The 55,219-nt window shown below is 72.6% G+C and carries 58 protein-coding genes (2 of these 58 only partly in view); 21 read left to right on the top strand and 37 right to left on the bottom strand.

Going from position 1 to position 55,219, the window contains the following annotated elements; all coding sequences use genetic code 11:
* Together ABD330_RS00540 and hemL are read right to left on the bottom strand one after the other, a co-directional pair.
* Window positions 1–73 carry the start of a histidine phosphatase family protein gene (locus tag ABD330_RS00540; protein ID WP_344460013.1) on the bottom strand. The gene continues 575 nt to the left of window position 1, outside the view, so 73 of the gene's 648 nt are visible here — the first part of the coding sequence; it begins with the start codon at window positions 71–73; the stop codon falls past the left edge of the window.
* A gap of 121 nt (window positions 74–194) precedes the next feature.
* On the bottom strand, window positions 195–1,520 hold the full coding sequence (gene hemL / locus ABD330_RS00535; RefSeq protein WP_344460011.1) for a glutamate-1-semialdehyde 2,1-aminomutase: 1,326 nt from the start codon (window positions 1,518–1,520) through the stop codon (window positions 195–197).
* Window positions 1,521–1,987: 467 nt separating this feature from the next.
* Between hemL and ABD330_RS00530 the strand changes: the two genes are divergently transcribed.
* Window positions 1,988–2,476 (top strand): hypothetical protein, encoded by a 489-nt coding sequence (locus ABD330_RS00530; RefSeq protein WP_425555390.1) that lies wholly within the window; start codon window positions 1,988–1,990, stop codon window positions 2,474–2,476.
* Between the two features lie 39 nt (window positions 2,477–2,515).
* On the opposite strand, the gene ABD330_RS00525 is transcribed toward ABD330_RS00530, so the two are convergent.
* Genes ABD330_RS00525 through ABD330_RS00515 form a run of 3 tightly spaced genes read right to left on the bottom strand, consistent with a single transcriptional unit; the run spans window position 2,516 to window position 4,678 of the window.
* Window positions 2,516–3,058 carry an NUDIX hydrolase gene (locus ABD330_RS00525; RefSeq protein ID WP_344459494.1) on the bottom strand — a complete coding sequence of 181 codons (543 nt, stop codon included), beginning with the start codon at window positions 3,056–3,058 and terminating at the stop codon, window positions 2,516–2,518.
* A gap of 5 nt (window positions 3,059–3,063) precedes the next feature.
* A complete protein-coding gene (locus ABD330_RS00520; RefSeq protein ID WP_344459492.1) occupies window positions 3,064–4,185 on the bottom strand; it encodes an adenosylhomocysteinase in 1,122 nt (373 codons plus the stop codon).
* Window positions 4,186–4,213: 28 nt separating this feature from the next.
* On the bottom strand, window positions 4,214–4,678 hold the full coding sequence (locus ABD330_RS00515) for an ATP-binding protein (RefSeq protein ID WP_344459490.1): 465 nt from the start codon (window positions 4,676–4,678) through the stop codon (window positions 4,214–4,216).
* A 221-nt stretch (window positions 4,679–4,899) separates the two neighbouring features.
* On the opposite strand from ABD330_RS00515, the gene ABD330_RS00510 reads away from it, so the two are divergent.
* Together ABD330_RS00510 and ABD330_RS00505 are read left to right on the top strand one after the other, a co-directional pair.
* Window positions 4,900–6,252 (top strand): NsdA family TPR-like regulatory protein, encoded by a 1,353-nt coding sequence (locus ABD330_RS00510; RefSeq protein ID WP_344459488.1) that lies wholly within the window; start codon window positions 4,900–4,902, stop codon window positions 6,250–6,252.
* An 85-nt stretch (window positions 6,253–6,337) separates the two neighbouring features.
* Window positions 6,338–6,781, top strand: coding sequence for an NUDIX domain-containing protein (locus ABD330_RS00505; protein ID WP_425555400.1), 444 nt, complete (start codon window positions 6,338–6,340; stop codon window positions 6,779–6,781).
* 120 nt (window positions 6,782–6,901) lie between these two features.
* Here the strand turns inward: ABD330_RS00505 and ABD330_RS00500 are convergent, their stop codons facing one another.
* The 3 genes from ABD330_RS00500 to ABD330_RS00490 form a co-directional block, all read right to left on the bottom strand.
* A complete protein-coding gene (locus ABD330_RS00500) occupies window positions 6,902–7,528 on the bottom strand; it encodes a DUF3885 domain-containing protein (RefSeq protein ID WP_344459484.1) in 627 nt (208 codons plus the stop codon).
* A gap of 99 nt (window positions 7,529–7,627) precedes the next feature.
* Window positions 7,628–7,879, bottom strand: a complete 252-nt coding sequence (locus tag ABD330_RS00495) for a helix-turn-helix domain-containing protein (protein WP_344459482.1) — start codon at window positions 7,877–7,879, stop codon at window positions 7,628–7,630.
* A complete protein-coding gene (locus ABD330_RS00490) occupies window positions 7,879–8,463 on the bottom strand; it encodes a DUF2975 domain-containing protein (RefSeq protein WP_344459480.1) in 585 nt (194 codons plus the stop codon). Before ABD330_RS00490 ends, ABD330_RS00495 begins: the two co-directional genes overlap by 1 nt.
* 235 nt (window positions 8,464–8,698) lie before the next feature.
* On the opposite strand from ABD330_RS00490, the gene ABD330_RS00485 reads away from it, so the two are divergent.
* A complete protein-coding gene (locus ABD330_RS00485; protein ID WP_344459478.1) occupies window positions 8,699–9,307 on the top strand; it encodes a DUF4291 domain-containing protein in 609 nt (202 codons plus the stop codon).
* Window positions 9,308–9,419: 112 nt separating this feature from the next.
* Here ABD330_RS00485 and ABD330_RS00480 read toward each other — a convergent pair whose 3' ends face one another.
* Together ABD330_RS00480 and ABD330_RS00475 are read right to left on the bottom strand one after the other, a co-directional pair.
* The gene (locus ABD330_RS00480) at window positions 9,420–11,129 is read right to left on the bottom strand and encodes an RICIN domain-containing protein (protein WP_344459476.1); all 1,710 of its coding nucleotides are present in this window, start codon (window positions 11,127–11,129) and stop codon (window positions 9,420–9,422) included.
* A 309-nt stretch (window positions 11,130–11,438) separates the two neighbouring features.
* Window positions 11,439–11,678 carry a chaplin gene (locus ABD330_RS00475; protein ID WP_344459474.1) on the bottom strand — a complete coding sequence of 80 codons (240 nt, stop codon included), beginning with the start codon at window positions 11,676–11,678 and terminating at the stop codon, window positions 11,439–11,441.
* A 276-nt stretch (window positions 11,679–11,954) separates the two neighbouring features.
* Between ABD330_RS00475 and ABD330_RS00470 the strand changes: the two genes are divergently transcribed.
* The 4 genes from ABD330_RS00470 to ABD330_RS00455 all read left to right on the top strand — a co-directional run bounded on the left by ABD330_RS00470 (window position 11,955) and on the right by ABD330_RS00455 (window position 13,682).
* Complete coding sequence (locus ABD330_RS00470) at window positions 11,955–12,206, top strand: chaplin (RefSeq protein WP_344459472.1); 252 nt, start codon at window positions 11,955–11,957, stop codon at window positions 12,204–12,206.
* 326 nt (window positions 12,207–12,532) lie between these two features.
* Entirely contained in the window at window positions 12,533–12,775 is a 243-nt protein-coding gene (locus ABD330_RS00465) for a chaplin (RefSeq protein ID WP_344459470.1), read from the top strand.
* Between the two features lie 97 nt (window positions 12,776–12,872).
* Window positions 12,873–13,139: a chaplin gene (locus tag ABD330_RS00460; RefSeq protein WP_344459468.1), complete on the top strand. Its 267-nt coding sequence runs from the start codon at window positions 12,873–12,875 to the stop codon at window positions 13,137–13,139.
* Between the two features lie 138 nt (window positions 13,140–13,277).
* Entirely contained in the window at window positions 13,278–13,682 is a 405-nt protein-coding gene (locus ABD330_RS00455; RefSeq protein WP_344459466.1) for a hypothetical protein, read from the top strand.
* A gap of 143 nt (window positions 13,683–13,825) precedes the next feature.
* Here ABD330_RS00455 and ABD330_RS00450 read toward each other — a convergent pair whose 3' ends face one another.
* Window positions 13,826–14,473, bottom strand: a complete 648-nt coding sequence (locus tag ABD330_RS00450; RefSeq protein ID WP_344459464.1) for a hypothetical protein — start codon at window positions 14,471–14,473, stop codon at window positions 13,826–13,828.
* 538 nt (window positions 14,474–15,011) lie between these two features.
* Here ABD330_RS00450 and ABD330_RS00445 point away from each other — a divergent pair.
* The 3 genes from ABD330_RS00445 to ABD330_RS00435 all read left to right on the top strand — a co-directional run bounded on the left by ABD330_RS00445 (window position 15,012) and on the right by ABD330_RS00435 (window position 16,372).
* Window positions 15,012–15,356 (top strand): rodlet layer protein, encoded by a 345-nt coding sequence (locus ABD330_RS00445; RefSeq protein ID WP_344459462.1) that lies wholly within the window; start codon window positions 15,012–15,014, stop codon window positions 15,354–15,356.
* A gap of 142 nt (window positions 15,357–15,498) precedes the next feature.
* Entirely contained in the window at window positions 15,499–15,846 is a 348-nt protein-coding gene (locus ABD330_RS00440) for a rodlet layer protein (RefSeq protein WP_344459460.1), read from the top strand.
* A gap of 268 nt (window positions 15,847–16,114) precedes the next feature.
* Window positions 16,115–16,372: a hypothetical protein gene (locus ABD330_RS00435; protein WP_344459458.1), complete on the top strand. Its 258-nt coding sequence runs from the start codon at window positions 16,115–16,117 to the stop codon at window positions 16,370–16,372.
* A gap of 89 nt (window positions 16,373–16,461) precedes the next feature.
* On the opposite strand, the gene hemB is transcribed toward ABD330_RS00435, so the two are convergent.
* The 7 genes from hemB to ABD330_RS00400 form a co-directional block, all read right to left on the bottom strand.
* Window positions 16,462–17,439, bottom strand: coding sequence for a porphobilinogen synthase (hemB, locus tag ABD330_RS00430; protein ID WP_344459456.1), 978 nt, complete (start codon window positions 17,437–17,439; stop codon window positions 16,462–16,464).
* A gap of 188 nt (window positions 17,440–17,627) precedes the next feature.
* Window positions 17,628–19,271, bottom strand: coding sequence for a bifunctional uroporphyrinogen-III C-methyltransferase/uroporphyrinogen-III synthase (locus tag ABD330_RS00425; protein WP_344459454.1), 1,644 nt, complete (start codon window positions 19,269–19,271; stop codon window positions 17,628–17,630).
* A 73-nt stretch (window positions 19,272–19,344) separates the two neighbouring features.
* Entirely contained in the window at window positions 19,345–20,337 is a 993-nt protein-coding gene (hemC, locus tag ABD330_RS00420) for a hydroxymethylbilane synthase (RefSeq protein ID WP_344459452.1), read from the bottom strand.
* A gap of 41 nt (window positions 20,338–20,378) precedes the next feature.
* The gene (locus ABD330_RS00415) at window positions 20,379–21,722 is read right to left on the bottom strand and encodes a glutamyl-tRNA reductase (protein ID WP_344459450.1); all 1,344 of its coding nucleotides are present in this window, start codon (window positions 21,720–21,722) and stop codon (window positions 20,379–20,381) included.
* A gap of 34 nt (window positions 21,723–21,756) precedes the next feature.
* A complete protein-coding gene (locus tag ABD330_RS00410) occupies window positions 21,757–22,632 on the bottom strand; it encodes a redox-sensing transcriptional repressor Rex (protein ID WP_344459448.1) in 876 nt (291 codons plus the stop codon).
* 101 nt (window positions 22,633–22,733) lie between these two features.
* Window positions 22,734–23,507, bottom strand: coding sequence for a 3'-5' exonuclease (locus tag ABD330_RS00405; RefSeq protein WP_344459446.1), 774 nt, complete (start codon window positions 23,505–23,507; stop codon window positions 22,734–22,736).
* A gap of 183 nt (window positions 23,508–23,690) precedes the next feature.
* On the bottom strand, window positions 23,691–23,966 hold the full coding sequence (locus tag ABD330_RS00400; RefSeq protein WP_344459444.1) for a glutaredoxin family protein: 276 nt from the start codon (window positions 23,964–23,966) through the stop codon (window positions 23,691–23,693).
* 191 nt (window positions 23,967–24,157) lie between these two features.
* Between ABD330_RS00400 and ABD330_RS00395 the strand changes: the two genes are divergently transcribed.
* The 3 genes from ABD330_RS00395 (at window position 24,158) to ABD330_RS00385 (ending at window position 27,964) form a co-directional block, all read left to right on the top strand.
* On the top strand, window positions 24,158–25,135 hold the full coding sequence (locus ABD330_RS00395) for an HAD family hydrolase (RefSeq protein ID WP_344459442.1): 978 nt from the start codon (window positions 24,158–24,160) through the stop codon (window positions 25,133–25,135).
* A gap of 488 nt (window positions 25,136–25,623) precedes the next feature.
* The gene (locus ABD330_RS00390; protein ID WP_425555389.1) at window positions 25,624–26,493 is read left to right on the top strand and encodes an ECF subfamily RNA polymerase sigma factor, BldN family; all 870 of its coding nucleotides are present in this window, start codon (window positions 25,624–25,626) and stop codon (window positions 26,491–26,493) included.
* A 253-nt stretch (window positions 26,494–26,746) separates the two neighbouring features.
* Complete coding sequence (locus tag ABD330_RS00385) at window positions 26,747–27,964, top strand: DUF5667 domain-containing protein (protein ID WP_344459440.1); 1,218 nt, start codon at window positions 26,747–26,749, stop codon at window positions 27,962–27,964.
* A gap of 109 nt (window positions 27,965–28,073) precedes the next feature.
* Here ABD330_RS00385 and ABD330_RS00380 read toward each other — a convergent pair whose 3' ends face one another.
* From ABD330_RS00380 to proC, 10 genes are all read right to left on the bottom strand, one after another.
* Window positions 28,074–28,736 (bottom strand): zinc ribbon domain-containing protein, encoded by a 663-nt coding sequence (locus ABD330_RS00380; RefSeq protein WP_344459438.1) that lies wholly within the window; start codon window positions 28,734–28,736, stop codon window positions 28,074–28,076.
* Between the two features lie 97 nt (window positions 28,737–28,833).
* On the bottom strand, window positions 28,834–29,850 hold the full coding sequence (locus tag ABD330_RS00375; protein ID WP_344459436.1) for a lysophospholipid acyltransferase family protein: 1,017 nt from the start codon (window positions 29,848–29,850) through the stop codon (window positions 28,834–28,836).
* Window positions 29,851–29,857: 7 nt separating this feature from the next.
* Window positions 29,858–30,946 carry an NAD-dependent epimerase/dehydratase family protein gene (locus ABD330_RS00370; RefSeq protein WP_344459434.1) on the bottom strand — a complete coding sequence of 363 codons (1,089 nt, stop codon included), beginning with the start codon at window positions 30,944–30,946 and terminating at the stop codon, window positions 29,858–29,860.
* Window positions 30,947–31,302: 356 nt separating this feature from the next.
* Complete coding sequence (locus tag ABD330_RS00365) at window positions 31,303–31,401, bottom strand: 30S ribosomal protein bS22 (RefSeq protein WP_003948845.1); 99 nt, start codon at window positions 31,399–31,401, stop codon at window positions 31,303–31,305.
* A gap of 167 nt (window positions 31,402–31,568) precedes the next feature.
* Entirely contained in the window at window positions 31,569–31,778 is a 210-nt protein-coding gene (locus tag ABD330_RS00360) for a helix-turn-helix domain-containing protein (RefSeq protein ID WP_280696416.1), read from the bottom strand.
* A 116-nt stretch (window positions 31,779–31,894) separates the two neighbouring features.
* Entirely contained in the window at window positions 31,895–32,749 is an 855-nt protein-coding gene (locus tag ABD330_RS00355) for a phosphatase (RefSeq protein ID WP_344459429.1), read from the bottom strand.
* Complete coding sequence (locus tag ABD330_RS00350) at window positions 32,746–33,945, bottom strand: acetoin utilization protein AcuC (RefSeq protein WP_344459427.1); 1,200 nt, start codon at window positions 33,943–33,945, stop codon at window positions 32,746–32,748. The genes ABD330_RS00355 and ABD330_RS00350 overlap by 4 nt, the downstream gene beginning before the upstream one ends.
* A 41-nt stretch (window positions 33,946–33,986) precedes the next feature.
* Complete coding sequence (locus ABD330_RS00345) at window positions 33,987–35,225, bottom strand: MFS transporter (RefSeq protein ID WP_344459425.1); 1,239 nt, start codon at window positions 35,223–35,225, stop codon at window positions 33,987–33,989.
* 89 nt (window positions 35,226–35,314) lie between these two features.
* Window positions 35,315–35,968 carry an HAD family hydrolase gene (locus tag ABD330_RS00340; RefSeq protein ID WP_344459423.1) on the bottom strand — a complete coding sequence of 218 codons (654 nt, stop codon included), beginning with the start codon at window positions 35,966–35,968 and terminating at the stop codon, window positions 35,315–35,317.
* A gap of 21 nt (window positions 35,969–35,989) precedes the next feature.
* Window positions 35,990–36,805 (bottom strand): pyrroline-5-carboxylate reductase, encoded by an 816-nt coding sequence (gene proC, locus ABD330_RS00335; RefSeq protein ID WP_344459421.1) that lies wholly within the window; start codon window positions 36,803–36,805, stop codon window positions 35,990–35,992.
* A 330-nt stretch (window positions 36,806–37,135) separates the two neighbouring features.
* Between proC and ABD330_RS00330 the strand changes: the two genes are divergently transcribed.
* The 3 genes from ABD330_RS00330 to ABD330_RS00320 all read left to right on the top strand — a co-directional run bounded on the left by ABD330_RS00330 (window position 37,136) and on the right by ABD330_RS00320 (window position 39,457).
* Window positions 37,136–37,570: a hypothetical protein gene (locus ABD330_RS00330; RefSeq protein ID WP_344459419.1), complete on the top strand. Its 435-nt coding sequence runs from the start codon at window positions 37,136–37,138 to the stop codon at window positions 37,568–37,570.
* 110 nt (window positions 37,571–37,680) lie between these two features.
* Complete coding sequence (locus ABD330_RS00325) at window positions 37,681–38,082, top strand: SCO2583/SCO2584 N-terminal domain-containing protein (protein WP_344459417.1); 402 nt, start codon at window positions 37,681–37,683, stop codon at window positions 38,080–38,082.
* 157 nt (window positions 38,083–38,239) lie between these two features.
* Window positions 38,240–39,457: an SCO2583/SCO2584 N-terminal domain-containing protein gene (locus ABD330_RS00320; protein WP_344459415.1), complete on the top strand. Its 1,218-nt coding sequence runs from the start codon at window positions 38,240–38,242 to the stop codon at window positions 39,455–39,457.
* 4 nt (window positions 39,458–39,461) lie between these two features.
* On the opposite strand, the gene ABD330_RS00315 is transcribed toward ABD330_RS00320, so the two are convergent.
* The 5 genes from ABD330_RS00315 to ABD330_RS00295 form a co-directional block, all read right to left on the bottom strand.
* A complete protein-coding gene (locus ABD330_RS00315) occupies window positions 39,462–39,986 on the bottom strand; it encodes a hypothetical protein (protein WP_344459413.1) in 525 nt (174 codons plus the stop codon).
* 95 nt (window positions 39,987–40,081) lie between these two features.
* On the bottom strand, window positions 40,082–41,926 hold the full coding sequence (gene ilvD / locus ABD330_RS00310) for a dihydroxy-acid dehydratase (RefSeq protein WP_344459411.1): 1,845 nt from the start codon (window positions 41,924–41,926) through the stop codon (window positions 40,082–40,084).
* A gap of 120 nt (window positions 41,927–42,046) precedes the next feature.
* A complete protein-coding gene (locus ABD330_RS00305) occupies window positions 42,047–42,823 on the bottom strand; it encodes a class I SAM-dependent methyltransferase (protein ID WP_344459409.1) in 777 nt (258 codons plus the stop codon).
* A gap of 26 nt (window positions 42,824–42,849) precedes the next feature.
* Window positions 42,850–43,653: a sugar phosphate isomerase/epimerase family protein gene (locus ABD330_RS00300; RefSeq protein ID WP_344460008.1), complete on the bottom strand. Its 804-nt coding sequence runs from the start codon at window positions 43,651–43,653 to the stop codon at window positions 42,850–42,852.
* Between the two features lie 519 nt (window positions 43,654–44,172).
* On the bottom strand, window positions 44,173–45,129 hold the full coding sequence (locus ABD330_RS00295) for a Ppx/GppA family phosphatase (protein WP_344459407.1): 957 nt from the start codon (window positions 45,127–45,129) through the stop codon (window positions 44,173–44,175).
* Between the two features lie 201 nt (window positions 45,130–45,330).
* Between ABD330_RS00295 and ABD330_RS00290 the strand changes: the two genes are divergently transcribed.
* The 3 genes from ABD330_RS00290 (at window position 45,331) to ABD330_RS00280 (ending at window position 48,597) form a co-directional block, all read left to right on the top strand.
* Window positions 45,331–46,083, top strand: a complete 753-nt coding sequence (locus tag ABD330_RS00290; RefSeq protein WP_344459405.1) for an alpha/beta fold hydrolase — start codon at window positions 45,331–45,333, stop codon at window positions 46,081–46,083.
* Window positions 46,084–46,460: 377 nt separating this feature from the next.
* Window positions 46,461–47,000, top strand: coding sequence for a DUF6542 domain-containing protein (locus tag ABD330_RS00285; RefSeq protein ID WP_344459403.1), 540 nt, complete (start codon window positions 46,461–46,463; stop codon window positions 46,998–47,000).
* Window positions 46,993–48,597 (top strand): LCP family protein, encoded by a 1,605-nt coding sequence (locus ABD330_RS00280; RefSeq protein ID WP_344459401.1) that lies wholly within the window; start codon window positions 46,993–46,995, stop codon window positions 48,595–48,597. Before ABD330_RS00285 ends, ABD330_RS00280 begins: the two co-directional genes overlap by 8 nt.
* A 20-nt stretch (window positions 48,598–48,617) precedes the next feature.
* Here ABD330_RS00280 and ABD330_RS00275 read toward each other — a convergent pair whose 3' ends face one another.
* The 4 genes from ABD330_RS00275 to ABD330_RS00260 form a co-directional block, all read right to left on the bottom strand.
* Window positions 48,618–49,616, bottom strand: a complete 999-nt coding sequence (locus tag ABD330_RS00275; protein WP_344459399.1) for a cytochrome c oxidase assembly protein — start codon at window positions 49,614–49,616, stop codon at window positions 48,618–48,620.
* 301 nt (window positions 49,617–49,917) lie between these two features.
* On the bottom strand, window positions 49,918–51,210 hold the full coding sequence (locus ABD330_RS00270) for an SUKH-4 family immunity protein (protein WP_344459397.1): 1,293 nt from the start codon (window positions 51,208–51,210) through the stop codon (window positions 49,918–49,920).
* Entirely contained in the window at window positions 51,207–54,194 is a 2,988-nt protein-coding gene (locus tag ABD330_RS00265; protein ID WP_344459395.1) for a toxin glutamine deamidase domain-containing protein, read from the bottom strand. Before ABD330_RS00265 ends, ABD330_RS00270 begins: the two co-directional genes overlap by 4 nt.
* A gap of 86 nt (window positions 54,195–54,280) precedes the next feature.
* Window positions 54,281–54,631, bottom strand: a complete 351-nt coding sequence (locus ABD330_RS00260; protein WP_344459393.1) for a WXG100 family type VII secretion target — start codon at window positions 54,629–54,631, stop codon at window positions 54,281–54,283.
* Between the two features lie 177 nt (window positions 54,632–54,808).
* Here ABD330_RS00260 and ABD330_RS00255 point away from each other — a divergent pair, with 177 nt between their 5' ends.
* Window positions 54,809–55,219, top strand: partial view of a DUF3109 family protein gene (locus tag ABD330_RS00255; RefSeq protein WP_344459391.1) — the 5' end (the start) only. 498 nt of this gene lie beyond the right edge of the window; only the first 411 of its 909 coding nucleotides appear in the window; its start codon is at window positions 54,809–54,811; its stop codon lies beyond the right edge, outside the window.

The following is a 55,219-nucleotide window of genomic DNA, read 5'->3' as shown; positions in this document are numbered from 1 at the left end:
GCTCGGAGAGGCGGTAGCCCGGGAGGCGGCCGTACAGGACGCCCTCCGGGTTGTGCACCTCGCCGTGCCGCATCAGGTGGACGACGGTGGTGTCCTTGGCGCTCACTTCGCTCGTTCCTTTTCCTCGGCTGATCCGACGCGGGTTCCCGTACGGGTGCTCGTACGGGCGCTCATGCGGGGTCTGATACGGGCTCTCAAGCGGCGGGCTGGGCCTGGGCCGCCGCGCGGGCGGCGGCCGGCAGGGCGGCGGCGATCCGCTCGATCGCCCGCTCGTCGTGGGACGCCGAGACGAACCAGGACTCGTAGGCGGACGGCGGCAGGTAGACGCCCTGGGACAGCATGCTGTGGAAGAAGCCGTTGAAGCGGTATGCCTGCTGGGTCTTGGCCTCGTCGTAGTTGGTGACCTGCTGGTCGGTGAAGAAGACCGAGAACATGTTGCCCGCCGTCTGCAGGCGGTGGACGACACCCTCCTTGGTCAGCGCGTCGCCGACCAGGCCGGAGATCTCGGCCGAGACGCGGTCGACCGTCGCGTACACCTCGTCGGTGCAGTTCCGCAGCTGGGCGAGGCCGGCGGCGGTGGCGATCGGGTTACCCGACAGGGTCCCTGCCTGATAGACCGGGCCGGCCGGGGCGAGGTACCCCATCACATCGGCGCGGCCGCCGAACGCGGCGGCGGGGAAGCCGCCGCCCATCACCTTGCCGAAGGTGAGCAGGTCCGGCGCCCAGCCCTCGTTCGCGGCCTCCAGGCCGTACCAGCCGGCCTTCGACACGCGGAAGCCCGTCATCACCTCGTCGGAGATGAACAGCGCGCCGTTGGCCCGGCACAGCTCGGCCAGGCCCTTGTTGAAGCCGGGCAGCGGCGGGACGACGCCCATGTTGCCGGGTGAGGCCTCGGTGATCACACAGGCGATCTCGCCCGCGTGCGCGGCGAACGCCTGCCGGACGGCTTCGAGGTCGTTGTACGGCAGGACGATGGTGTCGCCCGCCTGGGCACCCGTCACCCCGGGCGTGTCGGGCAGGCCGAAGGTGGCGACGCCGGAACCGGCGGCGGCCAGCAGCGCGTCCACGTGGCCGTGGTAGCAGCCGGCGAACTTCACGATCTTCGCGCGGCCGGTGAACCCGCGGGCCAGCCGGATCGCGGACATCGTCGCCTCGGTGCCGCTGGACACCAGGCGGACCTGCTCGACCGGCGCGACCCGGGCGACGATCTCCTCGCCGAGCTCCACCTCGCCCTGGCCGGGCGTGCCGAAGGAGGTGCCGCGGGTCACGGCCTGCTGGACGGCGTCGATCACGGCCGGGTGCGCGTGCCCGAGGATCATCGGACCCCACGAGCACACCAGGTCGACGTACTCGCGGCCGTCGGCGTCGGTCAGGTAGGGGCCGGTGCCGGACACCATGAAGCGCGGGGTGCCGCCGACCGCGCGGAAGGCGCGCACCGGGGAGTTCACGCCGCCGGGGGTCACGACCGAGGCGCGGTCGAACAGCGACTGGGACTGGGGAGCCTCGTACGGGTAGCTCATCGGGTTGGTCATCTCCTTGGTCACCCGGACATGGTCTCAAATCGTGTCCTTGACCTACGCATGTCGGGCCCGATCATCTGGAACGATGATCCGTGTGCCGTCATAGCGCTGATCCGGGGCTACGGACGGCTACCTATTCTGTCGATGTCCTGCCAAGGTGAGCACTGCACACGCTCGCCAGGCTGTACGGTCTGTAGCGTCGATACATCCGCTTGACGGACTGGTCGGACTGTTGGCGGCGAACTGTGCGGCAGCGACAGTGTGACAGCGGCGCAAGGCGGGTAAAGGGCACGTTCGGGGACACCGAGCGTGCGGGGGTCTGTCGATTCCGGCGAATTCCGGTGAGGATGGTCCGAGTGTCCGAGGCGCAGGACGGCTTCGAGGAGACCGCGGGTGGCACCCGTCGGCCCACCGGGGCTGCGGGCGGGGGCAGGCGTGCGGGCAGGGGAAAGCAGGGTGAGGGTCGAGTGGGGGTCACCTACAAGTACTTCGGCGCACCCGACCGGGCCACCGCCGCCAGAGTGCCCACCGCCCTCGGCCCCGGCGGCCTCGGCCTGGACGCCGGCGAGCTCGGAGCCCTGGGGCGCCTCGGCGACCTGATGGAGACCAGCGGCTCCCCCAACGGCCACCTCTCCACCAAGATCAAACCCGAGACGATGAGCGCGATGGTCCTCACGGGCATCAAGGGCGTCCCCCTGCACCAGGTCCCGCCCCTGGAACTGGTCGTCCTGCACCCCGACTACGCCGTCGTCCAGCTCCCCCACACCGTCGTCGAACCCCTCCGCAAGGCCGACGAGACCGAACTCGGCGCCGCCGCCTTCATCTGGTCCACCGTCCCCGACCGCCGGGGCCCGCGCGACGCCTTCGTGATCTACACCATGCTCCACGAGTGGCAGGACTTCGCCAACCGGCTGCACGACGCGGGGCACCAGCTGTACTGCCTGGTGTGGCCGTGAGCTGCAAGAACTCCTGCCGACTGAACGTGGTCGCCGTCTTCACCGCAAGGCAGCGACCACACGGGCACGCAGACGCTCATCGCTGATTGTTTCGGCGCCGCACCAAGCGGCCTCGGTGACTTCTTCGGCCTGTAGTTCGGCGACGTCGGCGGAGGTGCCGAACAGGAAGCGGAAGTCGATGTGCTGGTGAGCGGGTTCGCCCTTGGCGTCGTTGGCCGGGATGGGGTGGACATCGATGTGCAGGGGATGGTCGCCGAGCGGGACGACGTTCTCGGGCCGGATGCCGGTCTCCTCGGCGAGTTCCCGCAGGGCCGCGCCGATCAGGGCGGTGTCGTCCGCCTCCAGGTGACCGCCCGGCAGGAGCCACTTGTCGAGGGCCAGGTGGTGAATGAAGAGGATCTTTCCGTCGGGGTCGGTGAGGATCGCACCGGCGGTGGCGTGGCCCCGGAACTCGTTGCGGGCGGTGAGGTCAGCCCCGTCGTCCAGGAGGTCCAGGGCAGCCGCGAGTTCGGGCTTCTCGTCCGGGTGTACGTCGAGGTAGGCGGTGAGGGTGGCGCGGATGTGGTCTGCCGTGATGGCCATGGTGATCACCTGTTGAAGTAGTTGAGCCAGGTCGCCGCGATCGCGGCGCGGTCGATCGCGCTGACCTCGTGCATACCAGGGTCGAGGTCGCCTCGGGCGAGCATCCGGATGCCGGCGAGGATCTCGGCCTGCACCAGGAAGATGAACGGCCCCACGCTGGCGCCGTGCAGGAAGTTGACGGCATTGCCACCGTTCAGCAGATAGAAGTAGTGGCCAGTGGTCTGATAGCGCGTCACGTGATCGCCGACCGTGGCACGGGTGTAGACCTCCGGGAGCCCGGCGAGCTCCAGTTCGTCCTCGCTGCTCGTTACCGTGGAGACATACGCGCCGTTGCGCAGGTGCGGGAAGTCCTCGCCGCGCAGGGACACTGCACCGGTCGCGCACAGGACCAGCCCCGCGCCGGTCAGCGCGCTCTCGCGGTCGCGGGCGACAGCGAAGCCCTGGCTCAGCGCCTGGGTACGGCGGACAGGGTCGATGTCGTAGACCGTGACCTGGACGCCCTTGGCGTGCAACAGCCGGGCGATGCTGGAGCCGAGCTTGCCGAAGCCAATGACCAGAGCCGGGCGGCCGTGGAGGATATCCCCGCGACCGCGCATGAGGGCCTCAGTGGAGAAGACCACGGACTGGCCGACAAGGAAGTCCTCGGGGTCCTTGAGCGGGGAGCGCGCGACTGAGACGACCGGGCAGGGCGGTTTGTCGAGTTCGGCGTATCGGCAGTGCCCGTTCTCGGTGTCCTCGATCACCCCGAGCAACTGTCCGGAGAAACGTCCGTGCAGGTCGAAAAGCACCGGAGCGAAGTAGCCGCCGACGTCCAGGAGCGCGAGAGGCTCGCCAGTTGCGCGGGACTCGAAGTAGTCGAGGGCGGTGTCCGGGTTGGCGAACAGTTCGCGGGAGAGCGCATCGCACGGGACGGTCTGCTCGACCTCGCGGAAGGCCGCCGGGTCGATCGACTTGGGCTTCGGCAGCACGGCTCGCAGGCGGGACAGGGCGGCAACCGCGCGGACGAAGCCCGGCCGCTCCGGTAGCAGATGCGTGACCAGGAAGGTGGCGGGGAGGGCCTCGGGCATGAACTGGGCTGCGATCTTGGCGAAGTAGGCGTCGAGCTTGGCGCGTTCAAAGGTTTCCATGAGATCCCTCATCAGTCGAAGTGTCCGGTCAGGCCGTGCGGGCGAGGCCAGTGGGGCGGTGGTCGGCCGTGAGCGCAGGCTCCGGGTGCGCGCCGCTCGGCGTCGGCCGCCTGCGGACGTCCAGCTCGGCCCAGGTCTTCTTGCCCCGCGGGGTGGGACTGCTGCCATGGCTTCGGGCGAGCGCCTCCACCAGGAAGAGGCCGCGCCCGCTGGTGTCCTCCTCGCCGGCGACACCAGGCGCCGGGGCCTGGGGGCTGGCGTCGTACACCTCGATGAGCAGGCGGTCACGGCTGGCGTAGACCGCGATGGTCACGAGATCCCCGCCGGCGTGGAGCACGGAGTTCGTCAACAACTCGGAGACCACCAACGCCACATCACCTGTGGTCTCCTCGTCCAGCCGTATCCCCCACGCACACAGGGTGGCAAGCACCCTGTGACGGGCAGGCGCGACGATCGAGGGGTTGGCGGGAGCGACGAACCGTGCGGCAGGCATAGCGGTCTCCTCGGTGCGTGGGTGCGGCGCGGCTCCTGGCGACGTACACAGAAGCTGCGCCGCAGATCCGGAGCCGCCCAGGCACAGGAGGGGGAGCCTGCAACCGAGTTGTGTCGGCGCCTGGGCGACTGATGATTAGTGAACCGCCGCACGCTCACCAGCGGTACGGTGGTGAGCACGCAGAGTGGTATACGCGGTTTACAGCTCCAGCTCGGGGGATCGTGGCAGCACACAAAGAACCCAACACCCGGCTCCGGGACGCCCTGTCGGCGACCAACTGGACCTACGAGGCCCTCGCGTTCACTGTCCGTCGGGTAGCTGCCGAGAACGGCGAGACCCTGCGCACCAACAAGTCGGCCGTCTCCCACTGGATCGACGGGGCCCGACCGTCAGGCCAAGTGGGCCACTACATCGCCGAAGCCCTATCCCGCCGGGCGGGACGACCAGTCACCCTGACCGAGATCGGATTCGCGGCAGCCGAGGACTCCCTGGCCGCCAGCGTCGACCCCGTACTGACCGCCACGAACCTGGGCCGCGCTGACGTCGAACGGCGCCGCTTCCTGGCAATCGCCGCCTTCACCACAGCCGGGGTCGCCATGCCGCTGAGCTACGAGCACGAGGCTGCCTCCCGTCTGATCCGAGCTCGGTCCGGCACAGCCCTGGTCGGCGAGGAGGAGGTCGACGTCGTCCGCCAGATCACTGCCGTCTTCAGCGCGGCCGACGAACGTCTCGGGGGCGGCCACGGCCTCACTACCGTCACCGCCTACCTCGCGGACACCGCCGCACCGATGCTCAGAGCACGCTTCCCGAGCGAGCAAGTCCGGCGGCAAGCCTTTGGGGCCGTCGCCGAACTCGCCTACCTCGCAGGCTGGAAGCATCATGACCTCGGCCAGGAAGGCGCTGCCCAGCACTACTACCAGGTGGGCTATCAACTAGCCTGCGAGGCTGACCCCAGGGGCCACGCGGCCTGGATGATGCGCGCCCTCGCACACCAAGCCCTCAGCCTGAAACAACCTCACCACTGCGTCGCGCTCATCGAGAACGCACTGGCCCGCTGCCTCGGCTACATCGACGGGCAGACCGAAGCCCTGCTGCACATCACCCACGCACGGGCGTACGCCGCCACAGGTGAGAAGTCAGCCGCCGCAAAGGCCCTCCTTGCCGCCGAGGATGCCCTCGCCGGGCACCACGAACCTCAACCGAGCTTCTCCCTGGTCAGCGGCCCCGCCGCCGGCACCGTCGCCAGCCACACCGCCAGGACCCTGACCGACCTCGCCGACCACGCCGGCACCGAGCAGCAGCACCGGGCCGCGCTCATCCGCTGGGACTCGGAGAAGTACAAGCGCGTCCACATGCTCACCTACGCCGACCTCGGTGACAGCCTCGCCGCCCAGGCTCGCGCCGACGAGGCCGTAGCCGCCTGGAGCCAGGCCATGAACCTCATGGAGGGCATGTCGTCGGACCGGACCAGAAAGGCCATCTCCTCCATCCGACCCAGCCTGGCGATCTACCGTAGACGCGGAGTTCCAGGAGCCACCGAGTTGGAACGCCGAGCCCGAGAAGCGTTGATCTAACAGCGCCACTGCCGACGAAGGGACCATCGTGGCCGAGCAGCAGACCGCCGATGCACCGCAAGCCCTGAAGCCCGCGACAGATGCGATGACCCTGCTGGTCGCGGCCGTGATCGTCCACGACCGCGAGACCGACCGAGTCGTCCTGCTACAACGCGGGCCCCGCGCCAAGTTCGCCCAGGGCATGTGGGATCTCCCCGTCGGCAAGAGTGAGCCCGGAGAGCCCATCACCGAGACGGCGGTCCGAGAACTCAAGGAGGAGACGGGGCTGGTCGTGGCTCCCGAGGCTCTCCGTCTGGCCCACGTTATCCACGGCGCGCGAGGGGTCGAAGCGCCCAACGGCTTCCTGACCGTCGTCTTCGCCGCCCACGAGTGGTCAGGCGACCCCGTTAACGCCGAGCCGGACAAGCATGCCGAGGTCAGGTGGTTTCCTACCGCCACCATCCCCGAAAACTTCGTTCCCACTACGGCCAGCGCACTCACGCGATACCTGACCGGCGGACCTGACGTATCGCTCGACTCCTGGGCATGAGCCTGGCCCGCCGCCACGCGACTCAGCTGTGGCTACTCCATGTTGACGAGCAGCTTCCCTCGGCCGGAAAGTGAGGGGCGGCACCGTGGGCTGAGGCGGACACGGCGGTCGGACGGCCGGTCATTGACCACTCGGATGCAGCGAGAGCCAATCGCGGTGCTTGGCCTTGAGCGTTTCGCGCTCGGCAGTGCTGGGCGCGATCACGTCGATGCCGCCGTCGTAGGGATGGACGAGCCAATCCAGCGTGGCCGGGGCCAGGATGACGTCGGCGGTCCGCCAGTCAGCCACCGCTCGTAGCAGCGGGTCCAGGGCGTCGCTGGTGTTCGGCAGGACGCTCACGTAGAGGTGCGAGTAGATCCTGTCGCCGGCCGCAGCAGACTCGTCGGCTACCACCGCGCACCAATACGTCGCTGGGACCATGGCCTCCAGATCAGGCTTGCGGCCGACCGGAGACGGGGATTCATCCCAGGCACAGGTGATCACCAACAACCAACTCGGCGCATCCAGGTCCGAGAGGACGGTGTGTTGACGGCCCAGCAGGAGGGCGTACTCCCCCTCCGTATCCGGATAGCGCTTCGACCCCGGGAGGCTGTGGAACCGCACCCACCGCTCCGACCAGGCATGGCGAAGCAGGTGGCCGAGGGGCAGACACCCCGGGTACCGGTCCCGCCAAATCCGGTCCAGTTCCGCCAGATCGAGCACTGGTGCCGTTGGCACCTGGTCGGCCGTAGTCTGCTGCGATTCCATGACCCTCATCTGTTTTGGCTGGTCAGCGGCGCTTTCGGGGCAACCTGGACCGTGATGTTCGTACGGGGTGCCACGTCCAGCAGGTGCTCCGGCTCGCCTTCAGGACGCACGGTCGCCAGGGGCCGGGTCGCCGGGGTCGTGGGTGATCAGGTCTCCAGGCTGGCAGTGCAGGACCTCGCAGATCCTCGACAGGGTCGAGAAGCGGATGGCCTTGGCCCGGTCGTTCTTGAGCACGGACAGGTTGACGACCGTGATGCCGACCTGCGCGGACAGCTCGGTCAGGGTCATGCCGCGCTCGGCGAGGAGGCGGTCGAGGTGGATCCGGATCGCATGGCGTTCCTCTTCGGGCATCAGATGGTCCCTTCGAGGTCCTCTCGCATGCGCACGCCCTCGCGCATGATCTTTCCCATGATCACCGCCGCGAGGCCGCCGAGGACGAGCACCAGCGGGCCGGTGAGTGTCGGCCCGGAACCCACGATCGGTGCCATGCTCCCGACGAGCCAGGACTGCGACCAGCCTGCGACGAGGCCGGTCAAGAGCGTACCCGCGGTGACGAACCAGCCGAGAGCGGAGAGCCGCCGCGACACCGACTCGGTGAACGGCCCCTGCTCCAGGACGGCCTTCAGGAGCTGGGAGAAGAACAGCAGCGCGAGGGTGCCGAAGAGCAGCCAGGGCAGTTCGCTGCCGAGTTCGGCGGCGCGCTGCCCCACCGAGGGGCTGCTCCGGCACAGGCGCGCGGCGCTGGCGGACGCCTGTACGCCGCTGCCGATCGGCAGGGGGTCCGCCAGCGGGGCGTTGGTCCAGAAGCCCGTCTGCACGCAGACCGCGCCGTGGTCGAGCAGGTGGGTGACCCCCGTTCCGACGAAGGCGAGCCCGCAGAGTGTCGCCAGGGCGAAGGTCGCCGAGGCCAGCGTCCTCGTGAGTCGTGTGTTCACTACGTTCCTCCCCATCGATTTTCGATATGCCCAAGCTATCGGAGCATATCGATATTCGACAAGTCCGCATCTGGCGACGCGCTCGGGACGGCAGCCTCCAGAGGGGCGGCGCCCTCCACCGGGGACTCGGACGCCGGACGGGTCGGCGGCTCCCGGCAGGGAGGCCGGCGCCGGGCCGGGCGCGGCGCCGGAAAACAGGGCCGCCCGGCAGGCCTGGTGAGGCAGGATCAGGGGCATGCCCCTTCCCGCCCGGCAGATCCGGGCTGCTCACACGGCCACCACGATCACGGTCTACCAGGCCTTCTCGCCGCACATCGCCGAACCGGCGGCCGCGACCGGCCGCTTCCCCGAGGCGTTCAAGCGGGAGCGGATGACCTGGATCAAGCCTTCGTTCCTCTGGATGATGTACCGCAGCGACTGGGCCCGCAGCGCCGGACAGGAGCGCGTCCTCGCGGTCACCGTCCGCCGCGACGGCTTCGACTGGGCGCTCGCGAACTCCGCCCTGAGCTCGTACGACGCGCAGCAGCACCGCTCGCGGGACCACTGGCGGCGCGAGGTCAGGCAGCAGCCCGTCCGGGTCCAGTGGGATCCGGAGCGGAACCTCGCCCTGCAGCCGCTGCCCCGGCGGTCCCTCCAGGTGGGTCTGCGCGGTGAGGCGGTGCGGCGCTACCTGGACGAGTGGATCACCGGCATCGAGGACGTGACCGCGCTGGCCGATCACGTCCGCCGCGAGCGGGACTCCGCGCTGCTCCCCGCCGAGGCGCCGTACCCACTGCCGCCGGAGCTCGCGGAGCGGATCGGGTCCACGGCCTGCCAGGGGACCGGCGGCACCAACGGCCAGTAGACCGATGCGCGGGGACTGCACGGGGACTGCGCGAAGCGGGAGTGGCGGTGGTACGCGCCCTTCGCCTCGTGCAGTCCCCGCGGCCTTGCCGTGACAGCTTCCTGACGGACGGTCAGCTGTGCAGGTAGACGATGCCGAGCTTGGTCAGCTGCCAGAGCTGGTTGGCCGCGCCGGTGTCGGCGGCGAGCTGGACGAGCGGGTTGCCCTGGCCGTCGAGTGTGCCGGTCGCGGTCGCGACCTTGCTGGTGTCCTGGGAGTCGGCCAGCTTGTAGGTGCCGTTGCCGGCCGCCTCGAAGACCCAGTGCTGGTTGCCGCCGCCGTTGCAGCCCCACTGCTCCAGGCCGGTGCCGGGGGCGGTGGAGGCGCCGGTGGCGTCCACGCACATGTTCCGGTTGCCGCTGAAGTCGAGCTCGTAGCTGCCGCCGGACTTGGCCTCCAGCACGAAGGACTGGTTGAGCCCGCCGGTGGCCGGGTACGTGATGGCGCTCCGGCCGTTGGTGCTGTCGCCGTAGGTGCCGCCGCCCGAGAGGTCCAGCGCCTGGCCGTTGGCGGAGTTGGTGAGCTGGTACCAGGCGCCGTCTTCCGGGGTGTCCGGGAACGGCTGCCCGGGTGTCAGCGGCTGGATCGAGGTGCCGTCCTGCTGGTTGAGCGTGCAGAACGCCTGCTGCTGGTCGGGCTGCTGGTAGAACTGGGTCAGGCAGTTGCCCTCGCCCTGGTAGCCGGCCACCCGCAGGTGGTACGACTGCCGGATCATGTTCATGCAGACGCCGGGGATGCTGATCTGCGAGTCGCAGCCGTTGCGGGTCTTCTCCGAGGTGTCGATCACGTCGCCGTTGGTGTACTCGTAGGGCGAGCTCGTCCACTCCGCGCAGACCTCGTGCCCGTAGCTGACCCGCCGCTCGTCGAGGTAGCGCACGCCGGGCACCTGGCTCGCGGCCGTCCGCAGTGCGTCACTGAGCTGCGGGACGACCCAGTTGTGACCCCAGGCGAGGTCCTCGGGGAAGGCCGGGCAGCCGTCCGCGATCTTCCCGATGTAGTCGTTGCGCCGGATGTCGGGGGTGATCGGCGTGAAGTACGACTGGAAGACCAGCTGGTACGAGGAGTCCGCGTACCCGGCCGTGCGCATGGTGTTGCGGACGTCGGTCAGGGCGGCCTCGACCTTGGGGATGGTCCGCACGGCGCGCTGCCGGATCGAGTCGCTGCCGATGGTGTCCCGGCAGCCCTGGGACTTGGGGATCGGGAAGTACTGGGCGAGGCAGCTCAGCATGATGCCGCTGAAGTCGAAGTCGTCGTTGGCGCCGATCGTGACGACGACCATCTTGACGTCGTACTGGGCCGCCGTCTGGGCGAGTTGGACGTCCTGCTTGGGCTCGCCGAAGTCGCCGCTGCCGCCGCCGGTGACCTTCGCCAGCTCGGGGTCGCTGACCAGGTCACCGGTCTGGGCGCCCGAGCAGGCGAGGTCGACCGGGGTCACCCCGCTGATGGCGGTGTCGAAGATCTCCGACTTGCTGTGCCGGTGGCAGTAGTTGGTGGGGGTGTCGGTGCCGGCCATGTAGGCGTCGCCGGTGTCCGTACCGGCGCCCTCGCCCGAGATCGCGCTGTCCCCGAGCGAGACGATGGCGGCCGGCCTGGCGGAAGCGGCGGCCCCCGCGACCGACTTGGCGGCGGACCTGGCGGCAGGCTTGGCAGAGCCACCCGAAGACGCGCTCGCCGCAAGGGCGTTGGGGGCGCCGGAGAGCGCGAAGGTGGCTATCAGCCCGGCTGTGGCGAGCAGGGCGCCCGGGCGGCGCCTGCGCGCGCCCGGTAGTTGGGACCTGGTCACGCATGACTCCTTGAGGGGTGGGGGCCACCCGGCATGCGCCGGGCGGCGCGGAGCTGCGGAACGTGCGACGTACGGAGGAACGCGACGTACGGAGGAACGCGAAGGACTGCGCGGATCGCGGGCCCGGCGCCTGGGGGGACGCGGGTGAAAGATGAGCCCGGCTCACATGTTAGGTACTGACAAGTAACACAACAAGACTCGTGACAAGGGGAGTTCAGGACGCGGCAAGGCCGCCGTCCCGCGTCTCAGGAGGGGAGACGAGGGCGGCGGCCAGGTACTGCGGAATCGACTGGGCGAACCCGGCGAGAGTCAGCCGACGTTGGCGCAGGAGTTGCCGAACGCCGGGTTCAGCGCACCGATGATGTCGACGGTGTTGCCGCAGACGTTGACCGGAACGTGCACGGGGATCTGGATCAGGTTGCCGGACAGCACACCCGGGGAGCCGGCGGCGACGCCCTCGGCCTCGGAGCTCGCCATGGCGGAACCCGCACCGGCCACGACGATCCCGACGACAGCGGCACCGACAGCGGCGGCCTTCTTGATGCTCATAAGAGTCTCCTCGTTGATCAGGTCTTCCTGTTGCCGCAGCTGTAAGAGGCCTAGCGAAGGAAGCGCACGGACGTGCGTCATCCACAACGGGGACGGCCCCCTCGGGTTCTGGCCTGATCGGCACATTCACCCACTTGCAGCAGTCACGGCATTCGGGTGATCACCGACAGCACCCGTTTCCCCCCGCGCGCTGCGTCGTTCTTCCTGGCGAAACAGCTTCACTTCGGGCCCCCTCAAGCCAAGTCCCCACAAGTACGCAAGAAATGAGACCGCATCATGCGCAAGCTCGCCTACGGCGCGTTCGGCTCCGCGGCAGCCGCGGCCCTGCTGCTCGGCGGCGCCGCCACCGCCTCGGCCCACGGCGTCCACGGCGCGTCGGCCGAGGGTGTCGCCGCCGGCTCCCCCGGTGTGCTGTCCGGCAACCTGATCCAGGTCCCCGTGCACATCCCGGTCAACCTCTGCGGCAACACGGTCAACGTGATCGGCCTGCTGAACCCGGCGTTCGGCAACGCCTGCGTCAACGCCTGACCACCGACACCTGACCACCGACGGGCCTGCTCCGGCAGGCCGGCCCAGCCCATGACTCCCAGGGGCGCCGACCCGCGGCGGACCACCGTCCGCCCGGGGGCTCCCCTGGCCGCGCCAGAGCTACGACGATCTCCCGGCCGTGCGGGACATCGCTCGCGGGGCGCACGAAGAAAGCGGCCGTGCGACGCCCAATCCAGCGGCGGCACAGACGCATCGGTCCGCAGGAGTGACAACACGGCGCAACCAGGAACCATCGGGCGATGATCCCCCTTCGCCCGGCCCCCGACCTGAGACAACAAGTCGGGCAGAAAACGGAGGAAGTACACATGCGCAACTTCAAGAAGGCCGCTGTCCTCTCGATCGCCGCTGCCGGCCTGCTGCTGGGCTCCGCCGGCGTCTCCGCCGCGAGCTCCCAGGCCGAGGGCGTCGCCGCCGGCTCCCCCGGTGTGCTCTCGGGCAACCTGATCCAGGTCCCCGTGCACATCCCGGTCAACGTCTGCGGCAACAGCATCGGCGTCGTCAGCATCCTCAACCCGGCGTTCGGCAACTCCTGCGCCAACGTCGGCTGAATCAGCTCCGTCTGATTCCCGCCGTACCGCGTCGCACCCCGCCGTCGGGCGCGGGTGCGGCGCACCATCCCCGTGTGTGATCTAGGAGATCAACCCCATGCAGAACGTCAAGAAGGCCGCTGTCCTCTCCGCCGCCGCCGCCGGCCTGGTGCTGGCCGGCACGGGCACCGCGATGGCGAGCGCCGGCGCCGAGGGCGTCGCCGCCAACTCCCCCGGTGTGGCCTCCGGCAACGCCATTCAGGTGCCGGTGCACATCCCGGTCAACCTCTGCGGCAACAGCATCAACGTGATCGGCCTGCTGAACCCGGCGTTCGGCAACTCCTGCGCGAACATCGATGCCGGCAACCACGACGACGACTGCTGATCACCGGCTGATCGGCACCTGCCTCGCGCGAACTGCCCCTCGGCCCTTCGGCCGGGGGGCAGTTCGCATCCGTCCGCCCCGGACAGGTCCGACCGACCGGTCCCCGTGACCGTGACCGTGAACCGAAGGGTAGTTCCCATGCTCCGAAAGAAGAGCGGAGCCGGCCTGCTGGCCGTGCTGGGCGCGACGATGCTGCTGGGCGCCGCCGCGCCGGCCGCCTCCGCCGCCGGCTCCACCGACCGTTTCGAGTCCGACCGCACCGCGACCGACGCCTCGCTGCCCCAGCCGTCGGCCCACCTGCAGAAGACCGACCTGGGTGCCGCGACCGGCACGCTCGGCTACGCCGTGGCACCGCTCAAGAACCTCCGGCTCGACCCGTTCGCCCAGTCCTCGGCGGACGTGCTGAACAACGGCCTCTCGGTGGAACCGGACTCGGGCATCCCGCACCTGAGCACCGCCACCGTGACCGGCCCGCTGAGCGGCGGCGGCGGCGCGAAGGACCTGACGGGCATCGGCCCGGTGCTCGGTGTCCTGCCCGGCTGACCGACCGACCGATCGACCGATCGACCGACCGACGGCGAACCGGCCGCGAACCGTACGGCAGAGCCCGGCACCATCCCGAGTGGGTGGTGCCGGGCTCTGCCGTACGCGTCCGTCCGGCCGCCGGTCGCGGCGGCCGCGGGGTGTCAGCCCTCGCTGCCGAGCACCTCGGTGACGGTGCCGGTGGTGGTGCCCGCCAGGTTCTTCAGCGAGTCGTCCACCGAGAGGTGCTTGTCGCTCCCGCCGAGGCTCGCCTTGGCGCCCGGGATGGCCTGCACCGGCGCGGTGATCAGCCGGGGGTCGATGTCGCCGAACGCGACGTCCCCGTCGGCGCCCGGGGACAGCGAGACCGGCTGCCCGAGGCCCAGCGCGGGCCCGGCGGTGTGCAGGGGGGCGGCCGGCGCGTCCAGCCGCAGGTCGCCCAGGTCGGTGCTGCGGTCGGCGGTGGGCAGCGGCACGGAGGCCTTCAGGGCCGGCCCGACCTGACCGGCGTTGAGGGCGGGCACGATCCGGTCCGGGATCAGCTGGTGCTTCGCGGCGGCCTCCGGGACCGGCGGCATGACGAGCGAGGTCGGCACCCCGCCGGAGATCTTGCCGCCCTCGGGCAGCAGTCCGAGCGGGTCGGTCGCCGAACCGAGCGGGATCTCGAACGGCACCTGCTTGGTCGCCAGGTCGTTCTCGACGGCGGCGACCTGCCCCGGCGTCATCGGCGTCGCGGCGGCCGCACCCTGACTCGCGAGGACACCGGCACCGGCCGCGAGCAGCAGGGCGCCGGCCCGCTTGGAGAGCTTCATACTATTCACCGTTCTGTCTGTGAACGTTCGGTCTGAGCGTTCTGTCGGTACGTGAGCCGTGATGTCGCCGGCTCGTACGGTCGTGATCGTGACGTCGTGATCGTGCGGTCGATTCGTATACCTGAGCCGTGCGCCCGTGCCGTAGTCCTGAGCCGTACACCTGGGACAGAAGCCACCGCGCAACGGAAATCAACCTGCCTCAACGATCCAGAGCGGCTCGGATGGCACCCATTAACCAGGTTGGCCTAATAATCCGATCGGCTCGGCAGGTCAGCGGCGATCCGCGGCGGGTTCTCGGAGAATCCGCGTAACTTTCCCGGCCGTCATTCTTTGATCTAAACGTCGCAGCCACGGCGGCGGCAGGACCGAATGAAGGAACGACTCGGAGTCCTTGCTCTCCAAGCTTCGTCCGCATTCGGAAATCCGCCCCGACGGGCTAGCAACCGCAGACCCGGTCTTCTCGTTGAACGCGGTAACGAAACACGGTCAGGACCGACGAGACGGCTTTCGCCGGATTTTCAGAGAGGTTTCTCCCCCCATGATCAAGAAGACTTTCGCAACCGTCGGCCTGGTGGCCGCCGCTGTGGCTGCGGCCGCCACCCCGGCCTCCGCGATCGGCAACGCGGACGGCGCGACGGGCTCGATCCAGGGCAACGGCGGCACCAACGCGACCGGGACCTGGGGCAACCACAGCCCGAACTTCCACTTCCTCGACAACCCGAACATCTGCTTCCCCGAGATCCACAACGTCGGTGTGGCCGTGCTCGGTGTCGCGGTGCCGGTCGAGGTGCAGGCGCTCAACAACCAGCCGAAGCAGACCTGCGTGGTCGGTCAGAGCACCGCCGCCAGCGGCGACGGCGGTGTGTCCCACCTGGTCGGCTGAGCTCGGCCACCCGAAACCGCCGCTCTCTGCGGCCCCCCGTACCAACCGCCCCACCAGAAGCGGCTGGACCGCCAGTCCTGCCGGTTCCGTCGGCCATTCCCGCTCCACTCACTCACATCAGATCCGAAAAGGAACCAGAACAATGATCAAGAAGGCTTTCTCCGCCCTGGGTGTCGCCGCTGTCGGCCTGGCCATGGCCGCCGCCCCCGCGATGGCGATCGGCGACTCGGACGGGTCGGCCACCTCCCTCCAGGGCAACGGCGGCACCAACGCCACCGGCACCCAGGGCGCCCACAGCCCGAACTTCCACACCCTCGACAACCCGAACCTCTGCCTGCCGGAGATCCACAACATCGCGGTCGGCGCGGTCATCGGCGTTGCCGTTCCGATCGAGGTCCCGGTCCTCAACAACCAGCCGAAGCAGACCTGTGTCCAGGGCCAGAACACCATCGGCTCGGGCGACGGCGGCGTCAGCCACCTGATCGGCTGATCGGCCCGCACTGCCTGGACCGCCGGGTTCGGGGGGAGTTCGCTCCCCCCGAACCCGGCGGTTTTTGCTACGAGTTCGGCAGACCGGCCGCGGCCGCGCCCACCCGTTCGACTGCGGTGCGTTCGGGTGACAGACCGTCGGCAGCGGCGCGCGCTGGGCATCGTGGAACGACACCATGTGATCACGTGTAGTGACAGACCCCATCCCGCAGTCCGCCGACACCGTCCGCAGGGCGCCGGCGGTCCACTGCACCAGAGAGGACGTACTCATGAAGAGCAAGCTCGGCAAGGCCCTGCTGATCACGGCCGGCGCGCTGGCCGTGGCCGGTGTCTCGGCCCCCGCGTACGCGCACGTCGACGCGGGCGGCGGCGGCCACTTCTTCGCCACCGCGGAGGATCCCTTCGTGGCGGGCGAGCAGCATGGCTGGGCGAAGACCGACGACATCTTCGTCGCCGGTGCGCAGTGGGGCTGGGCGAGCAGCAGCGAGGTCGGCGGCGGCGAGGAGGGCGTGATCCACATCCGCTGACGCCGGATCGGATCGGGCCGGAACGGACCGGACAGCAGTCGAGGCCGGACCCCAGCGGGGTCCGGCCTCGGCCGGTCACGACCGCGCTCTCAGAGCATCCTGGCGGCCTCGACGGCCCAGTAGGTGAGGATCTGCTCGGCGCCGGCCCGGCGGATCGAGGTGAGCGTCTCCAGGATGATCCGCTCACGGTCGACCCAGCCGTTGGCGGCGGCGGCCTCGATCATCGAGTACTCGCCGGAGACCTGGTACGCGGCGACCGGCACCGGGGAGGCGTCGGCGATCTGCCGCAGGATGTCCAGGTAGGCCATCGCGGGCTTGACCATCACCATGTCGGCCCCCTCGGCCAGGTCCAGCTCCAGCTCGCGCAGCGACTCGCGGGCGTTGGCCGGGTCCTGCTGGTAGGACTTGCGGTCCCCCTTGAGCGAGGAGCCGACCGCCTCGCGGAACGGGCCGTAGAAGGCGGAGGCGTACTTCGCGGTGTAGGCGAGGACACCGGTGTCCTGGTAGCCGGCCTCGTCCAGCGCCCGGCGGATCACGCCGATCTGACCGTCCATCATCCCGGACGGGCCGACCAGGTGGACGCCCGCCTCGGCCTGCACCAGGGCCATGTCCCGGTAGCGCTCCAGCGTCGCGTCGTTGTCGACGGAGCCGTCCTCGGCGAGCACGCCGCAGTGGCCGTGGTCGGTGTACTCGTCCAGGCAGAGGTCGGACATCACCACCAGCGCGTCACCGACCTCGGAGACCACGTCCCGGATCGCCACCTGCAGGACGCCGTCCGGGTTGGTGCCCTCGCTGCCGATCGCGTCCTGCACCTCGGGGACGCCGAACAGCATGATGCCGCCCAGCCCCGCCTCGGCCGCCTCCACGGCGGCCCTGCGCAGGGTGTCCCGGGTGTGCTGGACGACGCCGGGCATCGAGGTGATCGGACGCGGTTCGGTGATGCCCTCACGGACGAACGCGGGCAGGATCAGCTCGGCCGGGTGCAGCCTGGTCTCGGCGACCAGCCGGCGCATCGCGGGGGTCGACCGCAGACGGCGCGGGCGGACGTACGGGAATTCAGCGGACATTGCTTCTCTCTCCGGACGAATAGGGATCTGAGTGCGGGTGGCTCGGCGCAACCACAGCAGGGGTGCGGAACTGTACAGCTCAGGGCAACCACAGCAGGGGCGCGGGGAACTGCGCGCGCAACCGTGCACGGACGTCGTGCCCTGGTCGCGCAGTTCCCCGCGCCCCTGGAGGTACCCGGTTGCCAGCGCTAGCGGGCCTTGCGGCGCGAGCCCGGACGGCGCTCGCTGGGGCGGTAGACCGGCTCGCCCGCCGCGACGGCCGCGTCGCGGCGGCACCCGCCGAAGTCCGCCAGGGCCTGGGCCAGCGCGGCGGCGGACGGCGCCGGGGCCATCACGTCGACCCGCAGGCCGTGCTCCTCGGCGGTCTTCGCGGTGGCCGGGCCGATGCAGGCGATGATCGTCACGTTGTGCGGCTTGCCGGCGATGCCGACCAGGTTCCGCACGGTGGACGAGGAGGTGAAGAGCACGGCGTCGAAGCCGCCGCCCTTGATCGCCTCCCGGGTCTCGGCCGGCGGCGGCGAGGCGCGGACGGTGCGGTACGCCGTCACGTCGTCCACCTCCCAGCCGAGTTCGACCAGCCCGGCCACCAGGGTCTCGGTGGCGATGTCGGCGCGCGGCAGCAGCACCCGGTCGATCGGGTCGAACACCGGGTCGTACGGCGGCCAGTCCTCCAGCAGGCCGGCGGCGGACTGCTCGCCGGACGGGACGAGGTCCGGCTTCACGCCGAAGTCGACCAGCGCCTGCGCGGTGGTCTCGCCGACCGCCGCGACCTTGATCCCGGCGAAGGCCCGGGCGTCCAGCCCGTACTCCTCGAACTTCTCCCGCACCGCGCGGACGGCGTTGACGGAGGTGAAGGCGATCCACTCGTAGCGGCCCGTGACCAGGCCCTTGATGGCGCGCTCCATCTGCTGCGGGGTGCGCGGCGGCTCCACGGCGATGGTGGGCACCTCCTGCGGCACCGCGCCGTAGGAGCGCAGCTGGTCGGAGAGGCCGTGGGCCTGCTCCTTGGTGCGCGGCACCAGGACGTTCCAGCCGAACAGCGGCTTGGTCTCGAACCAGGAGTGCGAGGAGCGGTGTGCGACCTGCTCCCCGACGACGGCTATGACCGAGGTGGCGGGGTCGACCGGGGCCGAAACCGGCGAGGGCAGCACGCGGGCCGCCTTCAGGTCGGCCGCTATGGTCGCCAGCGTGGCCGTGAAGGTGCGCTGCCGGGTGGTGGTGCCGGAGAGCGTCGCGCAGAGCGCGGCGTCCGGCTTGCGGCCGTGGGCGATCAGCGCGTTGACGGTCGCGGGCAGCTGGCCGAGCGTGGTGCGGACCACCAGGGTGGTCTCGGGGGCGCCGAGGTCGACCAGGGCGCCGGCCAGCAGGGCGGCGCCGTCGACGAACCGGACGTCCGCGCCCTGGCGCCCGCGCAGCGGGACACCCGCGTACGCCGGGACGCCGACGGACTGGGCGACCCCGGGGATGACCTCGAACTGGATCGCGGCCTGCGCGCAGACCAGCATCTCCTCGGCGGCGCAGCCGTCCAGGCCCGGGTCGCCGTCGACGGTGCGGACCACGTGCTTGCCGGCCCGGACGGCCTCGGCGACGATCTTCGCCACGTCGAGCGAGCCGTCCTCGGCCTGACTGTGCACCTGGACGCCGGCCGGGCAGTGGGTCCGCACGGCGACGGCGGTCAGCGGGTCGGCGATCAGGACGTCGGCCGAGGCCAGCACGTCGACCGCGCGCAGGGTGAGCAGCCCGGGGTCACCGGGACCGGCACCCAGGAAGGTGCAGCGGCCGGCGGGGGCGGCCGTACTCGTGGAAAGGCTGGTGGCAGCGGTGGGGCTCATGCTCCCGCCCTCTCTTCGTTCGGGCGGTGGCAACGCCAGGCCCCGCGCATGTCGGTTCGCTCGCTCCGCGCGCTCACAGGGCTCGTTCCCCCATCAGAGCGGCCGCTCCACCGTCGAGCAGCCGTTCGGCGAGCGCGCGGCCGAGGGCCGTCGCCTGCCGTTCGGCCGTCTCGTCGAGTACGAGCGGGCCACTGGCGGTCATCTTCAGCAGTGTGGCGCCGTCGACGGTGCCGACCACGCCTTCCAGCAGCAGTTCGGTACCCGCCCAGTGGGCGAGGGCCGCGACGGGCGCGGAGCAGCCGGCCTCCAGGGTGGCCAGCAGGGCCCGCTCGGCGACCACGGCGGTGCGGGTCGGCGTGTGGTCGAGGGCGGCGAGGGCGGCGGCGAGGCCGGCGTCCACGCACTCGATGGCGAGCGCGCCCTGGCCGGGGGCCGGGAGCATCAGCTCGGTGTCGAGGTGCTCGGTGGCCTCGGCGCCGCGGCCGAGGCGGTTGAGCCCGGCGGCGGCCAGCACCACGGCGTCCAGCTCGCCCGCGTGGACGAACCCGATCCGGGTGTCGACGTTGCCGCGGATCGCGACGGTCTCCAGCGCCGCGCCCCGGGCGCTCGCCCAGGCGTTGAGCTGGGCCATCCGGCGCGGGGAGCCGGTGCCGATCCGGGCGGTGCGTCCGGCGAGCTTCTCGACCAGTTCGCCGAGACCGAGCCCGTCGCGGGCGACCAGCGCGTCGCGCGGGTCCTCGCGCTCGGGGACGGCGGCCAGCAGCAGCCCGTCGGGGGTGGCGGTGGGGAGGTCCTTGAGCGAGTGCACCGCGAAGTCGATCCGGCCGTCCAGCAGCGCGTCGCGCAGGGCCGAGACGAAGACTCCGGTGCCGCCGATCTGGGCGAGGGCCTCGCGGGAGGTGTCGCCGTAGGTGGTGATCTCCACCAGCTCGACGGGCCGGCCGGTGACCCGGGCGACCTCCCGGGCGACCATGCCCGACTGGGCCGTGGCAAGGGCGCTGCGGCGGGTCCCGAGTCGCAGCGGCAGGGCGGACTCGCCCTGGCCGCCGCTCAGTTGACCATTCATGAGGTGATCGTCCCGGTCGTGCTCGTGGGGTGACGGGTGGTTCATCTGGCGCCTCCGCCGGCCAGGGTGCCGGGCGCTCCGGCCTGCGCGCCGATCGGCGTGCCGGAGACAGCCTGCACTGCCGCCGGGTCCAGGTCGAACAGTTCGCGCAGCGCCTCGGCGTAGGAGGCACCGCCGGGCTCGGCGGCGAGCTGCTTCACCCGCACCGTGGGCGCGTGCAGCAGCTTGTCGACGACCCGGCGGACGGTCTGCGAGACCTCGGCGCGGGTGCGCTCGTCCAGATCGGGCAGGCGGGTGTTCAGCCGGCCGAGTTCGCCGAGGACGACCTCGGAGGCCATCGCCCGCAGCGCGACCACGGTCGGCGCGATCCGGGCGGCCCGCTGGGCCGCGCCGAACGCGGTGACCTCGTCGGCGACGATGCCGGTGACGGCGTCGACGTCCCCGGCGCCCGGCGTGGCGGCGTGCGCCTGCGAGAGGCTCTCCAGGTCGACCAGCAGAGCGCCGGGCAGCTCGTGCACGGCGTGGTCGACGTCGCGCGGCATCGCCAGGTCGAGGAAGGCCAGCGGGCTGTCGGCGTCCCGGTCGGCCACCGCCGCGGCGACGACCTCGGCCGGGATCACCACACCGGCGGCGCCGGTGCAGGAGATCACCAGGTCGACCTCGGCGAGCGCCTTGGGCACCTCGGCGAAGTCGACCGTACGGGCGCCCAGGTTGGCCGCCAGCCGCTCGGCGCGCTCGGCGGTGCGGTTGGCGATCAGCAGGTCGGTGACACCGGCGCGGACCAGCGTGGCGGCGGCGAGCGAGCTCATCGAGCCCGCGCCGACCACCAGGGCCCGCTTGCCCGCGATCTCGCCGGCGCCCTGGGCGATCTGGTCCAGCCCGAAGGTGACCAGCGACTGCCCGGCCTTGTCGATGCCGGTCTCGCTGTGGGCGCGCTTGCCGACCCGCAGGGCCTGCTGGAACAGCTCGTTCAGCCCGCGCGCGGCGGTGTGCTCCTCCTGGGCCTTGGCCAGCGCGTCGCGCAGCTGGCCGAGGATCTGGCCCTCGCCGACCACCATCGAGTCCAGGCCGCAGGCCACCGAGAAGAGGTGGTGAACGGCGCGGTCCTCGTAGTGGACGTACAGGTGGGAGGTGAGCTCCTCCAGGTCCACGCCGCTGTGGTGGGCGAGCAGCAGGGAGAGCTCGGCGACCCCGGCGTGGAACTTGTCCACGTCCGCGTACAGCTCGATGCGGTTGCAGGTGTTGACAAGGGCCGCCTCGCCGACGGTCGCCGAGGCGGCGGCGTCGTGCAGCAGCTTGGTCGGGGCGTCACCGGTCAGCGCGGCGCGCTCCAGCACCCCCACGGGGGCGGTCCGGTGGCTCAGCCCAACGACGAGAAAACTCATGCCCGCCCCTTGTCCGTACAGGTCAGATCGCTGCTCACGCCGGCATCACCGCGGAGAGTTCGCCGTCCGTGCCCTTCGGGGGCTTGCCGCCCTTGCCGGCCGGCTCGGCCTTGGCGGCGGTCGCGGCCCCGGCGGCCCGGCGCAGCTTGGCGGCGGCGGCCCGCACCGGGCCGGGCGCGCGGTCGAGCACCGAGTCGCCCCGGTCGGGCTCCTCGCCCGCCTTGCGCTGCTCGTGGAAGGCGAGGATCTGGAGCTCTATGGAGAGGTCGACCTTGCGCACGTCCACGCCGTCCGGGACGGTCAGCACGGTCGGGGCGAAGTTCAGGATGCTGGTCACACCGGCCTCCACCAGCCGGTCGCAGACCTGCTGGGCGGCGCCGGGCGGGGTGGTGATGACGCCGATGGAGACGGCCTGCGTCTCCACGATCTCCTCCAGCTCGTCCATGTGCCGGACGGGCAGGCCGGCCGCGCTGCTGCCGACCACGGCCGGGTCGGCGTCCAGCAGGGCGGCGACCCGGAAGCCGCGGGAGGCGAACCCGCCGTAGTTGGCGAGGGCGTGGCCCAGGTTGCCGATGCCGACGATGACGACCGGCCAGTCCTGGGTGAGGCCCAGCTCGCGGGAGATCTGGTAGACGAGGTACTCGACGTCGTAGCCGACCCCGCGGGTACCGTACGAGCCGAGGTAGGAGAAGTCCTTGCGCAGCTTCGCCGAGTTCACCCCGGCGGCGGCCGCGAGCTCCTCGGAGGACACGGTGGGGACGGACCGCTCGGAGAGTGCGGTGAGCGCCCGCAGGTACAGCGGAAGGCGGGCGACGGTCGCCTCCGGGATTCCCCGGGCACGCGAGGGTCGGCGCGCGGCGCCCTGGTCGGGCGTCTGCGAACTGCTCTGTGGTGATCGGCCGATTGCCACGGTGCTCCTGTGGGTGAAGCTGGGCTTTGGCAGCCAGGCTATGCGTTTGTGAACGTGTGCACAAAGATGGTGTCCGATTTGTCCCCACACAGTGATGCGCATCACTCGCTCCCCAGTGCGGGATCCGGCCGGGGAGCCGGTACGGGGCCGGGTGCGCGGCCCGCAGCAGGGCCGGGTACAGGGTCGGGTATCGGGCCGGGCGTGAGGACAGGCATGGTGCCGGGCGCGGGCCACGGCCCGGACGGCGCCTCGCGGCGGAGCACCGGCGGCTCCGCCCGGTGGCGCGGGTCGGACTGCCCGACCCTCGGCCACGGCACCCCCGCCGCCTCGCGCAGCGGCCCGGACCAGTCCTCGGACGGGCGGGCCGACCCCTGGGCGCAGTGCCGCAGCAGATCGGCGGTGGCCCGGGCGTCGCCGAGCGCGGTGTGCGCCGGGTACCCGCCGAGACCGGCCGCCGCCACACAGGCCGCCAGGCCGTACCCGCCGGCCTCCTGCAGGTGGCCGCGCGCCAGGTGCATGGTGCAGAGCAGCGGGACGGCCGGCAGCGGCACCCCGATCCGGGCGAACTCGCGCTCCAGGAAGGCCTGGTCACAGGTGACGTGGTGGCCGACCAGCACCCGGCCGGCCAACTGCTCCAGCAGGTGCGGCGCCACCTCGCGAAAGCGCGGCGCACCGACCACGTCGGCCTGCTCGATCCGGTGCACGTGGGTCGGCCCGACGGGGCCGAGCGGGTCTATCAGGGTGGCGAACTCGCCCTCCGTCCGCAGCGCGGCGTCGAGCAGGACGACGGCGACCTCGACCACCCGGTGGCGCCAGGGGCTGCGGCCGGTGGCCTCGACGTCGACCACGGCGTAACCGCGCTTGGGCGGGGGCATGGGCGGTCTCCTGCACCTTCAGCCCCCGACGACCCCCGACGGATACGAACGGATTAGATCGTAAGCCGGTGAATCGGGTCTCCCGGCTACCGCTTCCCGGCTTTGCGGCAACGATTCGGCGTAGCTCCCCCGCCGTTCGGCGGGGGAACCGGCCGGGGCCGGGCCGGCTGTCGGGGCCGGGTGTCAGGCGCCGAGGGCGGTGCGCAGGCGGCGCTCGTCCACCCGCCAGAAGTCGTGCTGCCGTCCGTCGACGAGCGTGACCGGGATCTGCTCCGCGTACGTCCGGTACAGGCCCTCGTCCTGGGTGATGTCCTTCTCCTCGAAGGCGGCGCCCAGTTCCCCCGTGACCCGCAGGAGCACCTCGCGGGCGTCGTCGCAGAGGTGGCAGCCGGGCTTGCCCAGCAAGGTGACCGTGTGGTCGGCGGGCTTCTTCTTGTCACGTCGCAGCAGTGGGCTCACCCGGCCCATTGTGGGGTACGTGCCGGACGCGGGTTGTTAGAGCGTCTGGCAATTGGGGGGCGGCGTCGCGACGCCCGGGCTGTCGCCTGGACGCCGCTCCTTCTCCCACCCCCCAATTGCCAGACGCTCTTAACTACTCCTGCATGCCGCAGTCATGGGGGGAACGGCCCCGGCTGGCTATGCTCGGTGCCATGGCCGCGTTGCGAAGGCTCACCCAGACAAGGCGTTCCCCGACCGAGCGGACCGCCCTCGCGGGCGAGGCTGCCGCCGAGGCGGCGGAGGCCGACCTCCAGCAGGCCGAGCTGCGACGCGCCGAGGCCGGCCGGGCCGAGGCGCCGAAGAAGCCGGGCCGGGCACCGAAGGCCCCGGAGGGCGACCACACCCCGACACCCGGGGACCGGCAGGCGGCCGCCTTCTTCGACTGCGACAACACCATCCTGCGCGGCGCCGCGATCTTCTACCTCGGCGTGGGCCTCTACCGCCGCAAGTTCTTCAACCGGCGCGACGTCGCCCGGTTCGCCTGGCAGCAGGCCTGGTTCCGGCTCGGCGCCGAGGACCCGGCGCACATCGCGGACGCCCAGGACAAGGCGCTGAGCCTGGTGGCGGGCAAGCGGACGGCCGAGGTGGAGCAGATCTGCGAGGAGGTCTTCGAGCAGGTCATCGCCGAGAAGATCTGGCCCGGCACCCGGGCACTGGTGCAGTTGCACCTGGACGCCGGCCAGCAGGTCTGGCTGGTCACCGCCGCCCCGCTGGAGGTGGCCCGGATCATCGCCCGCCGGCTCGGCATGACGGGCGCGCTCGGCACCGTCGCCGAGGCCGCGGACGGCGTCTACACCGGCCGGCTGGTCGGCGGGCTGCTGCACGGCGAGGCCAAGGCCGCGGCGGTCAGCGCACTGGCCCGGCGCGAACAGCTGGATCTGAGCCACTGCGCGGCCTTCAGCGACTCCGCGAACGACATCCCGATGCTCGCCCTGGTCGGCCACCCGTACGTGGTCAACCCGGACGCGGCGCTGCGGCGGCACGCCCGGCGGATGGGCTGGCGGGTCCGGGACTTCCGGACGGGTCGGCGGGCGGCCCGGATCGGCCTGCCGGCCGCCGCCGGGCTCGGCGTGCTGGCGGGGGCGACGGCGGCCGCCGTCGCGGTCCGGCGCAGGCAGCACACCGCCTGAGGGCCCCGCACGCAGGCCGGGCGGTACTCCCCGGGGCCGGTCCGGGCCCGGCGGACCGGCCGCCCGGACCTCGGTCGGGCCGCTCGCGGGCTCACGCTTACGAGCGAAATCCGCCCGCGTGGCGCGCCCCTTCCGAACGGGTTCGGCCGTGACCGGATCCGATCGTTCGACAACTTGGCAAAGTCTGGGGTTGCGACCCGTCGGATCCGGGAAACCCCGGCCTCACCTGCCAAATCTGTCACTCGGTGCACATCGGCGATCACAACGAGTGCGGCGAATGGGGTCGCCTCCGGTCAGTTCCAGCTGAATATGCACGCCAAGCGGATCTCAAACGACCACTTCGGCCACAGGGTGTAGCTGTCATTGCACAAAGCGTTATTCTCTCCTGGATGCACGCCACCCACACGTCCCCTGTGACGGGGGGTCAGGAAGTGTGCTCTCCGCGCAGGCGGAGGTGACCCGTCCACAGTTCTGCCTCTGGGAGTCCCGTGTACCCACCCGTCCGGAACGACGCGCCCGCCACCTCCCGCCGCCCGTCGCCCGCAATCCTGCGCTCCGGTACGCGCGTCGACCGCCTGTGGGCCGCGATCCGCGAGTTCGAGCTGTACCTCCCCGGGCCGGCCCTGGCCGGACCGGTCCTGGCCGGCGGCACCGTCCTGCGCTCCACCGCGACCAGCGGTACCGGCACTGGCACCGGCGCTGCTGCGGGCTCCGGCACCGGAACCGGCACCGGAACCGGCAGCCGCGGCCGGGCGGCGCTCGGCAGCCGCAGCCGGAGCCGGACGACCCCGAGTCCGGGCTTCGAGACCGAGCACAACCCGATCATGGAGCTGGTCGAGAAGGCCCAGAACGGCGAGAGCGAGGCGTTCGGGCGGCTCTACGACCACTACTCGGACACCGTCTACCGGTACATCTACTACCGGGTCGGCAGCCGCGCCACCGCCGAGGACCTCACCAGCGAGACCTTCCTGCGCGCGCTGCGCCGGATCGGCACCTTCACCTGGCAGGGCCGGGACTTCGGCGCCTGGCTGGTGACGATCGCCCGCAACCTGGTGGCCGACCACTTCAAGTCCAGCCGGTTCCGGCTGGAGGTCACCACCGGCGAGATGCTGGACTCCAACGAGTGCGAACGCAGCCCCGAGGACTCGGTGTTGGAGTCACTCTCCAACGCCGCACTGCTGGACGCCGTCCGGCGGCTCAACCCGCAGCAGCAGGAGTGCGTCACGCTGCGCTTCCTGCAGGGCCTCTCGGTCGCGGAGACCGCCCGCATCATGGGCAAGAACGAGGGCGCCATCAAGACGCTCCAGTACCGTGCGGTGCGGACCCTCGCCCGTCTGCTGCCCCCTGACGCGCGGTGACCGCCGCGGTGACCCCGATAACCGGCTGCCCGTCACCGCCCGCCCCGGCCCGACACGTGCGGGTGAATGGGCGGTCACATGATCAGTCGTGCGTAACCCACGCCGGGCACCACTCGTTGGCCAGCGTGCAAACCCCCACCGGTCCAAGGGTCAAGCGGTACCAGGCCATGTCACCCGATGGTGTGGTTTTGGCTCACCGAGGCAACCGTCCGGCGGGCCAGGGTGTCGACAACGACGAAGGGAGGTGTGGCCCGTGACGGCAAACGTGCTGGAGCACCGGCGGGCGAGGGCCTTCGCCGAGGCGCTGGAGGCCCACCGTACGGAGGACGGACCCGACAGTGGTCCGTCGAGCGGCCCGCCGAGGGGTTCGGCCGCGATGGCGGAGCTACTCGGCATGGCGGGCGCGCTCGGTGCGCTGCCCGCGCCAGAGCTGAGCATGGAAGCCCGGACGGTTCAACGCGCCCAGCTGATGGCCGCGTTCGAGCAGGAGTGGGCGGGCGGTCCGGCCGCCCGGGTGCCGCAGCAGCGCACCCACCGCGCGGCCAGGGCCGGCGGGCGCAGGCGCTGGGGGCGGCGGCTCGCCATCGGCGGCCTGGTCGCCGGGGTCGCCGTCGGCAGCTTCGCCGGCGCGGCCGCGGCGAGCACCAACGCCCTGCCCGGGGACGCGCTCTACGGGATGAAGCGTGGCTTGGAGGGCCTGCGGCTCGACTGGGCCGGCAGCGACACCGAACGCGGCGCGCTGCTGCTCGACCAGGCCTCCACCCGCCTGGAGGAGGCCCAGGGCCTGCTCGGGCGGGCGGGCACCGGCCCGGTGTCCGGGCTCAGCCCGGACACCGTGGACCAGGTCCGCCGGGCCCTGGACGACATGCACGCCGAGGCCATCAAGGGCCGCGACCTGCTGCGGTCGGTCTACCGGAGCAACGGCTCGCTCACCCCGATGCGCAGGCTGGCCACCTTCGCCGACGGCGAGGACGGCCGCTGGGCCGCCCTGCAGGAGCACCTGCCCCCGCAGCTGACCACCCAGGCCAGCAAGGTCGACCAGCTCTTCGGCGACATGAGCGAGGACGTGGCACCGCTCCACCTGGAGCAGCCGCCCGGCAAGAGCGGCACCCCCGCCCACACCGCCCCCGGCGCCCAGACCCCCGGCGAGAGCACCGGACCGGCCCAGGGCGAGCCCCGCAGTTCCTCGGCCGTACCGGACTCCTCCGGTGGCGCCGACACCGGGCAGGGCACTTCGGCGGGTGGCGGCACCGGCACCGGCGGCGGCGTGGGCAGCATCGTCCACGGCCTGACGGACGGGCTCACCGGCAACGGCACCACCCCGTCCAGCAGCCCGGCGCCCGGCCAGCCGGCCGGCAAGTCGGTGGTCCCCCCGGCCCCGTCGACGGCACCCAGCACCACCCCGGACGGCGGGCAGGGCCTCACCCTCCCGCCCCTCCTCCCGGGCCTGCTCCCCGGCCTGACGCTCTGACCCCCCAGGGGCGCGGGGAACTGCGCGACCGAGGCACGACGTCCGTGCACGGTTGCTCGCGCAGTTCCCCGCGCCCCTGCTGTGGTTGCCCGTATGCGTACAGCTCAGCTCAGCGCCGCGTCCCGCAGCTCGGGCAGAACGCCGACCCCTCCGGCACGTCCGCCTGGCAGGACCCGCAGGCCGACGGCGAGGCGAGCTTGAAGCCGCAGGAGCCGCAGAACGCCGCGCCGTGCGTCTCGTGGTTGCACTGCGGGCAGACCAGCTGCCGGGGCGCGGAGACGTCGTAGCCCTGCCCGGTCTGCTGCCCGGCCGCGTACGCGCGCTCCCCGACCATGTCGTTGACGCCGCGCCGGCGCGCGGCCTCCGCCTCGGCGGCGGTGTCGGGGGCACAGGAGAAGCAGAGGCCGAGGCCGGCGTTCCAGCACTTGCCGCAGACGTACGAGGTGCACCGCGCGCAGCGGTCGAAGTGCCCCTGGGCGTTCTCGATCGCGCGCTCGAAGGCGGTGTCGCGGGACTTGCCCCAGGCCGCTCCGGCGAGGCCGTCGGCGGCGTTGGTGATGGTGCTGCCGCCGTTGCCGCTGAGCATGGACCAGGCCGCGGAGACGCCCTTGTTGACCCAGCTCGCCGCCCGGCCGGCGCTGAAGACCTCGAACGGCGAACGCCAGGTGTCCGAGCAGCGCGAGCAGTGGAACTCGAACTGGAAGCCCGCGCCGGTGCCGTACTGCTCGCACATGTCTCTGTAGTTGTTGCTGAAGTAGATCTCGTTGCTCACGACGCCCCCACACGATTCCGGTGACTGCCCAGCCGTACGACGCGACATCCGCGCGGGCGGTTCTGGGAACGGAGCACAATCTTCCACAGCCCGGGGCTCAGAAGAACACCGACCTCCGCTGCATCAGCAACTTGTACAGGGTGTGCTGGATGGTCTCGCGGACCTGGTCGGTCAGGTCGAAGACCAGCATCGGGTCGTCGGCCGCCTCCTTGGGGTGGCTGTCGGTCGGGATCGGCTCGCCGAACTGGATGGTCCACTTGGTCGGCAGCGGCAGCGCGCCCAGCGGGCCGAGCCAGGGGAAGGTCGGGGTGACCGGCAGGTACGGCAGCCCGAGCAGCCGGGCCAGCGGCTTGAGATTGCCGATCATCGGGTAGGTCTCCTCCGCCCCGACGATCGAGCACGGCACGATCGGCACCTGGGCCCGCAGCGCGGAGGCGACGAACCCGCCGCGCCCGAAGCGCTGGAGCTTGTACCGCTCGGCGAAGGGCTTGCCGATCCCCTTGAAGCCCTCCGGCCAGACCCCGACCACCTCGCCGCGCTCCAGCAGCGCCTGGGCGTCCTCGTTGCAGGCCAGCGTGTGCCCGGCCTTGCGGGCCACCTCACCCGCGACCGGCAGCACGAAGACCAGGTCGGCGGCGAGCATCCGCAGGTGCCGACGCTGCGGGTGGTGGTCGTGGATGGCGACCTGGGTCATCAGGGCGTCCAGCGGGATCGTGCCGGAGTGGTTGGAGACGATCAGCACCCCGCCCTCGGCCGGGATGTTCTCGATGCCGCGCACCTCGATCCGGAAGTACTTCTCGGCCAGCGGGCGCAGCAGCGAGAGGAAGACCTCCTCGGTGAGCTCCTGGTCGAACCCGAACTCGTCGACCTCGTAGTCGCCGGTGATCCGGCGGCGTAGGAAGGCCAGGCCGTTGGCGGCGCGGTTCTCCCAGCCCTTGCCGAGCGCCCGGTCCGCGGCGGCGCCGAACCGGCCGGCCAGCGCGCCGCCGACGGCCTCGGCGATCCGGTCGGCGATCCGCTCGGCGCCGGCGGGCTCCGGCTCGCCCTGCCAGCTGGGCGCGGACTCGATCGGGATCACCCGGGCCTCGGACGCGTACTCCCTCGCAGCTGTCATCGCAGCCTCAGCTCCTCGACGAGTGGTTCGGATCAAGTGCGGGACGGCGGTGCGGCTCCGGGCCGAGCAGCCGGGTCAGCCGGTCGGTGACGGCGGTCAGCCGGGCGGGCGGCAGCAGGCCGGCGGGCTGGGCGGCCGCGAAGTCGGCGAACGCCTCCGGGGTGGAGTACCGCGGCAGGTAGCCGAAGGTCTCGCGCAGCCGGGTGGTGTCCACCACCCGGCCGTGGGCGAGCAGCCGGATCTGCTCCGGGGAGATGTCGACCACCCGGGTCTGCCGGACCAGCCCGGCGACCAGGCCGAGCGCGGGCCGCAGCAGCGGCACGGTCGGGCGGCCGAGGCGGCGGGCGCACTGCGAGAGCAGCAGGACGCCGTCCCCGGCGACGTTGAACGTCCCGGTGTTGACGGTGCCCTCGCGGGGCTCGACGGCGGCCAGCCGGAGCACCTCCACGGCGTCGTCCTCGTGGACGAACTGCAGGCGGGGGTCGTGCCCGAGCACGGTCGGCAGCAGCGGCAGCGCGAAGTACTCGCTGAGCGGCCCGGCGTCCGAGCCGACGGCGCCGGCCGAGCCGAGGATGTTGGCGAAGCGGAGCACCGTGACGGCGACGTCGGGGCGGCGGCGGGCGAAGCCCCGGACGTAGCCCTCGACCTCGGTGGCGTCCTTGGCGAAGCCGCCGTCCGGCAGGTTCTTGGGCTGCATCCGCTCGCCGAAGACGGCCGGGTCACGGGGTGCGGAGCCGTACACGCCGGTGGTCGACTTCACCACCAGGCGGCGCAGGCCCGGGGCCTTCTGGCAGGCGCCGAGCAGCTGCATGGTCCCGATGACGTTGCGTTCCTTGACGACGCCCCGGTTGCCGGGGCCGCAGGCGCTGACGTCGAGGTGGACGACGGTGTCGACGTCGTGCTCGGCGATCACCCGGGCGATCGCCGGGCGGCGCAGGTCGACCTGGACGAACCGGTACCCGCCCGACGCGGCGTCCGCGGCGGGGTGGGCGTCCACCCCGATCACCCGGTCGACGTCCGGACGGGTGCCGATCGCGGCGGCGAAGCGCGCGCCGAGCCGGCGGGACACCCCGGTGACGAGCACGACCTTGCCCACGCTGCTGCACCCTCCTCGGCCGGGAGCCCACGCCGGAGCCCTGCCAGCACCGTACCGCGCACCCGTTTCAGTGACGCTAATGCGGACCCCGATTCTCGGGAGCGATCAGCCGCTCGGCCACAGCCAGGGGCGCGGGGAACTGCGCGAGATCGGAAGGCGACGACCTGCGCCCTCCCGCTTTCGCGCAGTTCCCCGCGCCCCTGCTTGTGGCTGAGCAAGTGCACTTCCGGTACGGAAAACAGCACCGCCCGCGCCGGCCGAGGCCGGAGCGGGCGGTGTGCACACCTGGCGCGCACTGGGCGCGTCCGTGGGTCGGCCGACCCCCGCCGGAGCGGGGAGAAGCGCCTACCGCAGTGTTACTTCTTGTTGCGACGCTGAACGCGAGTCCGCTTCAGAAGCTTGCGGTGCTTCTTCTTGGCCATACGCTTGCGACGCTTCTTGATGACAGAGCCCACGGAACAACCCTCGCTCACTGAGACTCACGCCCGTGAGAGACGGGAGTCCATACGACTGACGGAGGGCCTAGCCTACCTTCCGTGCGCCCAGCACCGTAATCGTGTCCCCAACGCGCGGGAAACCGGCGGTGGAATTGGTGGCGGACTACACGCCGAGCACCCGTCGGCTACGCGCTTTCGAGCCGCACGTAGGACTCCTTGAGGTACTCGTGGACCGCCTGTTCGGGGACCCGGAAGGAGCGGCCGACCCGGATGGCCGGAAGCTCTCCGCTGTGCACCAGGCGGTACACCGTCATCTTGGACACCCGCATGACCGAGGCAACTTCTGCCACGGTCAGGAAGACGACCTCCTGCAGGGGGCGTTCGCCGGAACTCATGACCTCACCCGACCCTTACCCGTGTGCAAGGCACCGGCTTCCCCTCCGGTGACTCCACCGGCACACGTGTATCCCCAGAGTAGTTAAGGGTGGTACCAGTGGGAAGGGGGAGAAGCTCAGTCCTTGTACGGTGCGAGATCCGCCCGTTGCAGTACGTAGTCACTCAGTGGCTTGTAGCACTGCGGATACGCACCGTCATCCACCGGTACCGCCACCGCGACGGTGCCCTCGGCCTCGCCGACGAACGGCGCCGGGTCGTTGGAGTCCGCGAGCCCGCCCGCCGGGACGCCGAGGCGCCCCGCGCCGCAGAGCCAGCCGTGGTCGCCCAGCAGCAGGTCCGGCAGGGGTTCACCCGCCTGGGCCAGCGCGGCCAGCGCGAGCCGGACGGGCTGCGCCGAGTGGGTGTGCAGCAGGGTGCCCGGGGAGGTCCTGCCCGGCTTCGCCGATCCGCCGTCGAGCGACCGGACGACCGCGACCGGCCCGAGGTAGTCGAGTACGCAGGCCCGGTTCCCGTCCGGGGTGGGCTCGCGGAAGCGCGCGCCCCGCGCGGGGGTGAGCAGGGTGCAGCCGGCTGCTTCGAGCGCCTGGGCGAGCGCGGTGTGGAAGGCCGTCAGCTGGGTCGGGTGGCCGGTGCCGGCGAGCACGGTGCCCCGGCGGCGGGCCGTCCGGCGGACGAGCCCGGCGAGCCGGTCCAGGGCGTCCAGGGTGCGGTCCGGGTCGATGGTGTCCGGGCCGCTGCCGTAGCCGGACCCGGGGTGGACGCCGCAGCGCTCGGCCATCAGCTCCAGCACCGCTCCGGCGCCCCACCGGCCCTCCGGGTCCAGCCCCATCAGCGCGGCCGGGTCGCCCTGGCCGAACAGCCGGTAGCTGCGGAGGTTCTTCTGGCGTGGTGTCGGGGTGTCCGGGCCGGCCAGCCGTCGCCGGATCAGGTGTTCGCGCAGCTCGGCCCGGCTCCGCTCGGCCGGTGTCACGGCAGCAGGCCGTGGTGCGGGAAGACCGCGCGCCGGGTGGCCAGGATCGCCTGGTCGAGCCGGTCGCCCGGGTCGTAGCCGTCGTCGTGGAAGTCCCGCCACACCGGGTCGGCGCCGTCCGTCATCCGCAGCGGCGCCTGCTGCCGGGTCAGCCGGTGCACCTCGGCGCGCCACTCCTGCGGGGTCTCGGTGGCCGGGTCGACCGGCCGCCCGGCGGCCGTCCCGACCAGGTGGGTCCAGGCCCTGGGGACGACCTCCGCCACCGCGTACCCGCCGCCGCCGAGCGCCACCCAGCGGCCGTCGGCGTACCGGTGCGCCAGCTCGTGCACGGACTCCGCCGCCAGCCGCTGCGCGTCCAGGCTCACCGCCAGGTGCGCGAGCGGGTCGTCGGCGTGGGTGTCGGCGCCGTGCTGGCTGACCAGCGCCTGCGGCCGGAAGGCCGCGAGCAGCTCGGGCACGATCGCGTGGAAGGCCCGCAGCCACCCGGCGTCGCCGGTGCCGGCCGGCAGCGGGAGGTTGACGGCGGAGCCGGGTGCCCCGGGGCCGCCGCTCTCGGTGGCCCAGCCGGTCTCGGGGAAGAGCGTGGCGGGGTGCTCGTGTATCGAGACGGTGAGCACCCGGGGGTCGTCCCAGAACGCCTGCTGCACGCCGTCGCCGTGGTGCACGTCCAGGTCGACGTACGCGACCCGCTCGGCGCCCAGCTCCAGCAGCCGGGCGACGGCGAGCGCCGCGTCGTTGTAGACGCAGAACCCGGACGCCCGGTCGGGCATCGCGTGGTGCAGGCCGCCGGCGAAGTTCACCGCGTGGCCGCCGCCCCGCCAGACCGACTCGGCCGCGGCGACCGACTGCCCGGCGATCAGGGCGGAGGCGCTGTGCTGGGCGGCGAAGGCCCAGTTGTCGTCCGTCCCGAGGCCGTGCCGCCGGTCGGACAGCGCGGGGTCGGCGGCCACCCGTCTGACCGCGTCGACGTACTCGCGGGTGTGCACCAGCCTGAGCGTGGAGTCCCCGGCGGCCGGAGCGGCCCGCACGGTGACGCCGGGCCCGGCGGCCAGGCCGAGCGACTCGACCAGGCGCATGGTCAGCGCCAGCCGGGCCGGGTCCATCGGGTGGCCGGGGCCGAAGTCGTACGCGGTGACGCCCTCGTCCCAGTAGAGGTCGAGACCGCAGGTCGCGGCGGCACGTTCGGCTTCGGGCATGGTCCAAAGGTAGCTCCGCCGCGCGCCCGGCCGCGCACCACCTACGGGCGCGAGGAGCTGTGCGCCGCGGCGGGTGCGGCTCCGCCGCTGCCGTTCCCGTGCGGTGCCCCGCCTGCCCGGGGCGCCGCGAAGTGGCGGGCGAGGGGGAGGACGGCGAGCACCAGGAGGGCGGGGGCCAGCATCGCCAGGCGGTAGGAGCTGGCGTCCGCGATGGCACCGACCAGGGGCGAACCGACCAGGAAGCCGACGTAGTTGAAGAGGTTGAGCCGGGCCACGGCGGCGTCCGAGTCGGCCGGGAAGAGGCGTCCGCCGGCCGCGAAGACCTGCGGGATGATCGCGCAGATGCCGAACCCGAGCACAGCGAACCCGGCGATCCCGGCCCAGGGCGCGGGCGCCGCGGCGGCCAGCACGAAGCCGAGCGCGGCAACCGCCGAGCCCGTCCGCACCACCGGGACGGCTCCCCAGCGCTGGACGGCCCGGTCACCGACCGTACGGCCGAGCAGCAGCGCGACCATGTAGCCGAGGTAGGAGAGCTTGGCCACGTCCGCCGGGCTGCCGAGCCCGTCGGTGAGGTACTTGACGCTGTAGTTGGAGACCGAGGCGTCCGCGATGTAGGCGAAGGCCATCGCGGCGCACAGCGGCAGCAGCGGGCGCCACGGAATGGACCGGGCGGCGGCCTCGGCGGCCTCCCGTACGGCGTCGCCGAGTTCGGCCCGTCCGGCGAACCGGGTGCCGGCCAGCAGTGCGAGCGGGACCAGCACGGCGGCGGCGCCGCCGAACAGGGTGCGCAGGCCGAGGTGGCCGTGCGAGCCGAGGCCCGCGACGGCGGCGCCGACGATGCCGCCGAGGCTGAACGCGGCGTGGAAGCCGAGCATGATGCTGCGTCCGTACCGGCGCTGCAGCCCGACGCCGAGCATGTTCATACTCGCGTCCAGCGCACCCACCAGCAGCCCGAACAGCCCGAGTGCGACGGCGAGTTGCCAGAGCGTGTCACCGAGCCCGGCCCCGGCGAGGGCCAGGCAGACGGCGGGCTGGACCACCCGCAGCACCGTCCGGGCGCTGGTCCGCCGGACCAGTTGCTCCGAGGTGATCGAGCCGACGCCCGCCAGGATCGGCACGGCCGCCAGGAAGACCGGCAACAGGCCGTCGCTGAGCCCGTACTGCTTCTGGATCTCGGGGATGCAGGTGACCAGCAGGGCGAAGGTGGTGCCTTGCAGCAGGAAGCCGACCGCAAGGGCCGCCCGGGCCTGCCGTAGTCGCGCCGTGGTCTCTTCCTGCATGGGCCGACCTCGCTACTCACCGGTAGGTGGATGTTGGCGAGAGCGTAGGTCCTGGACGGCCGTTGCGGGAGGGGTGCGACCGTACCGATTCAGCCCGCCAGCAGCGGCAGCAGCTCCGGCAGCCCGGCGAGCAGGCCGGTCGCACCCGCGCCGGTCAGCTTCGCGGGGTCGGTGAGAGCGGCGTAGCCGTACACGTCCATGGCGGCGGCGCGGGCGGCCAGGACGCCGTTGCGGCTGTCCTCGACCACCAGGCAGCGGGCCGGGTCGACGCCGAGGGTGCGGGCGGCGTGCAGGAACAGGTCCGGGGCCGGCTTGCCGACGCCGACGTCCTGCGCGCTGAAGATCCGTTCCTCCGCGTGGTAGCCGCGCAGGCCGGTGAGGTCGAGGGCGGTACGGATCCACTCGTGGTGCGCGGAGGAGGCCACGCAGTACCGGACGCCGCGCTGCTGCAACGTCTTCAGCACCTGCTCCGCCCCGGCCACAGCGGTGAGTTCGCGCTCGAAGGCGGCGAACACCCGGGCGTGGAACAGCTCGTCGAAACCCTCCGGCAGCCGCGCGCCGTACCGCTCGCCGATCACGTCGTGGATGGTGTGGGCGGCGCAGCCCATGAAGTCCCGGTAGGAGTCCTCGACCGTGGTCGGGTGGCCGAGCTCGGTCAGGTACTCGGCGAGCACCCGGTTCGAGATCGGCTCGCTGTCCACGAGCACACCGTCATTGTCGAAGATCACCAGGTCGTAGGTCACCCGGTCAGGCTACGTCCCTGCCTACTTGCCGCCGGAGGCCAGCTCGCGGGAGCGGTCGCGGGCCGCCTCCAGGGCGCTCAGCAGCGCGGCCCGGACACCGTGGTTCTCCAGCTCGCGGATGGCCGCGATGGTGGTGCCGGCCGGAGAGGTGACGGCCTCGCGCAGCTTGACGGGGTGCTCGCCCGAATCCCGCAGCATGACGGAGGCGCCGATCGCCGACTGGACGATCAGGTCGTGCGCCACGTGCCGGGGCAGGCCGAGCAGGATGCCCGCGTCCGTCATCGCCTCGACCAGGAAGTAGAAGTACGCCGGGCCCGAACCGGAGAGCGCGGTGGCCGCGTCCTGCTGCGACTCCGGCAGCCGGAGTGCCTTGCCGACCGAGCGGAAGATCGCCTCCGCCCGCTCCAGGTGCACCTCCTCGGCGTACGAGCCGCCCGAGATCACGCTCATGCCCTCGTCCACCAGGACGGGCGTGTTGGGCATCACCCGGACCACCGGCGTACCCGCCGCGAGCCGCTCCTCGAACCAGGCGGTCGGGATGCCGGCGGCGGCGGAGATGACCAGCCGGTCGGCGCCGACGTGCGGGGCCAGCTCGTCCAGCAGCGTGCCCATGTCCTGCGGCTTCACGGCCAGGATCAGCGTGTCCGCGAGCTTGGCGGCCTCGGCGTTGGAGACGACCACGACGCCGTACCGCTCGGTGAGCTCGGCGGCCCGGTCGGGACGGCGGGTGGTGACCAGCACATCGGCCGGATCCTTCCCCGAGCGCAGCAGCCCGGAGAGCAGGGCCTCCCCGATCTTGCCGGTGCCGAGGAAGGCGATCTTCTGTCCGGTACCCATGCCCGCTCCTTCGAGTCCGCTGTGCGGTTCATCCTCCCACCACGCCGCCCCCTACCGGGGTGGCCGTCCACGCTGTGGTCAGCCGCTGTGCAGCTCGCCCGAGGTCGCGCCATCCAAGGGGCGCGAGGAACTGCGCGAGGGCGGAAGGCACCGGACCGTTTACTCCCGACTCGCGCAGTTCCCCGCGCCCCTTGGGTTGCCCCTATCTGGACAGGAGAACCCCAGCGGAGCGTGCCGCGGGTCTCAGGGTCGGTCAGGGGAAACTCAGGGGTTGCCCCTATGGCTTCCGCGGCAGCGGCGGAGCACCGTGGAGGCATGGGAAACGGAGACTTGTCGCGAAGTGACAGCCGACAGCTCGCCGTCGCCTCGGCGACGCTCGGGCCCTGGCGGACGGCCGCCGGTGTCGGCGCGGTGGTGGGTGCTGCGGCGCTCGGGATCGACGTGGTGACCGGCCACTGGTCGTTGGACATCCTGGCCGGGCCGGTCAGCCTGGCGTTGTTCTTCTTCTTCCTGGTGGGCACCGTGGGCGGCAAGGTCCGCAAGGACACCCGCGACCGCCGGGTGCACCGCTGGGCGGAGCAGCACCCCTGGGAGTCGGCGGTGCCGGCCGCCGGCGCGCTGCTGGTGCTGAACACGCTGGCGCTGACGATCCTGGGCAGCTGGGGGCTGTTCGGGGCGCTGTTCACCTCGCTGCTGCCCGCCGGGCTGCTGCTGGTGGTGGCCGGGGTGGTCGGCTCGGTGAAGCGGGCCCGGCAGGACGGCTGACCCTTCGAACGGACGCAAACGGGAGGTACCCGTACGGAACGCGCACGGGTCGGCCGCAAACCCGTCGGGCCGGTGGCGGGCTCGTGGAGGGTCCGCTGCATACTGGCCGCGTGCCGACCGCCGAAGATCCGGAACGCCCCGCCGACGGGCCGCCGGACGACCCGTTCGAGGGGCTGGTCCTGGACGAGGACTTCGTCCGGGCCGCCACCGTGAAGGAGAAGTCCGCGCGCGCCCGGATGCTCACCGCGCAGCGGCGGCGCGAGCCCCCCGCTCTGCGGCGGGCCGGTGCCGGGCCGGGTCGGAGCCTGCAGACTCTGTTGATCGTGCTGTGCGTCGGCGGCCTGTCCCTGCTGGGCCTGGGCATCGGGCCCGGCGGACAGTCCCCGGCCCCGCGGCCGGTCCGGAGCGGGCCCGCCGGGACGGACGGTCCCCCCGCGTCGCCGTCCACCACCCCCAGCGGTCCGTGGCCCGCCTCCCCCGCACTCCGCTGGCCGGACGGGCGGATGAAGTGACCGCCTGCGCGGCCCGGTGAAGCGGCCCGGTGCGAGGGCCGGCAGCACGCGGGCCGACCGTACGAAACAGGTGCTACCACCACAGAATGATCACCGAACCCTGACGGCTCGGCCACCCGGCTGAAGGGCTGTCGGCGGGAATCTGCATACTGACCGCGTGCCGATAGCAGAAGATCCAGAGCGCCCCTCCGACGGGCCGCAGGACGACCCGTTCGCCGGGCTGGTCCTGGACGAGGAGTTCGTCAAGGGTGCCACCGTGAAGGAGCAGTCCGGCCGCGCCCGGATGCTCGCCGCGAAGTGGCAGCGCGAACCCCCGGAGCCCGTCCCGCACCGGCACGACCCGGTGAAGCCGGTGAACCTCGCCACCCGGCGCCGCCGTCGCAGCCTGCGCCGGCTCGGCGCCCGGCTCGGACGGGGCTGGCAGACCGTGCTGATCGTCGCCTGCGTCATCGGTCTGGCGCTGCTCGGCCTGCAGATGGGCGGGAAGGCGCAGGCCCCTCAGCGGCCGGTCGTCCTCCAGCCGCCGGAGACCGCCGCCCCCACCGCGCCGCCGAGCGCCGCACCCGGCACGGCGAGCGTCGACCACCCCTGGGACGGCTCCCCCGCGCTCAGCTGGCCGGAGGGCGCGGCGGGCATCGCCGTGCCGGATGCCTTGGCGGTGGGCACCTTCGGCAAGGACGAGGTCGCGGCGCAGCTGAAGACCGTCAAGAGCTTCCTGGTGGCGGCGAACATCGACCCGCAGACCGTCGCCGGCACCACCCCCCAGGCCGCCCTCGACCTGCTCGACGTGAGCAGCCGGACGGCCGTGGAGAAGTCGTTGGCCCATCCGACCGAGGCCGACGATCCGACGAACTACTTCAGCCGCTTCAACCCCCGGCTGTCGATCCCGGTCACCGCGACGGTGAAGGTCCAGGGCCGGATGACGTTCGAGGGGGACGGCGACAAGGGTGTGCTGGTGCACACCGACTACACCTTCGTCTACGCGCTGCGCCCGGGCCCCGATGTCGGCAAGTCGCCCAGTGCCGCCCCCGGGGCGCCGCACGGCAGCGCGCCCGCCGACACCAAGGCGGTCTCCTGGCTGACCGGCGTGGGCGGCCCGGAGGTCGAGCGGGAGATCGTGCGGCGGACGCAGGACTTCAGGTTCTACGACCCCGCCCGCTACGCCGCGAACCCCGCGAAGCTCACCCTCGACAAGGGGCTGAGCGACTTCAGCGACAACGTCTGCACCATGGGCGACGGCTTCCTGGAGACCTCCTTCGCCGACTCGGCCGCCGGGACGGAGAAGCCGAGCACCGAGGCCCCCACCGACCCGTACGACCACAGCCACCCGCTCGCGCCCGGCGGCGAGGGCTGCGGCTCGCTCACCCGGAGCTGACTCCTCAGCCCTTCCGCTTCCCGGCCTTCCCCGGCTTCCCGCCGGGGCGGCCGGGGCGGCCCGCCTTGCGGGCGTGGCGCTCGGTGGCCTTCCGGTAGCGGGCCCGGGCGACGGCCTCGCCCGGCGCCTCGGTGAGGCTGCGCACGAAGTACGCGACGAGCGCGCCGACGCAGCCGATCACCCAGACGGCGGCGAGGGACTTGTCGTCGGCCATCCAGCCGGTGAGCGCGTCGCGGCCTTCGGCGAGCAGCCGCCAGGTGCGCAGGGCGGCCAGGCAGGAGCAGACCGCGATGGCGGCGAGCAGCAGCCCGTAGACGAAGCCGCCGGAGTTCGACACCTTCACGCCGTCCACGCCGAAGCGCAGCACGAAGGCCACCGCCACCGCGGCGGCCAGGGCGCCGATCGGCACCAGGACGCGGCGCAGCCAGTAGTCGGAGCCGCGCTCCACCCAGCTGGTGCCGAACCATCGGACGGCCTCCGGCTCGGGGGCTCCGGCGGGTGTGGGCTGGGGGGTGCTCTGCTCGGTCACGGGTCCGATTATGGCCCGGACGCCCCCGGGGAGGGGACTACGACAGAGGGAGCCGCCCCCTCGCCGGGGCGGCTCCCTCCACTGTCCAGTGTGCGTCAGCCGAGCTTGCTGACGTCGCGGACGGCTCCCTTGTCGGCGGAGGTGGCCATCGCGGCGTACGCCTTGAGGGCCTGGCTGACCTGGCGGTCGCGGTTCTTCGGGCGGTAGCCGGTCTCCGCCTCCAGCTTCAGGCGGCGCTCGTGCAGCTCCTCGAAGGAGACCTCCAGGCTGACCGAGCGGCCCGGGATGTCGATCGAGATGACGTCGCCGTCCTCGACCAGCGCGATGGTGCCGCCGGAGGCCGCCTCGGGCGAGGCGTGCCCGATCGAGAGGCCGGAGGTGCCGCCGGAGAACCGGCCGTCGGTGATCAGCGCGCAGGCCTTGCCGAGGCCGCGGCCCTTGAGGAAGGAGGTCGGGTAGAGCATCTCCTGCATGCCGGGGCCGCCCTTGGGGCCCTCGTAGCGGATGACGACGACATCGCCCTCCTTGATCCGCTTGGTGAGGATCGCGTCCACCGCGTCCTCCTGCGACTCGACCACCACGGCCGGTCCGCTGAACGTCCAGATCGACTCGTCCACGCCGGCCGTCTTGACGATGCAGCCGTCCTCGGCGAGGTTGCCGTACAGCACGGCCAGCCCGCCCTCGGTGGAGTAGGCGTGCTCGACGCTGCGGATGCAGCCGTTCTCGGCGTCGGTGTCCAGGGTGTCCCAGCGCTCGGACTGCGAGAAGGCGGTCGCGGAGCGGACGCAGCCGGGGGCGGCGTGGAACATCTCGACGGCCTCCGGGGACGGCGAGCCGCCCCGGATGTCCCAGGTCTTCAGCCACTCGGCGAGCGAGCCGGAGTGCACGGTGTGCACGTCCTCGTTGAGCATGCCGCCCCGGTAGAGCTCGCCGAGGATGGCGGGGATGCCGCCGGCCCGGTGGACGTCCTCCATGTAGTACTTGCCGTTCGGCGCGACCTTGGACAGGCACGGGACACGGCGCGAGATCGCGTCGATGGCCCGCATGTCGAAGTCGAGCTCGGCCTCCTGGGCGGCGGCCAGCAGGTGCAGGATGGTGTTGGTCGAGCCGCCCATCGCGATGTCCAGCGCCATGGCGTTCTCGAACGCGGCGCGGGTGGCGATGTTGCGCGGCAGGACGGAGTAGTCGTCCTGGTGGTAGTGGCGCTCGGTGATCTCGACGATGTTCCGGCCGGCCGCCTGGTACAGCTCCTTGCGGGCGGTGTGGGTGGCGAGCACCGAGCCGTTGCCGGGGAGGGCCAGGCCGATCGCCTCGGCCAGGCAGTTCATCGAGTTCGCGGTGAACATGCCGGAGCACGACCCGCAGGTCGGGCAGGCGTTCTCCTCGATGATCGCGATGTCCTCGTCCGAGACGTTCTCGTTCACGGCGTCGGAGATCGCGTTGATCAGGTCGAGCTTGCGGACGGTGCCGTCCTTCAGCACGGCCTGGCCGGCCTCCATCGGGCCGCCGGAGACGAAGACCACCGGGATGTTGAGCCGCAGCGCGGCCATCAGCATGCCGGGCGTGATCTTGTCGCAGTTGGAGATGCAGACCAGCGCGTCCGCGCAGTGCGCGTTCACCATGTACTCGACCGAGTCGGCGATCAGGTCGCGCGAGGGCAGCGAGTACAGCATCCCGGCGTGGCCCATCGCGATGCCGTCGTCCACCGCGATGGTGTTGAACTCGCGCGGGATGCCGCCCGCGGCCTGGATCGCCTCGGAGACGATCCGGCCGACCGGCTGGAGGTGGGTGTGGCCCGGCACGAACTCGGTGAAGGAGTTGGCCACCGCGATGATCGGCTTGCCGAAGTCCTCGCGGGCTACGCCGGCCGCCCTCAGAAGCGCCCGGGCGCCTGCCATGTTGCGACCGTGGGTGACCGTACGGGACTTCAGCTCGGGCACTGTGCTCCACTCCTTCGGAGGCTGTTCGCGGCCGCCTGCGGTGGTGGAAGGTGCAGGGCCGCTGAGGCTGTCGAGCCTACGCCCTGGGTCCAGCGGACGGACAGAACGTCCGCCATCCGGTCAGACCGGCCGGACCGGCCGGACGGTGGTCGCCACGGTCAGCTCCAGGCGGTACGGCTCGACGAGCCGCCCGTCCGGGAACTCGGCGAGCAGGGCCGCCCGCTCGTCCGCCAGCACCCGCTCGCGCTGCTCGGCCGGCACCACGGCGAAGTACGACTTGGAGCGCAGGTCGGTGATCGCGCTCTCCACCGTGACCGTACGCTCCCAGCGGAGCGTGGCGGTCCCCAGTGCCAGCCCGTACGGGCTCAGCTCGTCGACGATCGCGTTGGCGGCGCCGTAGTAGTGGTACGAGGGCAGCGCGGCGGCGAACCGGTCCTCCTGGGCGGCCACCCAGGCGGTCTCGCGGTCCTTGACGTTCCACCAGAGCGCGAGCGAGCCGCCGGGGCGCAGGACGCGCATCGCCTCGGGGATCGAGCGCCGCTGGTCCGTCCAGTGGAAGGCCTGGGCGTAGGTGATCAGGTCGGCGGTGGCGTCGTGGAACGGCAGGTCGTCGCCGCTGCCCTTGACCAGCGGGATGCCGGGGCTCACGGCGTGCAGCTGGGCGGCCATGCCGGGGCTCGGCTCGACGGCGGTGACCCGGGCCCCACGGCCGGCCAGCAGGCGGGTGGCGATGCCCGTCCCGGCGCCGACGTCCAGCACGTCGGCACCCTTCAGCGGGCGCCCGGCCAGCCGCTCGATCTCGTCGAAGAGCCGGTCGGGGTAGGAGGGCCGGGCCGCGTCGTACTCCGCGGCCACCGCGCCGAAGGACTGGGCGTGCGCGCGCTGAAGGTCCGTCATTTCTCTTCTCCCCCTGGGTTTCGCGATCATCGTACGCGGGCAGGCGTGGCCAGATGGAGGCGGGTGAAGGCCAGCGCCTCGGCCAGATCGGCCTCGCGTTCGGCGGGGGAGACCGAGCGCCGGGTGTTGACCTCCAGCACCACGTGACCGCCGAAACCCGTACGGGCCAGGCGTTCCAGCAGCTTCGCGCAGGGCTGGTCACCGCGCCCGGGGATGAGGTGCTCGTCCTTGCCGGAGCCGGTGCCGTCCGCGAGGTGGATGTGCGCCAGCCGCTCCCCCATCCGGTCGGCCATCTCGAACGCGTCGATCCGCGAGGTGGAGGCGTGCGAGAGATCGATGGTGAAGTGCCGGTACTCCTCGTCCGTGACGTCCCAGCCGGGGGCGTACGCGAGCACCTCGCGGTCCCGGTAGCGCCAGGGGTACATGTTCTCCACGGCGAAGCGGACGTCCGTCTCCTGCGCCATCCGGCCGATCCCCTCCACGAAGTCCCGGGCGTACTGCCGCTGCCAGCGGAACGGCGGGTGGACGACCACGGTGTCCGCGCCGAGCTTCTCGGCGGCGGCCCGGGCCCGGACGAGCTTGGTCCACGGATCGGTGGTCCACACCCGCTGGGTGATCAGCAGGCAGGGCGCGTGCACGGCGTGGATCGGCATCCGGTGGGCGTCGGAGAGCCGGCGCAGCGCCTCGATGTCCTGGCTGATCGGGTCGTTCCAGACCATCACCTCGACACCGTCGTACCCCAGCGCGGCGGCGAGCTCGAAGGCGGTGGCGGTGCTCTCGGGGTAGACCGACGCGGTGGAGAGCAGCACCTTGGTGTCCGGAACGTACAGCTCGGGATGCGGGGGCAGCACCAGGCGGTCGGTGGTGCGCAGCAGCGGGGCGGCCTTGGCTGCCTTGGCTCCCTTGGCGGCCTTGGCTGCCTTCGGGGCCCGCACAGCCTTGACCGCCTTGACCGCCTTGACCGCTTTCGCCGCTTTCGCTGCCTTGGCCGCATTCGCCGTACGGCCGGTGGCCTGCTTGGCCGCGGCACCCGCCCGGGCCCGCCGCGTTCCGGCCGCCCGCGGCCGCCCGGCACCGCTCCCGGCAGCACGGCCCGCCTGCGATCCGTCCTCGTCCGCTGGTTCCGCCACGGGAAACAGCGTAGGCGCCCGCACCACGGAATGGGACCGCGCCTCGCAGCCGCACCGCCCACCCGAGGTTGCAGCTGCGCAGCTCACCCGAGGTTGCACTATCCAGGGGCGCGAGGAACTGCGCGAACGCGGAAGGCACCCCACCGTCACTCCCGATTTCGCGCAGTTCCCCGCGCCCCTTGGGGTAACCCTGAGCGCCTGGTGAACCGAGCGGAGCTCTCATCCCACCAGCGCGGGCCGGCGTTCGCCGTGGCCGTCGAGGGCGTCGAGGCGGCGCAGGATGATGCCCTCGCGCAGCGCCCAGGGGCAGATGTCGAGTTCTTCCAGCCGGAAGATGTCCATCGCGGCGTCCGCGACCAGCGCCCCGGCCAGCAGCTGTCTCGCCCGGCCCTCGGAGACGCCGGGGATCCGGGCCCGCTCGGCGACGGTCATCGCGGCCAGCCGGGGCACCCACGCGGAGAGGCCGGCCCGGCTGAGGCGCCGGGCCGTCAGCGGTCCGGCGTCCGCTCCGGCCGCGCCGGTCATCCTGGCCAGTTGTTTGAAGGTCTTGGAGGTGGCGACCGCGTGGTCGGGCGGGCCGAGCCGGGCGAACTCACCGGCCGCCTGGGCGATCTCCGCGCGGATGTGCCGCCGCAGCTCGCGGACGTCGTCGGGGTCGGCGATGTCACCGGGCAGCCGGGCGGTGAGCCGGCCGGCGCCGAGCGGCAGGGAGCAGGCGACGTCGGGCTGCTCGTCGATGCCGCAGGCGATCTCCAGCGAGCCGCCGCCGATGTCGAGGTTGAACAGCCGTCCGGAGGACCAGCCGAACCAGCGCCGGACCGCGAGGAAGGTCAGCCGGGCCTCGTCCTGCCCGGAGAGCACCCGCAGTTCCACGCCGGTCTCGTCGGCCACCTTGCGCAGCACCGCCTCGCCGTTGGCGGCCTCCCGGACGGCCGAGGTCGCGAACGGGAGCAGGTCGACGACGCCCTTGTCCTCGGCGACCCTTATCGAGGACGCCACCATGCCGACCAGCTTGTCGACCCCGGCCTCGGTGATCGCGCCGTCGGCGTCGAGCAGCTCCGCCAGCCGCAGCTCCGCCTTGTGGGAGTACGCGGGCAGCGGGGCCGCACCGGGGTGGGCGTCCACCACGAGGAAGTGGACGGTGTTGGAGCCTACGTCGAGCACACCGAGTCGCATAACTCTCCACGCTACGCGATCCGGCCCGCCCGCCTGCCCGGTTGCGCGGAGCCGTGTGGGCAGCGGCCCCGGCGGAATCTGCTGACCCTCCGTCACTTTCCTTCCCCTTCCGGCCCACCCGCACCCCGGCGGACCGGTTCGCCGCACGCGCCGCCGGGGCAGGCTGAAGTCCACACCACACACCTTCATCGGGAGTCACCCATGATCAGCCATCGCACCGTCGGCACCGGCGCGCACAAGGTCGTCGTGCTGCACGACTGGTTCGGCACCAGCTCGGGCTGGGGCCCGTTCCTCGACTACCTGGACGGCAGCGCCTTCGGCTACGCCTTCCTCGACTACCGGGGTTACGGCGAACGGGCCGACGTCCCGGGCGACTTCACCCTCGCCGAGATCACCGGGGACGTCCTGGAGCTCGCCGACCGGCTCGGCTGGGAGACCTTCTCGCTGGTCGGGCACTCCATGGGCGGCAAGGCGGCGCAGCACGTCCTCGCCGCCGCCCCGCACCGGGTGCGCAAGCTCGTCGGCATCGCGCCCGTGCCCGCCTCCGCGTACCCGCTGGAGGGGGACGCGTACGACCTCTTCCACGGTGCCGCGGAGCGGCCGGCCAACCGCCGCGCCATCCTGGACCTGGTGACCGGCAACCGGGCGAACGCCGTCTGGCTGGACCGGATGACCGCCCGGTCGGTCGACGGCTCCCGCCCGGAGGCCGTCGCCGCCTACCTGGACGACTGGAGCACCCTCGACTTCGCCGCGAAGATCGCGGGCTCCCGTCTCCCGGTCAAGGTCTTCGTCGGCGAGCACGACCTCGCGCTCACCGCCGAGGCGATGCGCGGCAGCTGGCTCGCCCACTACCCGGAGGCCGAGCTGGAGGTCCTGCCGAACTCCGGCCACTACCCGATGTACGAGATCCCGGTGGCCTTCGCGACCGCCCTGGAGTCCTTCCTCGGCGCCTGACCCCATCAGCACCGTCGGCACTGTCAGCACCCGGACGGCCTTCCCGGACGAGGAGCAGGCCGCCGCACGGCCGCTCGAACGTCCTCACCGCCGCCGGACGGGGATTCGACGACGGACCCACGGCCGTCCCCTCGTCCGGGACGGCCGTCCGGGGTCCACCCCGGCGAGCCGGGGTCGCGCGGAACCGGGCGGATCGACCTGCCCTGATACCAACCGTCTGCGGGGTCGTTAATCAACGGGGCCGCCGTCACCGACGGTGGGTCGTGGGACGCCCGGCACGGGGACGGGCGTACTCCCGGTCCCGGCGGCCGGGCCGAAGCGGCCCGGGCGGCGCCCTGCGGAGGACCGGACAGGACGACCGGACAAGGGTGAGACGCATGGCAGAGCAGTCGGCGGGCGTGGCCGTCGGAGACCGGGATCGCGGGCTGACGGAGCAGGTGCCCCCACCGTCCCGGGGCGCGCACGACCGCTCCCGGGACGAGGCGGACCGCCCCGCGCGCCGGTCGCGCGGCAGACGGCCGCCCGGGGCGGGCGCCGCCCGGGGCCGGGGATGGCCGGCCACCGTGCTGCTGATCGGGCTGCCGCTGCTCGGGGCCGGGGTCGACGAGGCCTTCGGCCCGGGGGTCGGGCTGCTCTTCGCGGTCTGCGCCGTCCTCGGCTGCGCCGGTGCCGCCGCCCTGGTCGGGCGGGCCGGCTGGTGGTGGGTGGTACCGGCCGGGCCGCCCGTGGTGCTGGCCGCGACCGCCGTCGCCGAACTGCTCGCGAACGCGGGGAAGTACCGGGACGCCAGGAGCGTCGCGACCGGCGCGGCCCGCTGGACGATCACCGGCTTCCCGGTGATGGTCGTGGCGCTCGGCGCCGCGCTGGCCGTGGTGCTGGTGCGGATCGGGCGCGGCCGGGGGCACCATCATGGCTGAGCAGCAGAGCGGCCGGGGCCGGGGCCGGGTCTCCCCGCTGGTCGCCGCCGGGCGGGTGGCCGCCTGTACGGCCTCGCTCGCGGTGCTCGGCACCAGCGGCTTCACCTGGTACGCCTACCACTCGCTGACCGACGGCCTGTCCACCTCGCAGGCGGTGGAGGCGATCCGCAAGGGCGCGCCGCCGCACCTGGACAACTCGGTCAACCTGCTGCTGATCGGCCTGGACAGCCGGTTCGACATGGACGGCAACCCGCTGCCGGACAACGTGGTCTCGGAGGACCTGCACGCGGGCAGCAGCAGCAACATCGGCGGCTACAACACCAACACCCTGATGGTGATGCACATCCCGGCGAACGGCGGCAAGGTCACCGCGCTCTCCATCCCGCGCGACGACTACGTGCAGACCGTCGGCGCCGACGGGAGGATGCACAAGATCAAGGAGGCGTACGAGATCGCCAAGTACGCGGCCGAGCAGAAGCTCGGCGGCAAGAAGCTCTCGCACGCCGAGCTGGAACGGCAGAGCCGGGAGGCGGGCCGCAAGTCCACGCTGGCCACCGTTCAGCAGTTCCTCGGCATCCCGATCGACCACTTCGCCGAGGTGAACCTGATCGGCTTCTACGACATCGCCAAGGCGCTGGAGCCGATCCAGGTCTGTCTGAACAACGCGGTCAGCGACCCGATCGTCTCCCGGACGGCCACCCGCGAGGGCGGCGGCACCGGGCTCAGGCTGCCCGCCGGGATCAGCTCGCTGAACGCCTCGGACGCGCTCTCCTTCGTCCGGCAGCGGCACAACCTGCCGGGCGGCGACCTGGACCGGACGCACCGGCAGCAGGCCTTCATCTCCTCGGTCGAGTACAAGCTCAAGCAGGACGGCGTCTTCGGCGACCTGGGCCGGATGCAGTCGCTGTTCGACGTGGTCAAGAAGGACGTGGTGCTGGACAGCTCCTGGAACATCCTGGACTTCGCCCAGCAGGCGCCCAACCTGACGGGCGGCAACGTCGAGTTCAACACGCTGCCGATCTCCGGCTTCAAGACCGTCGGCGGCGAGGCCGTCAACACGGTCGACCCGGCGCTGATCAAGCGGATCGTGCAGCAGCTCACCGGGCACGACCCGGCGCCGCCGCCACCCGCGGCCACTGCGGCCACCGCGGCCACCGCGGCCGAGACCCCGGCGGCGACGGCCCCGGCGGCGACCGCCGCGCCGGGCGGCGAGCGGCTCACCGGCACGGTCGACGTGTTCAACGCCTCCTCGGTCGGCCACGCCGCCGGGGCGGAGTCCCGGGCGCTGGTCGCCCTGGGCCTCACCGAGGGCCGGATCGGGACGTCCGGCAGCCATCCGAAGAGCACCACCGTCGGCTACGGCAGCGGCGCCCGGGCCGCCGCCGAGCAGGTCGCCGCCCGGTACGGCGTGGCCGCGACGGCCTCCGACAGCGCGCCCGCCGGGCACGTCGTGGTGGTCCTCGGCTCCAGCTACGCCGGTCCGCCGGCCACCGGCGCCGGCAGCACGCCGGGCTCCGACGGCTCCGACGAGCCGGAGAGCGCGCTGCCGATGCAGGGCCCGGCCGTGAAGGCGGGCGGCATTCCCTGCGTCAACTGAGGCCGGGCGGGCGCGGGCCGCTACTTGCCGTAGCGGCCCGCGAACCGGGGATCGGTCTCCCACCACGGGCGGTCCTGCTCCTCGGACGCCTCGGCCGGGCCCGTCTCGACCGCCGTCCTCGCCTCCGCCGCCTCGGCCTCGGCCGCCTCCTGCGCGTCCAGCTCCCGGTCCACCTGCACCGTCCGGACCCGCTCCTCGCGGATCACCCGGACGATCAGCGCGACCATGAACGGGAGCCCTGCGATGTCCCCGAGCCCCCAGAGGACGGCACCGCCCCAGGACTGGTCCTGCTGGGCGGACATGCCCCAGGGGCGGGCGAGCGCGGCCCAGTAGTCCGGCACCAGCAGGTGCGAGCCGAAGACCAGGATGAACCCGAGCGCCGCGTCGAAGATCACCTCGGTGACGGTGATCACCACCCCGATCATCGGGTGGTAGTGCCGGCCCACCGGGTCGATCTGGAGCCTCGGCCAGAAGTACGCCAGCCCGAACGCCACGAACGCCACGTGGAACAGCACGTTGTAGAAGTCGGTGGTGAGCGAGAGCCGGTACCAGTCGGTGAAGTACAGCAGCCACGGCGGCACCACCAGCAGCACCGTCGACACCAGCGGGAACATCAGCACCTTGGAGACCCGCCCGCGCAGCGCCGCCAGGACGCGGTCGCGGTGCCGCCCGGCGAAGCCCTCCACCAGTGCGGTGACCGGCGCGCCCATCGCCAGCAGCAGCGGCACCACCATCAGCAGCACCACCGCCTGCACGGCCCGGTCGGTGAACAGCACCCGCTCGTAGACCCCGATCCCGGAGCAGGTGGTGAACACCCAGAGCGCGACGCCGGACACGAAGGCGAAGGTCCGCCCGCCCGCCCACGGCTCACCGGCCCGCCGCAGCCGCGCCACCCCGAGCAGGTAGCCCGCCAGGGCGAGCGCCGCCAGGACGGCCACCACCGGTTCCCACTGCCACTCGGTGAAGACCCGGCCAAGGGTCCACTCCGGCGGCATCCCGTACTCACCGGCCAGCCTCACGCCCACCACACCCTCGCGATCCACGGCACGGCATCGGCCGCACCCGCCCACGATTGTGCCGGACGCCCGGCGCTCGGCCCGTGCAGGGGCTCACGGCAACCACCCGGGGGCGCGCGCAACCGCCCACCTCCGTAGTGGCCTGGCCGCGCAGTTCCCCGCGCCCCCGAGGGTTCACCGGACGCGTACGGGCAACCACCCGAGGGGCGCGTGGGGGTACCACCCGGCCGAAGGCTGGGGGAGAACTGCGCGAAACGGAAGGTACGGCGCCGCGCCGCACCGCGCCCCCCGTCGGCCACTCCGGCTAGAGGAGCCCGTGCCAGAGCTGCTCGACGATCACGGCCCACCAGTTCTCCGGGTCGCCGAAGACCGTACGGTCCAGCCCGGCCAGGGCCCACTGGAGTTCGGCCACGGCCGGGCCGGCCGCGTACGGGTGGAGGTCCCGCAGGCGCGGGAGGCGGTCGGCGAAGAGGGCGAGACAGCGGGTGAAGGCGGTCAGGTCGGCGTTGCAGTAGCGGGCGGTGGCGTCGTGCGGGTCGATCGCGCGGACCCGGCCCCGGGCGGCGTCGACGGTGAGCAGCGCCCAGCCGTCCCCGCCGATCACGTACTGGCCCAGCAGCTGCTGCCGGGCCTGCGCGGTGGCCTGCCAGGGGGCGTCGAACTCGGCCAGGCGGGAGACCACGTCCGGCAGTGGGGTGGCGGTTCTGCTGCCGTCCAGGACGCCGTCGGAGACCGGGTGGTACAGGGTGAAGAACCCCTCGACCCGGACGGGCAGGCCGACCTGGAGCAGCGGCCGGGCCACCGCCTCGGGCAGGTCGGCGGCCTGGGTGTCGGCGGGGTCGAAGCGGCGTACGCCCTCCGGGCCGAACTGCGCCGCCAGCCGCGCGGCGAGTGCCTGCTCGGCCTCGGGCTGGGCGGGCGGCACCGCGACCGGGAAGGGGACCCGGTTGGGCCTGGCCGCAGCCGCGCCACCCTCCTGGGGGAGCGCCCGCACCGCCGCCGCGCGCTGGTCGAAGTGCGGTCCGTAGAGGATCTCGTGGGTGATCCGGGTGGCCGGGAGCTCGTTGCCGACGCTCTCCCGCGCATAGCCGCCCGGCAGCATGCCGAGCCGCAGGTCGGTGTGGACGGCGAGCAGGTCCTCCGGCCGGACGCCCTGCTGCTGGAGCTGCCGCCAGGCCCGCAGCACGGGGTGCGGCCGGCCGGTGGCCGAGCGCACGACCAGCGTCTGCTCCTCGCCGGGCCCGTCACGGTAGGTCAGTTCCGCGCGCAGGCCCGGGCCGGTGGCGGGCGGCAGGGCCGGGTCGTAGCTGCCGGCGCCGAGCTTGTCCCGGTAGAGCCGGACGATCTCGGCGACGGGGTAGGAGGGCCAGACGGTCAGCTCACCAGTCACCCGGTCGACCACCGCGCAGGCCGCGCCGATCTCCTCCGGCGCGCGCCGGCCGCCGGTCAGCGGGTCCACCTGGACGGGCGCCGGCTCCGGCCAGAGCACCCAGCCGAGGTCGAACTCGTGCGACCGGACGGCCCGTGAACTCTCCTGCGGCAGATCGCCGTTGATCCAGCGGTGGGCGGCGTCGATCGCCTGGTCGCGGGTGGTCATCGGCGCTTGCTCCTGGTGCTGTCGGCCGCGGGGGCCCGGTGGATGGTGAGACGGGAGCGCGGCGGCGCCGGGGCCTGGTCCGCCGGGGCGGTCTCCGGCTCCGGCTCGGGCTCCGGCTCAACCGGGACCGTGACCGGCACGGACGGCTGGACGTCCGTCAGGTCGAGCGGGCGGGACTCGGCGTCCACCGCGATGGCCCACAGCCCGTGGTCCGCGCTGTGCAGCGGGGCACCGGAGCGGCGGCCCGCCTGGTGGTCGAGGAAGGTCACGTCCGTTCCGTGCACGACGGCGTTCCAGGTGTGCGAGCGGCCGTACTCGTCCAGCGTGAGCAGCACCGCCTGCGCGCCGGGGCCGGCCTGCAGCAGCACCTGGGCCAGCAGCCCGAGCGCGCCGTCCCCCGACCCCAGGTCGCTGAAGCGGGTGCCGAGTTCGCGCTCGGCGCGGTCCCGTCCGCCGCGCTCGCCGGCCGGGCCGTCGGGCAGCCTGGGGGCCGAGCAGACGGGGCGTCCGGCGTAGGTGTCCAGGCCGGAGAGTGCGATGTCGAGGCAGTTGTTGGACCGTCCGGGCTCGCGGTGGCCGCCGCCGTTCAGCGCCTCGGGCCAGTCGCCCAGGTACGGGTCGGGGTGCCGGAGGAAGCCGTGGTCCTGCCTGCGCGGCAGGCGGCTCTCCAGCTCGCCCTGGTGCGCCGGGTCGACCGGGCCCAGTCCGCCGGGGTGGCCGTACGGCCGGCTGTCCGCGCCGGTCCGGACGAGTACCCGTTCGGCCTGCGGCACCGGCCCGGGGCTCCGGTACGACTGCGCGACCAGGTACGCGGCCGCGACCTGCCCGGGCTGGACCGGAGCCGTCCAGGCGGGGGCCTGGCCCTCGCCGTAGCCGGGCAGGTCCGGACGCCGCTGGAGTCCGGGGCCGGTGTCGGCGTACGACCGGAACGGCACCGCGCCGGCCGGGCCGGCGGCGGGCGTACGCGGGGTGCCGACCGGCCTGGCGTCCTGGACGGGGATCCCGGCACCGGGCCCGCCGACCACACCGACCTGCCCGGCCACCCCGGGCGCGCCCGGCAGGCCGGGGGCACCCGGCTGCGGGGCGGACTGTCCGGCCGCACCGACCGGGCCGGCCGGACCGCCGGGAACGACCGGGCCGGCCGCGCCGCCACCGGCCGGACCACCCGTCGGGGCGCCGACCGGGCCGCCGACCGGGCCGCTCCCGGCCACCGGGCCGCCACCGGGGACACCGCCCGGCACCGGCACCGGCCCGACCGGGGCGGCCTGCGCCGGGGCGCCGCCGACCTGCACACCGCCGAGCTGAACGCCGGAGACCGGCGAGTCGAGGGTCCGTCCGAGGCCGCCGCCGTCACCGGCGTCGCCGGGACCGCTCGGGCCCCCGGAGCCGCCCCAGCCGACCGGGTCGGCGGAGACAGGTGCGGACGGCGGCGCGACCACGACGGAGTCCGTCCGGACCGAGACCGGGCCGAGCGGCACCGGGCCGGTCGGGTCCGTCACCGGGCCGCTGTCGTAGCCGCCGCCGAACGACCCGGAGGACTGGACAGGTTCCGGCACCCGGTGGAAGCCGCCGCCCACGGGCTGCGGCGGCTGGTAGGACTGGCCGCCACCGAACGAACCGGACGACGACGTACCGAGGCCCGCACCGAGGGGCGTGTTGCTCCCCGGCGCCGTGAGGATCCCCGACCCGCCGCCGAACGGCCGCAGGCCGAGCGGGCCCTGCGGCCCGGCCGGGTCCAGGGTCGACGGCGAGGAGCCGAGCGGGCCGGCCCCGGGAGCGCCGGCATCGAGGGTGCTGGGATCGAGCAGGCTGTGGTCGACCGAGTTGAGCGTGGTGAGGACGGGCAGCGGCTTGCCGTCCGGACCGAGCCGGACGGGCGGGTCCGGCTGCGGCACGGGCCGGCCGTCCTGGCCCATCAGCTCCGGACGGCCGTGGGCGTCGGTGACGGGCTTGCCGTCCGGGCCGAGGGCCAGCATCACGTCACTGCCGCCGACCGTGCCGTCGGCACCGACCAGGACGGGCTGGCCGGTGGCGTCGGTGAGCGGCTTGCCGCTCGCGTCGAGCGCCAGGCCGACCACGGGCATGCCGTCCGCGCCGACCACCGAGACCGAGCCGTCGGGGCCGATGATCGGCCGCCCGTGCTGGTCCCGCTCGATGGTGACCCCGTCCACCCCGGTGACGGTCTTTCCGTTCTGGTCGACCAGGACGGGGTTGCCCGAGGCGTCCGTCAGCACCCGGCCGTCCGGACCGAGCTTGGCGGAGACCATCCGCACCCCCGCGACGGCGGCTCCGCCCGCGGCGGCGCCGCCCAGCGCTCCGGTCAGCTGCCCGCTCCCGCTCAGGTCACGCAGGTCGGACCGGGCCGACTTGCCCTGGGCGCCGGCCGGCGCCATCCGCTCCAGGGCCGTGATGGCCGGCTCCTTGAGCGCCGTCCGGAGCGCCTGCTCCATCTCGTGCCCGAGCTCGTCCAGCAGCGCACCGACCCGCAGCTTCGCCGCTTCCAGCCCGATCAGCTCGCCGCCGCCGACCACCGCGGTGGTGACCACCTTGGCGATGCTGCCCAGGACGCCGCCGCCCAGCGCGCTCTTCGCCTTGTCCTCGACGGCCTGGGCCGTCTTGAGCGCTTCGGCCACCTCGGTGAGCACCGAGATGATCTCGGCCTTGCAGTGGTCGGTGGCGGTGGCGGCGCCGTCGAAGGCCTTGGCGACCAGGTCGGCCGCGCCCTGCGCGTCGTCCAGGTACCCCCGGCCGCCGCCGGAGTAGGCGCGCCAGTGGTCGGCGAAGGCGTCCACCGAGCCGCCGGAGTTCTCCCCGGTCACCCGCTGCGCGGAGTCCGAGCCGCGCTTGCCCAGCTCCTCGGCCGCGCCGCCGAAGTCGCGCCAGAGACCGGCGGCTCGGCGCAGCCCGTCCTCGTCGGCCTGCGGCCACGGATGGCCGAGCTTCGCCAGCACCGGGACCAGTTCCTCGGGCAAATTCCGGGACACGTGGTCCCCCCTTCGGGTTCTGCGGGATCGAACGCACTGCACCGCGCCGCAGGTACGGCGCGGGTCGATGAGGCCCCCTCGTTCGTTCAGACCGCCGCCGGACCTCCACCGGTTCCGCCCGAGGAGAAGCCGGCCGCGACCTCGTCCTCGGTACCGCTCGCCTGGTCGGCCATGGTGTGCAGGCCGGTGCCGATCCCGCCCAGCTTGTCGGCGAGGGCGTTCAGCCCGCCCAGCAGCTCGGGCTGGGCCTCGCCGTACGCGCTGCCGAAGCCGGAGCCCGGCTTGTCCGCGCCCCAGGGCGTCCCGAGCCCGGACAGCCCCTGCTCCAGCGTCTGCGCGGCCCGCGCGAAGTCGTTCGAGATGCTCTCGAACTCCCGCCCCTCACCGTGGATCACCCCCGGCTTGAGCGTGAATCCGCCACCCGTACTCGTAGCCATCGCGCACACTCCCCCGTCTCGTACGGCCACCGACCACGCGGTACGCACCCGGCGGCCGCCATCCTAGGCCCCGGATCCCGGCCCCCCGCAGGCCCTGTGTGGGTTTCTCACGCCAACTTCACGACCTGCCAGGCCGGGAGCGGCCGCCCGGCCGTTCGGAGGCCCTACCCTTGCCAGGTGGCAGCAGAGACCCCCAAGAAGACCAAAAGCCCCAAAACCCCCAAGAGCGACAAGGGCCCCAAGGGCACGAAGGCGCCCAAGGCCCCCAAGAGCACCGGCACGACCATCGACCTCGCGATGCCCAAGATGTACGAGGTCCCGCTCGACTTCGCCCGCGCCTGGGTGGAGTTCGCCGACCCCACCGACGAGGAGCAGGTCTTCCGCTGCGACCTGACCTGGCTGACCTCCCGGTGGAGCTGCATCTTCGGCAAGGGCTGCCACGGCATCCGTCCCGGCCGGGGCGAGTCGGACGGCTGCTGCACCCTCGGTGCGCACTACTCCGACGAGGACGACGAGCAGCGGGTGGCCGGGCACGCGGCCCGCCTCACGCCGGAGAACTGGCAGCTCTTCGAGCACGGCACCGACGCC

The organism is Kitasatospora kazusensis (assembly GCF_039529945.1).
GTDB classification, from domain to species: domain Bacteria; phylum Actinomycetota; class Actinomycetes; order Streptomycetales; family Streptomycetaceae; genus Kitasatospora; species Kitasatospora kazusensis.
The sequence above is the reverse complement of the archived record's forward strand: the minus strand, read 5'-3'. Positions and strand labels throughout refer to the sequence as shown.

Excerpts from the sequence above, each read along its gene's own strand:
- ABD330_RS00280 (WP_344459401.1), top strand. The coding sequence starts at position 46,993 with ATGGCTGAGCAGCAGAGCGGCCGGGGCCGGGGCCGGGTCTCCCCGCTG.
- ABD330_RS00415 (WP_344459450.1), bottom strand. The coding sequence starts at position 21,722 with ATGAGTTTTCTCGTCGTTGGGCTGAGCCACCGGACCGCCCCCGTGGGG.
- ABD330_RS00455 (WP_344459466.1), top strand. The coding sequence starts at position 13,278 with ATGCTCCGAAAGAAGAGCGGAGCCGGCCTGCTGGCCGTGCTGGGCGCG.
- ABD330_RS00470 (WP_344459472.1), top strand. The coding sequence starts at position 11,955 with ATGCGCAAGCTCGCCTACGGCGCGTTCGGCTCCGCGGCAGCCGCGGCC.
- ABD330_RS00485 (WP_344459478.1), top strand. The coding sequence starts at position 8,699 with ATGCCCCTTCCCGCCCGGCAGATCCGGGCTGCTCACACGGCCACCACG.
- ABD330_RS00525 (WP_344459494.1), bottom strand. The coding sequence starts at position 3,058 with ATGGCCATCACGGCAGACCACATCCGCGCCACCCTCACCGCCTACCTC.
- proC (WP_344459421.1), bottom strand. The coding sequence starts at position 36,805 with ATGGGTACCGGACAGAAGATCGCCTTCCTCGGCACCGGCAAGATCGGG.
- ABD330_RS00395 (WP_344459442.1), top strand. The coding sequence starts at position 24,158 with ATGGCCGCGTTGCGAAGGCTCACCCAGACAAGGCGTTCCCCGACCGAG.
- ABD330_RS00285 (WP_344459403.1), top strand. The coding sequence starts at position 46,461 with ATGGCAGAGCAGTCGGCGGGCGTGGCCGTCGGAGACCGGGATCGCGGG.
- ABD330_RS00440 (WP_344459460.1), top strand. The coding sequence starts at position 15,499 with ATGATCAAGAAGGCTTTCTCCGCCCTGGGTGTCGCCGCTGTCGGCCTG.
- ABD330_RS00460 (WP_344459468.1), top strand. The coding sequence starts at position 12,873 with ATGCAGAACGTCAAGAAGGCCGCTGTCCTCTCCGCCGCCGCCGCCGGC.
- ABD330_RS00375 (WP_344459436.1), bottom strand. The coding sequence starts at position 29,850 with ATGACAGCTGCGAGGGAGTACGCGTCCGAGGCCCGGGTGATCCCGATC.
- hemB (WP_344459456.1), bottom strand. The coding sequence starts at position 17,439 with ATGTCCGCTGAATTCCCGTACGTCCGCCCGCGCCGTCTGCGGTCGACC.
- ABD330_RS00435 (WP_344459458.1), top strand. The coding sequence starts at position 16,115 with ATGAAGAGCAAGCTCGGCAAGGCCCTGCTGATCACGGCCGGCGCGCTG.
- hemL (WP_344460011.1), bottom strand. The coding sequence starts at position 1,520 with ATGAGCTACCCGTACGAGGCTCCCCAGTCCCAGTCGCTGTTCGACCGC.
- ABD330_RS00505 (WP_425555400.1), top strand. The coding sequence starts at position 6,338 with ATGACCCTGCTGGTCGCGGCCGTGATCGTCCACGACCGCGAGACCGAC.
- ABD330_RS00260 (WP_344459393.1), bottom strand. The coding sequence starts at position 54,631 with ATGGCTACGAGTACGGGTGGCGGATTCACGCTCAAGCCGGGGGTGATC.
- ABD330_RS00405 (WP_344459446.1), bottom strand. The coding sequence starts at position 23,507 with ATGCCCCCGCCCAAGCGCGGTTACGCCGTGGTCGACGTCGAGGCCACC.
- ABD330_RS00295 (WP_344459407.1), bottom strand. The coding sequence starts at position 45,129 with ATGCGACTCGGTGTGCTCGACGTAGGCTCCAACACCGTCCACTTCCTC.
- ABD330_RS00360 (WP_280696416.1), bottom strand. The coding sequence starts at position 31,778 with ATGAGTTCCGGCGAACGCCCCCTGCAGGAGGTCGTCTTCCTGACCGTG.
- ABD330_RS00465 (WP_344459470.1), top strand. The coding sequence starts at position 12,533 with ATGCGCAACTTCAAGAAGGCCGCTGTCCTCTCGATCGCCGCTGCCGGC.
- ABD330_RS00425 (WP_344459454.1), bottom strand. The coding sequence starts at position 19,271 with ATGAGCCCCACCGCTGCCACCAGCCTTTCCACGAGTACGGCCGCCCCC.
- ABD330_RS00495 (WP_344459482.1), bottom strand. The coding sequence starts at position 7,879 with ATGCCCGAAGAGGAACGCCATGCGATCCGGATCCACCTCGACCGCCTC.
- ABD330_RS00520 (WP_344459492.1), bottom strand. The coding sequence starts at position 4,185 with ATGGAAACCTTTGAACGCGCCAAGCTCGACGCCTACTTCGCCAAGATC.
- ABD330_RS00345 (WP_344459425.1), bottom strand. The coding sequence starts at position 35,225 with ATGCAGGAAGAGACCACGGCGCGACTACGGCAGGCCCGGGCGGCCCTT.
- ABD330_RS00305 (WP_344459409.1), bottom strand. The coding sequence starts at position 42,823 with ATGACGGACCTTCAGCGCGCGCACGCCCAGTCCTTCGGCGCGGTGGCC.
- ABD330_RS00500 (WP_344459484.1), bottom strand. The coding sequence starts at position 7,528 with ATGGAATCGCAGCAGACTACGGCCGACCAGGTGCCAACGGCACCAGTG.
- ABD330_RS00475 (WP_344459474.1), bottom strand. The coding sequence starts at position 11,678 with ATGAGCATCAAGAAGGCCGCCGCTGTCGGTGCCGCTGTCGTCGGGATC.
- ABD330_RS00290 (WP_344459405.1), top strand. The coding sequence starts at position 45,331 with ATGATCAGCCATCGCACCGTCGGCACCGGCGCGCACAAGGTCGTCGTG.
- ABD330_RS00350 (WP_344459427.1), bottom strand. The coding sequence starts at position 33,945 with ATGCCCGAAGCCGAACGTGCCGCCGCGACCTGCGGTCTCGACCTCTAC.
- hemC (WP_344459452.1), bottom strand. The coding sequence starts at position 20,337 with ATGAATGGTCAACTGAGCGGCGGCCAGGGCGAGTCCGCCCTGCCGCTG.
- ABD330_RS00270 (WP_344459397.1), bottom strand. The coding sequence starts at position 51,210 with ATGACCACCCGCGACCAGGCGATCGACGCCGCCCACCGCTGGATCAAC.
- ABD330_RS00450 (WP_344459464.1), bottom strand. The coding sequence starts at position 14,473 with ATGAAGCTCTCCAAGCGGGCCGGCGCCCTGCTGCTCGCGGCCGGTGCC.
- ABD330_RS00515 (WP_344459490.1), bottom strand. The coding sequence starts at position 4,678 with ATGCCTGCCGCACGGTTCGTCGCTCCCGCCAACCCCTCGATCGTCGCG.
- ABD330_RS00445 (WP_344459462.1), top strand. The coding sequence starts at position 15,012 with ATGATCAAGAAGACTTTCGCAACCGTCGGCCTGGTGGCCGCCGCTGTG.